The following is a 57,671-nucleotide window of genomic DNA, read 5'->3' on the forward strand; positions in this document are numbered from 1 at the left end:
GGCACCGAGGGTGTGAGTCCTCGGTGCCCGTGTGACGTGTCGGCCCGTGCCCCGCCCGCCCGCGGCTCCTCCACGATCCTCTCGACGTCCGGACCTTCGGCGGTCGGGCGGGAGATCGGCAGGGCCACGGGGTGGCGGGGGTGGCGTGGCAACGCTCCTCGGAACCGTCGCATTCCCCTGAATCCATGGCCGGATGCGGACATTTTCGCAGGTCAAAAATAGGTTGCCCTCTTTCTTGGCCGGCCCTAGTGTGTACACCGTCGTAATGACCGCTCCCGGCGCGGGTGGAAGATTCCCGTAGCCCGATCGTGAAGGAGGTGTCCGATCAGATGACCGGCATCATCACCGAGACCACTGGTCTCATCGCTGCCTTCGTGCCGTCGTGGCATCCGTCCTCGACGGTCGTCACGGGCACCTTCCCGTGCGGTCGAGCGGACGTCCTCCTCGGTGAGTCCACCGCCTCCGGTGTCGGCGCCGGCGGATTCCTCACAGGCCTCGGCGACTTCGGTCTCCGTCGCGTGGTGACGGGATCCCGTACCGGACGACCCGTCAATGGCAGTGGTGTGTCCGTCGAGTTCGAGCCCGCCCTTGATCGCGGCGAGCCCATGGCAGCACACGCAGTAGCCACCCGGCGCCGTTATGGCGCATCGGGGGAGTGTCCACGGAGGATTCCGGCCTAGCAGCAGGACAGGCCGAGAGTCTCGACCGTGGCCGCGGACCCCGACACAGGGGCCGCGGCCTTCTTTGTATCTCTGTTCGTCTCCGTCCCCCAGGGGCGGGGAGGAACGGGCGGCATCGCAGGTCCAGGTCCCTCACCGGACCGGTTCCGGTGGATGAACACCGACCGCGTTGTACGAAACGATCAAAGATCTTGGAGGGCACCGATGCTTGCGTCGGTCCTGGAAACGCCCTGGTTGTCCGACACCGAAGTCCCTTGCCGACTGGAGCCCGACCTGTTCTTCGCCGAGGCGCCCGCGGACGTCGAGGAGGCCAAGGCGGTCTGTGGTTCGTGCCCGGTCCGCGAACAGTGCCTGGCCGATGCTCTGGAGCGTCGGGAGCCGTGGGGCGTATGGGGCGGACAGTTGCTCGTCTCCGGCCAGATCGTGGCGCGTAAGCGCCCCAGGGGTCGGCCCCGCAAGAGCCCGGCCCCGGTCGCGGCCTGAGGCGGAGCGGAAGACCCCGACCTGAACGACACACCCCTGAAAGGCCGAGAGAACATGATGATGACGGAGATCGGGCGCGTCGCCCGGGAGATGGACGTGGACTCCAGGCGCGTGCAGGACGTCAGGCTCACCGCACGCCGGTTGCGGGCCCGTCGACGTGCGGAGCGCCGGGGGGAACGAGACTCCACGGAGGTCGTGTGGCCGCGTCTGTGTTGACGCCGTCTCGTGTGACGGGAACCTCGGCTCCTTGAGCCGATCCCACCAAGGCCGTGCGGGGACCCGCGAAAAGGGTCACCGTTCGGTCTCTTTTTGCTACCGAAAAAATGAAGGCGAACCCCTGGAGGTTCCCGTAGTGGCCTGTCACACAGTCGAAAAACGCTCCTGGTCAGAGCGGAATGTGCTACAGGGTCGGATTTTTCGGCTAGGTTCCGAGAAGCGGTGATCCGGTAAAACCATGACATAACCAGACAAGGCGCTCCTGTGCGGGAGCGCCTCCCTCGGCTACCGTAAAGTTCGTGCCCTCGAACACCAAAGTCGAGGTACGACGTAGTCCTCGTCGTCGGCGCACCGTGTCGGCCTACCGGGACGGGGACACCACGGTCGTCCTCGTGCCCGCGACGTTCTCCCGCGCAGAGGAAAAGCGCTGGGTGGGACGCATGCTGCAAAGACTGGCGGCCCGAGAAGGCCGACGCCGCCCCGGAGACCAGGAGCTGTACGAACGCGCCGTGGAACTGGCCCGCCGCTACCTGGACGGTACCGAACTGCCCAGCAGCGTGCGTTGGGTCGACAACCAGAACTCCCGGTGGGGCTCGTGCACCCCCGACACCCGCGCGATCCGTATCTCCCGTCGTGTCGCCGGTATGCCCTCCTGGGTCGTCGACTACGTACTCATCCACGAACTCGCGCACCTGTTCATCCCGCACCACGGCAGGGAGTTCTGGGACCTGGTGCGTCGCTACCCCAAGGCGGAGCGGGCCCGGGGATACCTGGAGGGCTTCAGCGCGGCGTCCCGAGCCGCTCCCGGAGCTCCCGTCGAGGAGGACGAGGAACTCGACACCGCCGAGGTCGCCTTCGAGGAGTGAGCCGGATCCCTTCCGTGCCACACCCCGTCGCACGGCCTGCTCCTCAAAGGGCGACGGCGACCTCCGCTCCCGCGTGGTCGACACGGGGGACCGTCTCCGAGGCGCGGCGACGACCGAGGGCCGAGGGGCCCGCCTCGGCGGGTGGACGGTCCCGAGCGCGCCTCACACGCCCCGGACCGGGGCGGTCCTCCCGCGATGGGAGACCACCGCTCGGGCCGCGGCGCGCACCAGGGCACGACAGGCGTCGTCGGACGGCTCGGGCAGGTCGTCGACCGGGAACCAGTCCAGGCCGGCGGACTCGTCGGGGTCGAGCACCGGTACCGCGTCCCTCGGGGCGATCGCCGCGTACTGCACGTCCAGGTGGAGACTGCCGCCTCCACAGGGCACGGGGTGGCGGTCCAGTCGTACCGGCCGGGGGAGGAGGGTGATCCCCTCGATCCCGGACTCCTCCGTGGCCTCTCGCAGGGCGGCCCCCGCCAGGGTGGTGTCCTCCGGCTCGCAGTGTCCACCCGTCTGCAACCAGATCCGGTGTTTGCGGTGCAGCGTGAGCACCACGTGCGAGCCATCGGCGGAGAGGACGGCCGTGCTCGCCGTCACGTGGCCCGGCAGGCAGTCGCGCCACATGCCGTCCTCGTACCTCTCCAGGTGCTCCAGGTAGGACAGGCGCAGTTCCTCCTGCCGGGGGTCGGGCGCCGTCCACGCCTCCAGGGTCGCCCGGGCATCGGCGTGCAGCGGCACCTAGGAGTCCTCTCCCCGGTCGTCGTCGGACTCCTCGTCCTTCTTCCTCTGGCCCGGGGCCTCCTCGGTCAACGAGGAGATGTCGAAGTCGGCCTCGCCGAACTCCCCGGAGCCGTGCACGAAGGAGTCCGGGTCGTCCAGGGCCTCGGAGGTGGGCATCAGGTCCGGGTGCTGCCACACCGCGTCACGGCCGTCCACGCCACGGGCCTCCTGGAGCGCCGACCACAGGGCGGACGCCTCGCGCAGGCGGCGTGGACGGAGTTCCAGACCGACCAGCGCGGCGAACGTGTGCTCCGCGGGACCGCCGGTCGCCCGGTGCCTCCGGGTCGCCTCGGCCAGGGCGCCCGCCTGCGGAAGCCGGCCGGAGACCGCGGACGAGACCACGGTCGCCACCCAACCCTCGATCAGCGCCAGAGTGGTCTCCAGCCGGTTCAGAGCCGCCTTCTGCTGCGGGGTGTCCTCGGGCTGGAACAACCCCTCGCCCCCGGCGCCGCCCAGGACCTCCTGGAGCGCCTCGGGGTCGGTGAGGTCGATCTCACCGAGCCGGTCCTCCAGCCCGCTGATGTCGAACGACATCCCGTCCGCGTACTCGCCGACCAACCGTGACACGTGTGAACGCAGCCACGGCACGTGCGAGTAGAGCCGATGCAGGGCGGCCTCGCGTGCGGCCAGGTACAGTCTCACCTCGTCGGCGGGGATCTCCAGCCCCTCGCCGAACCGCTCCACACCCGACGGCAGCAGAGCGGCGTTGCCCTCCCCGGCCAGGGGAAGCCCGATGTCGGTGGTGCCGATGACCTCGCGTGAGAGCTCCCCGACGGCCTGGCCCGCCTGACGGCTGACCATCATGCCGCCCATCTGCTGGATCATGCCCAGCAGCGGACCCGCCACGGAGCGCATCTCCTCGGGCAGGTTCTGTCCCATCGACCGGACGGTCCTGCTGGTGAGCGGGTCGCACAGCTGCACCCACGAGTCCATCGTCCGCTCGACCCACTCCGAACGGCTCCAGGCCTGGGCGGTCTGGAGCCCCGACGGCAGGTCGGTAGCCTGGTCGAGCCACAGGTCGGCGAGGCGCAGCGCCTCCTCGACCTTGGCGTAGTCGGACGCGGGGACGCTCGGGTCGCCCTCCTGGGCCACCACCTGGCGTGCCACGTCCTTGGCCATCTGCCAGTTCACGCCCGACGACGGCGTCTGACCGCCACCACCGGGAGCGGGCTGGGCCGACATCATGTCGGCGAACTGGCGCAGCATGGCGGCCATCTGCTGCGGGTCGCCGAACGGGAAACCGTCCGGCATGCCGGATCCTCCGCCCGGGCCGCCGCTGCCGGCACCCGAGCCGGAGTCGCCAGAGCGGCGTCCGGACTCGTCATCGGGATCGTTCGGCATGCTGAAACCGAAAGGCAGGTCGCTCACAATAAGACCTCAGGCAGGAGTAGGTTTGGTCTCCACTGTCACGTTAGCTGGGAGTCGCCCGGAGTGAATACCGAAAGCAGCCAGGTTCGCCCAGAGCACAGCCCCCAGGCGGGCGCGGGCAGGGTGGTCGCTGTCACCGGTGCCGCCTCCGGTGTGGGCCGGCTCCTCGTGCAACGCCTGGCCATGCCGGAAGGTTCCGCCGCCCCCCGGGAGATCATCGCGATCGATGACGAGTTCGCCGACCTGCGCGGAGTCACGTGGCGCATCGCCGACGTCAGTGATCCCGGCCTGGTCTCCCGGTTGGGCGGGGTGGACGTGCTCGTGCACACCGCCGACGACCGCTCTTTGCAGACCCGGCCCTCGCAACGCCGCGCGCACAACATCCGCGCAGCCCAGGCGGTCTTGACCGCCGCGGCCGCCTCAGGGGTCACGCGTGTCATCCTGGTCACCAGCACCATGGTCTACGGAGCGACGCCGGACAACCCCGTACCGCTGCCGGAGGACGCCCCGCGCGTGTCCGACAACAGTGAGGGGCTCATGGGCGACTTCGCCGAGATCGAGGCCCTCGCCGAACGCGCCCGTCGGGCGCACCCCAGCCTGACCGTCACCGTGGTACGCCCGGCCCCGCTCGTGGGGCCAGGGCTGGACACCCTGCTCAGCCGCCACTTCTCGGCACCGCGTCTGCTGACCGTCAAGGGACATGAGCAGCGCTGGCAGTTCTGCCACGAGGAGGACCTGGCCAGTGCCCTGGCCTTCTGCGCGGTGCGCGGAGTGGACGGCCCCAAGGGGGTGCTCGCCGTGGGCAGTGAGGGATCCCTCACCCAGGCGGAGGTGGAGGGCATCGCCGGGATGAAGCACTTCGAGGTCCCCGCCAACCTCGCCTTCGGCGCCGTCCGCCGCCTCCACCAGGCACGGATCACTCCGGCCGCGGAGGGGGAGCTCAAGTTCCTGGTCTACCCGTGCGTCGTGGACTGCTCGGTGCTGCGTGAGGCCGGGTGGAAACCCGCCTACGACAACGGGGCCGCTCTGGCCGCCCTGCTGGAGTCCAAGACCGGCAGGCACGCGCTGGTGGGCCGCAGCCTGGGGCGCAAGGAGGTCACCCTCACGGCCGCCGGCGCCGCAGGCGCCGCGGCCGCGGCCATCGGCACCGCCGCCGCCATCCGTCACCTGCGCAGGCGCAAGGGCGGATGAGTCCTCCCCCGCCCTGGGAGAGGCCCCTACGCCGCGCTCGGGGACGACGAGGACATTCTCGTACGTCCCGACATGGGGTGACGCGGCTTGGTACGGTCATAGCGTGGAAGAGATCACCCTCGCGTCCGTACGCGACACCCCTCTTTCGGTGGACGAGGTCCTCGCCGCGGTCGCCGATCCGCGCGCGGGCGGTACCGCGGTCTTCGTCGGCACGGTCCGCGACATCGACCATGGTCGTGATGTGGCCCGGCTCGCCTACACGGCGCATCCGACGGTGGAGGCGCAGCTGCGAGTCGTCATGGAGAAGGTGTTCGCCGACACCTCCCCGCCGGGTCGTCCCGTGGTGAAGATGGCCGCGGTGCACCGCGTCGGCCGACTGGAGATCGGTGACGTCGCCGTGGTCGTGGCGGCCTCCGCCCGTCACCGGCAGGAGGCCTTCGCGGCCTGCCGTCGCCTCATCGACGATCTCAAGGCCCAGGTGCCCATCTGGAAGCAACAGGACTTCCAGGACGGCGAGAGCGAGTGGGTGGGCTCCCCCTGAACAGCGGGGGCGGAGACGGGCCGCTCCTGACGGGAAGGTGGACGAGGGCCCGCCGCTCAGGGGCCGCAATAAGCTGTGCGCATGCTTCGTCGCGTCATGACCCTCGTCGCCGCCCTGTTCCTCCTCGTCGGACTCGGGGTCGGCAGCCTCCTCCTCCCCGTCCCCTACCTGGTGGCCGCACCGGGCCTCACCGTGAACACGCTCGGAGAGGGTCAGGAAGGCCCGGTCATCCAGATCGAGGGAGTGAAGGACTACGAGCACGACGGCTCCCTCTCCATGGTCACCGTGCAGTACGCGGGCGGACCACAACAGCGCCTGGACTTCCTCACGGTCGTCACCGCGTGGCTCTCACCCACCCAGGCCGTCCTGCCCGAGGAACTCCTCTTCCCCGCCGGGCGTACGGCCGAGGAGGTCAGCGAACGCCAGACCGTGCAGATGAACGATTCGCAGACCGACGCCACCGCGGCGGCGCTCAACCAGCTCGGCATCGGGTACGAGGCGCTTCCCGTGGTCAACAGCACCGTCGAGGGCATGCCCGCACACGGCAAGGTCGAGGAGGGCGACGTCATCCTGGAGGTGGACGGCGAGCCCGTGCCCACGGAGGGGGGCGGCGATCCCGAGGCGTCCGTGGGCAGTGCGGCCGTCGTGGACCTGGTGGGCGACCGCGAGCCCGGCGAGACGGTCGAGCTCACCCTGGAGCGTGACGGTCGGAGCGTCGAGGTGGAGATGACCACGGCGGAGGGTGAGGCCGGGAACGCGGCCGTCGGTGTGCTCATCGCCGACCGGATGGACTTCCCGGTGGACGTGGAGATCACCGTCGGCGACATCGGCGGGCCCAGCGCGGGCATGATGTTCGCTCTGGGGATCATGGACCGGCTCAGCGAGGAGAGCCTGACCGGTGGAGCGAGCGTCGCCGGATCCGGCACCATCACCTCCGACGGCCAGGTCGGCGGAGTCAGCGGTATCCCGCAGAAGATGGTCAGCGCCCAGCGCGACGGGGCCGAGTACTTCCTCGTGGCGGCCGAGAGCTGCTCCCAGGTGGCGCAGTCGGCCGCCCACGACGAGATGGAGGTGGTGCGGGTGGAGACCCTCTCCGAAGCGGTCGAGGCACTGGAGACCATTCGCACCGGTGACGGAGAACTGCCCCGCTGCGAGTGACCGGGGACGCGCCTCGGCGTGCCCCCGGTTCCCGTGGAACGAAGAGCGGGGGAGGGGGCCGTCAGTTCCCCTCCGGCTCCTCCTCGATGTCCAGGGTCAGGGCCAACGCCGAGGTCAGCGCGGGGATCAGGTCCGTGCCGTTGAGCACTTCCGACTCGCTGTCGTGGCTGCGCATGCGCATGGCGCAGTACCGCGACCCATCGCGCAGCACCCCGGCGACCATGCGGATCTCCTCGGTCTCCCGACCCGAGGTACGAGGGTCCTCGCCCTGGTCCAGGGTCTCGTCCGACCCCTTCACCACCAGGCGCTCCATCACCAGGGCGCACCCCGCCACGCCCTCGGGCCACAGAATGCGCCCCAGCGCCTCCTCCAGGGGAAGATCGTCGGGCAGCTGCTCCTGCTCCACCGGGGTCAACTCGTCGGGATCCCGAGGGGAGTCGATCCCGAGCAACTCGGCCAACGCGGGTTCGGCTTCGAGCAGATCGGCGGTGGGCACCAGGGCGTACAGCCCCAGGGGCCGGTCCCAACCCTGTGCGGCTGCGTGGCGTTCGAGGTCCATGACGGCTTCGCGAATGTTCGACACGTTCCCATACTGACCGATGCCGAGGACCCGACGTCGCCCATCCCGGAGCAGTAGGGTCACGACAGGGCTCCGGATGCGACTCCGATACGGCAAAGATGCAGCCTTGTCACCCATACGAGGGTGGTTTCGGGAACCCGGCGGCCACCGTTTAAGTTTTCAGTAATGAGAGCGCCACACGCGCACCGATACGCACCTACCAAGCCAACCGAGGGGGAGGCGTGAGCTTCCGATCGCCCGGCGCACCACCTGCGCGTATGCCTCGCCGATCAAGGTTGCTCGCGCCAGTCGCGGCTACCGTGGTCGTCATCATCGCGGGGCTGATGCTCGCCGCGAACTTCTGGACCGACTACCTGTGGTTCCAGTCCACCGGTTTCACCTCGGTCTTCCTGACCGAGTTGTGGACCCGCGTGCTGCTGTTCGCCGTCGCCGGCCTGGTCATGGCCGTCATCGTCGGCGCGAGCATCTTCTTCGCCTACCGCTCCCGGCCCGGCATCCGGCCGATGAGCCTGGAGCAGCAGGGCCTGGACCGTTACAGGCAGTCCATCGATCCGCACCGCAAGCTGTTCTTCTGGATCACCGTGGGCGCCCTCGCCCTGCTGGCGGGAGCCGCGGCCAGCGGTGACTGGCGCGCCTACCTACAGTTCATGAACGGCGTCGAGTTCGGGGTGAACGACCCCGAGTTCCAGATGGACGTCGCGTTCTTCGCGTTCACCTATCCGTTCCTGCGCATCCTGCTCGGATACCTGTACGCGGCCGTCATCCTGGCGTTCATCGCCGCGGTGATCGTGCACTACCTGTACGGAGGTGTGCGCCTACAGAACGACACGGGTCAGCGCGCCACTCCCTCCGCACGCGTGCACCTGTCGGTCCTCCTGGGACTGTTCGTGCTGCTGCGCGCCGGTTCCTACTGGTTGGACCGCTACGGACTGGTCTTCTCCAACCGCGGCTACACCTTCGGTGCCTCGTACACCGACGTGAACGCGGTCAAGACCGCTCTGCTGATCCTCACCGTGATCTCGGTCATCTGCGCCGTGCTGTTCTTCGCCAACATCTACTTCAAGAACACCATGGTCCCCATGGCCAGCCTCGGACTGCTGGTGCTGTCGGGTGTCCTGGTCGGCGTGGCCTACCCCGAGATCGTCCAGCGCTTCCAGGTCAACCCGAACGAGCAGCGCCTGGAGAGCCCGTACATCGAGCGCAACATCGAGTACACGCGTGAGGCCTACGACATCGCCGACGCCGACGTGCAGGCCTACGACGCCACCACCGAACTCAGCGCTCAGGACCTGGTGGAGGAGTCCCAGGGGACCACGGTCCGCCTGGCCGACCCCTCGGTGGTCTCGCAGACCTTCCAGCAGATGCAGCAGGTCCGTGGCTTCTACCAGTTCCCCGAGGTCCTGGAGGTGGACCGCTACCCGGACGCGGAGGGCAACCTGATCGACACGATCGTGGCCGTCCGTGAACTGGACGGTCCTCCCTCGGACCAGGACAACTGGCTCAACCGGCACCTGATCTACACCCACGGCTACGGAATGGTCGCCGCCGCGGGCACGCAGATCGACGCGGAGGGACGACCGGTCTTCACCGAGTACAACATTCCGCCGCGCGGCGAGCTGAGCGACGTCGTGGGCGAGTACCAGCCGCGCATCTACTACGGACGCGAAGGGGCCGACTACGTCATCGTCCAGGCGGAGGAGGAGTACGACTATCCTCTCGACGCCGAGGAGGACGCGGGCGACGTACCGACCCTGGAGGACGCGGTCGAGCCCGAGGTCACCCCGAGTCCGGACGAGGCACGCGCCCCGGCCGACTCCGACCAGGAGAACGCGGAGCAGACCGAGGAGACCGACGGCGAGGCTCCGGCGGAGGAGGGCGCCGAACAGGACACGAGCGGCGACTCCCAGGCCTACAACCGCTACGACGGTAGCGGCGGAGTCCAGCTCAAGGGCTTCTTCGAGCGGATCCTGTACGCGATCAAGTACCAGGAACCCAACATCCTGCTCAACAGCGCCATCACCGACGACTCGCGCATCCTCTACGAGCGCGACCCGCTGGAGCGGGTGGAGAAGGTGGCCCCGTTCCTGACCGTGGACAGCCGTCCCTACCCGGCGGTGGTGGACGGCAAGGTCGTGTGGATCGTGGACGCCTACACCACCTCCGACGGCTATCCGTACGCGAACCGGCTCGACTTCAGCCAGGCCGTGACGGACACCTTCACCGACGGTGCCTTCCAGCAGGTGGGAGCACTGCCGGGCAACGAGGTCAACTACATCCGCAACTCGGTCAAGGCGACCGTCGACGCCTACGACGGCACCGTCACCCTGTACGCCTGGGACGAGGAGGACCCCGTCCTGAAGACGTGGATGCAGGCCTTCCCCGACATCGTCGAGGGCAGGGACCAGATGAGCGAGGAGCTCATCGACCACCTGCGCTACCCCGACGACCTGTTCAAGGTGCAGCGGCAGATCATGCGCGAGTACCACGTGACGAACGCCGCCGCCTACTACGGCGGTCAGGACTTCTGGACGGTGCCCACCGACCCCACCGGTGGGACCGAGGCTCCCGAGCCGCCCTACCGACAGACCATCCACTACCCGGGTGAGGAGGAGGCCACCTTCTCGCTGACCACCACGTTCGTGCCGCGTGGTCGTGAGAACCTCGCGGCCTTCATGGCGGTGGACAGCGATCCGCGGTCGGAGGACTACGGTCAGCTGAAGCTGCTGGAGCTGCCACGGAGCACGGTGATCTTCGGTCCCGGACAGGTGCAGAACGCCTTCGACGCCGACGCCGCCGTCCGTGAGGTGCTCCTGCCTCTGGAACAGTCCAACGCCGAGGTGACGCGGGGCAACCTGCTCACGTTGCCGTTCGCGGGCGGTCTGCTCTACGTCGAGCCTCTGTACGTGCAGGCCGGCGGCGGAGGAGCCGCGTCCTTCCCGCTGTTGCAGCAGGTCATGGTCGGTTTCGGTGAGGAGGTCGCGATCGGCAGCAACCTGCCGGACGCGCTCAGCAACCTCTTCGACGGGGACGCCACGGCCCCGGAGGAGGGCACCGAGGAGACCCCGGAGGAGACTCCCGAGGAGGGCTCCGCCGGCGAGGAGGAAGGCGGCGGGGACCAGGACCTCACCGAGGCCCTCAACGAGGCCGTCGAGGCCTGGGAGGAGGCCCAGGAGTCGAACGAGGAGGCCAACGAGCGCCTGCGTGAGGCACTGGAGGCCATCCAGGAGGAGATGGACAACTAGGCGGTCCTCTCCGAGGCCTCCGACGAACAGCGCGTGGTCCGCCGCTCCCGCGGCGGAGACGGGGCGGGACTCCGGGTCCCGCCCCGTCCGCGTTCCCACGACTCCATGGGTCCGGTGGATCGCGTACCGATCCGTTGATTTGGGTTATCGCCCCGAGCGCGCTACTGTGGAGATAAGACAACGCGGGGTGGAGCAGTTCGGTAGCTCGCTGGGCTCATAACCCAGAGGTCGCAGGTTCAAATCCTGTCCCCGCTACCAGACCCGGACCCGGGAGAAATCCCGGGTCCGTTGGTTTTCTCCGTCTTTTCCGGCACGGGCATGAAAGTGCTCACGGTACCTTCGTGGAGGACGGGAGCCGACGGAGGACCTGGTAGTATGGCTTCGGCCCGGTCGGGAAACCGGCGGGTGGAAGGGGAGGATCTCCACGGTTTTCCGGAAGGAAAGCCGATTTGCTCCTCAGGGAGTAAGCCCCTAAAATGGAGATACAACGACGCGGGGTGGAGCAGTTCGGTAGCTCGCTGGGCTCATAACCCAGAGGTCGCAGGTTCAAATCCTGTCCCCGCTACCAAGGAAACACCGGGCCCGATCGGGCCCGGTGTTTTTTCATGAGGGTTTCGAGGTGTGCCGCCCGGTCTCCCGCACGGCACACCGTCCTCACCGGGTGCGGCCCTCCACCAGTTCCACCACGCGGTCGGCCCGTCCGGCGACCTGAGGGTCGTGGGTCACCACGACCACGGCGGCGTCGCGGCTTCTGGCCTGTTCCAGCAGCTGCTCCATGATCATCGTGCTGCTGGCGGCGTCCAGCGCCCCCGTGGGCTCGTCCGCCAGGATCAGGGCGGGGTCACGGCTCAGCGCACGTGCCAGCGCCACACGCTGCTGCTCACCGCCGGAGAGCTGGTGGGGTCGGGAGTGCAACCGATGTCCCAGGCCCATGGCCTCCAACAGTTCGCGGGCGCGTGCCCGCCGGCGCAACAGGGGCACGCCGCCGAGCACCAGGGGCACCCCCACGTTGGCCAGGGCGGTGCGGCGCTCCAACAGGTGGAACTGTTGGAACACGAAGCCGATGCCTTCTCCGCGCAGACGGGAACGCCGTCCCTCTCCCAGACGTGTGGTGTCCACGCCGTCGAAGACGTAGGAACCGCCACTGGGACGGTCGAGCAGGCCCAGTACGTTGAGCAGGGTGGACTTGCCAGAGCCGGACTGCCCGACCACCGCCACGATCTCGCCGCGCTCCACCTGGAACGTGCAGTCGCGCAGCACGTCGATCCGTCTCCCCGACACCGTGAAGTGCCGGGTCACCCCCTCCACGCGCAGCAGGGGGGCGGAGTCGGGGCGGGAGGCGCCGGACCACGGGGTCTCCACGTCGACGGGCATCTAGTCCCCCTCCACGAACTCTTCGTCCTCTGGGGCGTGGGCCTCGGGAACGTCGAAACGGGGATCGAGCGGCACGGGGTCCAGGACCATGTCCCCCACGCTGAGCCCCGCGGTGACCTCGATGGACGCACCGTCGGACACTCCGAGTTCCACCTCGCGGACCTCCTCGGTGCCGTCGGCGGCGACGATCACGACCTCGCCCGAGTCGGCGTTGCCCCGCACGGCGGTCACCGGGACGACCAGGACGTTCTCGGCCGTGCCGGTGCTGACCGACATCTTGCCCCGCACCCCCTCGAAGACCTCCAGGTCGTCGGGCACCCGACAGATCAGTTCGGCGCCGCCGCCCCCGCCGTCCTCGTCGTCCTCCGCGCCGCCGGTCCCCGCGCCGCTCGTGTCCAGGGACAGGAACTCGCAAGGAGCGGCGGGCGGGCCCTTGTCGATCTGGAGCATGATGTCCTCGGGGTCCTCATAGAAGCGGTAGAGGTCGTTGGGCGAGATCGGGGCGACGGCGCGGAACTCGTCGGGGGAGACCGTGGCCACCACCGTGCCCGGTTCGAGCACGTCGCCGACCAGCACGTCCTTCAGCCCCGAGACCCTGCCGTCGGTGGGAGCGTACAGGGTGATCTCCGTGATCGCGGGGGCCTCGTCGCGGCCCTCGGTGACGACCGCGGAGGTGTCGGGCGTCCTCACGTTCACGATGGGCGCGCCCTTGTCGACCTCGGCGCCCTCGCCCACCCACAGGTGGGCGACCGTGCCGCCGTTACGGACCTTGACCTGTTCCCCCGGCTCGGCCCGCACGGTGGCGGCCAGCACCAGCAGCGAGCTGACCTCGCCCATCTCGACCTCGACCGGGGCACCGCTCACGTCCAGGGCGGGCTCTGGGGCGAGAAGGTCCTCGCCGTCGGGGCCGCCGATACGGGACACCAGCAGATGGCCCGCGCCGACCAGTCCGAGGACCAGTACCAGGGCCGCACCGATGATGATCCACTTCTTCACGTGTGTCTCCTATTCGCGGAGTCCGGCGACGACGGACGCACGCAGGGCCCGTATCGCGGGGATGACCCCGGCCAGCAGTCCCACCAGAGCGGCGCTGCCCAGGCCGATGAGTACTGCGGACACGGGGATGCCGAGGGATACGCCGGGAGGCAGGGAGACGAGGCGCTCCGTCACCACTCCCGCGGCGGTCACCACGGCCCAGCAGCCGAAGAGGGCGATGAGCCCGGCCACCAGCGAGACCACGACGGCCTCCATGACCACGGCCACGAACAGGGTGAACCGGCTCGCCCCCAGGGCGCGGTAGGTCGCCAGTTCGCGTCGGCGCTCGCGCACCGTGACCAGGCCGACGTTGAGCACGCCCAACAGGCCGGTGCCCAGGGTGATGACGGCGATGCCGGCCAACCCCAGGGACAGGTAGGTGATGACCGCGTCGACCTCGTCGCCGTAGTCGGTCCGGTACACCCAGATGTCGTCGACGCTCTCGATGCCCCAACGCCAGGACGTCGTGGCCAGGCGCTCGGCGAAGATCTCGCCGAAGGGGTCGTGCGCCGCCGGGTCCGTGGGGTCGATCCGTACCTGGTAGCTGTTCTGGGAGGTTCGGGTGAGGACGTACGGATCCTCCTCGTCCTCGGTGTCGACGGAGGTCCCGAAGAGCAGCTCCTCGGAGGCGGGCGCGCGCAGCATGTAGGCGCTGTACCAGGTGAAGTCCAACGCGGTGCTCTCCAGGACGCCGACGACGCGTACGTCCAGCCACCGGTCGGAGCCCACCTGGATCTGTGTGAGGTCACCGAGCTCGTCGGCGAGCGTCCGGTTGACGACCAGGACCGGGGCCCGCGACTCCAGGTCGGCCTCGGTGAACCAACGGCCTTCCGCCAGGTGCATCCGCCGGATGTCGCCCAGCGAGGGGTCCACACCGAGGAACCCCACATCGGAGAAGACCTGGTCACCGGAGCGCAACATCGGGGTCTTCGAGGGGTTCTGGTAGATCGAGAGGTCCCTGCCGCCCGCCCGGACCAGATCCTCCTCCAAGGCGGAGCGGTCGGTGAGCCGACCTTCCACGGTGACGTGGAGGGTCGCCGGAAGCCCCGCGTTGGCCTCGCCGTAGGCGGTGGCGAACTTCTGACCGAAGTCGCCGGCGCTGACCACCATGATCAGCGCGCCGACGCCCACGACGATGCCCGCGCAGGACAGGATGGTCCGGGCGATATTGGCCCGTGAACCGGCGAAGGCCAGCACGATCCCGGCTGTGAGGGAATGCGGCATGCGGTCCCTTCCCATGATGTGCGTGATTTCCGGTCACCGTTTCGGCGATGCCGGAGCCCGCGAAGACGGGGGTTTCAACAGACTCATCGTGGGAGAGAGCGGATCCGGTTCCCTGGTTTCGGACTCAGTTTCGGCGCAGGGGAGTGGGGCCGCCGTTGAGCCAGGTCAGGGTCTGGTCGTGGAGTGCCCCGTTGGTGCACACCAAGGGCCCTCCGTCCTCGAAGTCCCCGCCGCGCAGGTCGGTCGCCCGACCCCCCGCCTCCTCCAGGATGACGGGCAGCGGCGCGGCGTCCCACAGCGACAGCTCCGGTTCGGCGGCGATGTCCACGACGCCCTCGGCGACCATCACATGGGACCAGAAGTCACCGTAGGCGCGGGTGCGCCACACCGACCGGGTCAGCCCCAGGAAGGAGTCGAGACGCCCCTGCTCCTCCCAACCCGTCAACGAGGAGAAGCTCAGGGAGGCGTCCGAGAGCTCCGACACCTTCGAGACCTGACAGCGTGAGGCCTTCGACAGACCGCGGCCCTGCCAGGTGCCCCCGCCCCTGGAGGCCCACCACCGACGGTGCAGGGCCGGAGCCGAGACGACGCCCACCACGGAGCGGTCGCCCTCCAACAGAGCGATCAGGGTGGCCCACACGGGGACGCCGCGCACGTAGTTCTTGGTGCCGTCGATGGGGTCGATGACCCACACACGGTTACTGTTGCCGGTCCGTCCGTACTCCTCTCCCACCACGGCGTCACGTGGCCGTGCGCGGGAGAGCACACCGCGCAGCGTCTCCTCGACCATGCGGTCGGCCTCGGTGACGGGAGTGAGGTCGGGTTTGGTGTCGACCACCAGGTCAAGAGCGCGGAAGCGCTTGAGCGCGAGGTCGTCGGCAGCGTCGGCGAGCACATGGGCGAGCCGTAGATCATCGTCAAAGGACGCCATGGGCGGTAACGCTACCCGCCCGGACAGGGACATGGCCAAAGCGGCGCCCGCGCGTGACCAGAGTGTTAGCAGCGGGAACGGGCGGTACGAGGGAGGAAGGATGGCCTCCCCACGGGACGGGTGCGAGGATGAGGGCATGGGCACCGTGAACGGACGAGGGCGCGTCGAGGGCATCCCGGTCAGGGAGAGGTTGATGGACGCCGCCTACGCCGAGATCGTCTCCGGCGGGTGGGCTCACCGACGCATGGCGGACATCGCGGCGGCCGCCCGGGTCTCCCGCCAGACCCTGTACAACGTGTTCGGCAGCAAGGAGGGGCTGCTCCAGGCCGTGGTGGTACGTGAGGTCAACGCGCTGCTGGACAGGGTGGTGCGCCTTCTGGAGGAGAAGGACCAGAGCCCGCCCCACGCGGTGAGCCAGGCCACCCGACTGGTACTGCTCTCGGCCCGTGACAACCCCCTGCTGCACGCCGTGGTCACCGGCGACCACGAACTGCTGCCCGTGCTCACCACGCGCTCGGAACCGCTGCTGGAGGTCCTGGGCGAGCGCATCACCGCCTTGTTCGAGGAACGCTGTCCGGAACTGACCGCGTCGGAGGCCGAGGCCGCCGCCGACGTCGCCCTGCGCCTGACGGTGTCCTACTCGTTGCAGCCGATCGATCCGGACGAGGCCGCACGCCGGGTCGGGGCGGTCGTACACGGAATGCTGCCGGCCGGCCGCTGAGAGGAGAGGGGAGAAGGGCTCGTGGAGGGGCCGCTGACGGAGCACGAGCGCGCACAGGTCCTGCGCGCCTACATGCCGGACGGGCGGATCATCGCGATTCCGGTGCGTCGCTCCGTCCGGCTGGTCCTGCTCGACCACGTGGCCCGGGTCTTCGAACCCGGAGTCCGCTACAGCGAGGCCGAGGTCAACGCCCTGCTCCGAGGTTTCAGCGCGAACGTGTCGGTACTGCGCCGCGGCCTTCTCGACGAGGGCTTCATGGAGCGCGACCGGACCCGTTACTGGCGCTGCGGCGGCACAGTGGAGGTCTGATCCCGGCGGGGCGCCCTGAGAAGGTCGACCACACCCGCGCCGTCCTCGTCCCCGTGCCCCTGTGCCAGGCGCCTCTCCAACAGGTGCGTGTAGGGAGCGAGCAACTCCGTGGAGACACCCTGTTCCTCGGCCGTGCGCAGCAGGGCCCGGTTCGCCCGTACCTGCATGGACAGGTTCGAGACGACACCGGTGGTGTAGTCCCCGCTCTCCAGCTGCCGGGCGGTGCCGGGAACCGTGGAGGCCATCGCCACGAGCCATCCGGCGAGCCGCTCGCCGAAGTCCTCCAGGGACACGTCCTCGTGCCGGACCAGGGCGTAGGCGTGCGCGGCCCCGGCGAACATGCCGTTCATCGCGCTGAGCAGGGCCATGTCGTTCAGGTCGGCCAGTCCCGGATCCTCACCGGTGAAAACGGCCTCGGCGGCCACGGACAGGGTGTCGACGTGCTCGTCGAAGGCCTCCCGGGAACCGCTGTAGAGCACGTGGCCGCCCGAGTCCGGGACACCGATCATCGGTGGGACCGCCATGACGCCGCCGCTGACGAAGCGGGCGCCGCGTTCGCGTGCCCACTCCGCCCGGGCCCGGGCCTGGCCGGGCGTGCTCGTGGTGAGGTCGCACAGGTCCCGTCCCGCCAACACGGTGTCCCCCAGGACCTGGTCGACGGAGGCGTCATCGAGCAGGCAGGTGACCACCAGGCGGCCGGCCGCCACCGCCTCCGAGGCCGTGGCGGCGACGACGGCGCCCCGGGCCGCCAGCGGCTCGGCGCGGGCGGGGGTCCTGTTCCAGACGGTGAGCGGATATCCGGCGGTGAGCCAGGCGTGTGCGAACGCCGTCCCCATGTCCCCGAGTCCGAGGAGGGAGACCTGAGGTTCGTCCGAGATGTCGTGGGTCATGTCCACTAGCCTCGTGGCATGTCGAGGGCCCCGACAAGTACGCACTTTCGAGTGCGTACCCACCCGGGGGTGAGCATCCAGCTAGGAGGGGTGGCGATGACCACCACACGCAGACCCGGCTCGTACCACTGCGGCATCGACGCGGCCATGGACGTCATCGGCGGCAAGTGGAAGGTGCTCGTCCTGTGGGCACTGGACGAGCGGGCACGCCGCTTCGGTGAACTGCGCCGCATGCTCGACGGGATCACGGAGAAGGTCCTGACCGCGCATCTACGCGAACTGGAGGAGGACGGGATCGTACGGAGGAAGGATTTCGGTGAGGTCCCGCCCCGCGTCGAGTATGCGTTGACCCCCCTGGGCCGGTCCCTGAACCAGGCCCTGGAACCGCTCGGTGCCTGGGGCCGCGCGCACGTCATCGGAGTCGGTGCCGACGCACCGGTTCGGAAGCGACTCGCGGCCCCCTGACCTCCCCGGGGCTCAGACCTCGTCGAGTTCTCCCTCACGGCCGGCGAGCAGCCGACGCAGCGAGACCACCCGGTCCGGATCCAACTCTCCGCGCTCCAGCGCGCCCTGGATGGCACAGCCCGGGGCGTCGGGCTGATGGGAACAGGCGGGCGGGCAGTCCTCGGCGGCACCCGCCAGGTCCGCGAACCCCTCGACGATGTCCTCCGGCGCGATGTGGGCCAGACCGAAGCTGCGCACTCCGGGGGTGTCGATCAACCAGCCGTCCTCGAAGGGCAGGGCGGCGGCGGAGGTGGAGGTGTGACGGCCCCGTCCGGTGACCGCGTTGACGTCTCCCACGGCCCTGTCGCTGCCCGGGACGAGGCGGTTGACCAGCGTGGACTTGCCCACGCCGGAGGAGCCGACGAACACGGTGGTGCGTCCGGTCAGACGGGCTCTCAGACCGTCGAGACCCTTCTCGGGAGCGAGCACCTCGTAGGGCACGCCGAGGGGCTCGTACACGCGCAACAGCTCCCCGGGCCCGGCCAGGTCGGCCTTGGTCAGACACAGGAGGGGGTCGAGCCCGGCGTCGTAGGCGGCGACCAGGCAGCGGTCCACGAAGCGCGGTTGCGGGGCGGGGTCGGCGAGCGCGCAGACGATCGCCATCTGGTCGGCGTTGGCGACGATCACCCGTTCGACCGGGTCGGTGTCGTCGGCCGTACGTCGCAGGACGGACGTACGCTCCTTGACGCGCACGATGCGGGCCAACGTGTCGGGCCTGCCGGACAGGTCGCCCACCACGTCGACGCGGTCACCGACGACGATGGAACCGCGGCCGAGCTCCCGGGCCTTCATCGCCACCACGAGCACATCGTCGACCAGACAGCGGTACCGTCCTCGGTCCACGGTGGTGACCATGCCCTCCACGGCGTCCTCGTGCTTGGGCCGCTTACGAGTGCGGGGCCTGGATCCGCCCCGGGCGCGCACACGGACGTCCTCCTCGTCCAGGTGACGTCCCCCGCCCCGTGTGCGGCTCATGCCAGGGCCTCCGCCCACAACCCCGGGAAGTCGGGCAGGGTCTTGCGCGTGGTGGCGATGTTCTCCACCTCCACTCCGGGCACCGCGAGCCCGATCACCGCGCCGGAGGTGGCCATACGGTGGTCGTCGTAGGAGTGGAACACCCCGCCGTGCAGGGGCCGGGGAACGATGACCAACCCGTCGGGAAGCTCCTCCACATCGCCGCCCAGACGGTTGATCTCGGTGGCCAGGGCGGCGATGCGATCGGTCTCGTGACGGCGAAGGTGGGCCACACCGGTCAGTCGGGAAGGAGTGGAGGCCAGCGCGGCCACGGCGGCGATGGTGGGGGTCAGTTCGCCGACGTCGCGCAGGTCGGCGTCGATGCCCAGGATCCGCCCGGTGCCGCGCAGGGTGAGCCCCTCGGGGGACCAGGACACCTCACCGCCCATGCGGGTCAACAGCGATCGCAGCCGGTCGCCGGGCTGGGTGGTGTGCTCCGGCCAACCTTCGACGGTCACCCGGCCGCCACTGACCAGGGCCGCGGCCAGGAAGGGGGCGGCGTTGGACAGGTCGGGCTCCACGGTGATGTCGGAGACCTCGATCGGACCCGGCTCGACCTTCCAGGAGTCCTCGGCGGTGGACACCGCCACACCGGCCGAGCGCAGCATCTCCACGGTCATGTCCAGGTGGGGCTGGGAGGGCACGGGCGGCCCGGAGTGGCGTACGTGTACGCCCTCGGTGAAGCGGGCGCCGCTCAGGAGCAGGGCCGAGACGAACTGGGAGGAGCCGGACGCGTCCAGGGTCACCTCGCCGCCGCGTACGGCACCGGTGCCGTGGACGGTCATGGGCAGACCGCCCCGACCACCGTCGTCGATGTCGGCTCCCAGCCCGCGCAGCGCGGACAGCAGTTCGCCCACGGGCCGTTCCCGGGCGCGCGGGTCTCCGTCGAAGTCGACGGTGCCCGAGGCCAGGGCGGCCAAGGGCGGTACGAAACGCATCACGGTACCCGCGTTGCCGACGTCGATGGCGGCCGGCCCGCGCAGCGGAGCCGGGGTCACCGACAGCTCCGTGCCCGTGTCGTCCGTGGCCTCGACCCGCACGCCCAGGGCGCGTAGGGCACCGATCATCAACTCGCTGTCGCGGCTGACGAGGGAGTGACGGATCCGACACGGGGTCTGGGACAACGCGGCCAGGACCAGGGCGCGGTTGGTCATGGACTTGGACCCGGGCAGGCCGATTCGTGCGCGCATCGGCCGTTCGGCCCTCGGCGCCGGCCAGTGACCGCCCGAAGACGCGGCGGATGTGGACGTGTCGGAACCGGTGGACCGGAAGGGCTGTGAGGACGCGGAGTCAGGCATGCCCCAAGGCTATCGGGATCAGGACGAACGCAGGGTGACGGCCTCGATCCCGTGGGCGGCCGACCCCGCCTCCTCGACGGCAGGGCGGTGGTGGGACGCACAGCCCCGGACGACTCGGGACGGACGTATCCTTGTTCCGCCATGGTGTATTTGGATCACGCTGCAACGACCGAGGTCCGCCCCGAGGTGGTCGCCGACGTCGCGGCCGAGCTCGGCGCCCTCGGGAACCCCTCGTCCCTGCACGGACACGGACGGGCCGCGCGTCGCACGGTCGAAGAGGCACGTGAACGCGTCGCCGAGGCCCTCGGGGCCACACCGCACGAGGTGGTCTTCACCGGTGGGGGCACCGAGTCCGACAACATCGCCATCAAGGGCCTGTACTGGGCCCGTAACGACGGAGGCGGGGAGATCCGCAGACCACGGATCCTCACCAGCGCCGTCGAGCACCACGCGGCCCTGGACCCCGCGCACTGGATGGCCGAGCACCAGGGCGCCGTACACGAGAAGCTGCCCGTGGACGCGTCGGGACGGGTGAGTCCGGTGGCGCTGCGGGAGGCGATCGAGGATGGTGCGGGCCCGGAGTCGGTCGCGTTGGTGTCCGTCATGTGGGCCAACAACGAGGTGGGCACCGTCCAGCCGGTGCCCGAACTGGCCGCCGTCGCCGCCGAGTACGGCATTCCCTTCCACACCGACGCGGTGCAGGCCGTGGGCGTGGAACCGGTCGACTTCGTCGCGAGCGGGGTGAGCGCACTGACGCTCACCGGACACAAGCTCGGCGGCCCCGTCGGCGCGGGGGCGCTGCTGGTCGCACGCGGGCTGACCCCGACGCCGGTCCTGCACGGAGGCGGTCAGGAACGCGACATCCGTTCGGGGACCCTGGCGACACCGTTGCTACGGGGTCTGGCCACGGCGGTCCGCATGGCGGTGGACGAGCGCGAGAAACACGTCGAACACCTGAGGGCCCTGCGGGACGACCTGGAGGAGCGGGTTCGTGCCGTGGTCCCCGACGTGGTCGTCAACGGAGACCCCGAACACCGGTTGCCGGGGATCTCCCACCTGTCCTTCCCCGGCTGTGAGGGCGACGCGCTGCTGATGCTGCTGGACGCCAAGGGCATCTCCTGCTCGACCGGTTCGGCCTGCTCCGCGGGGGTGGCCCAGCCCAGTCACGTCCTGTTGGAGATGGGCGCCGACCCCGAGACCGCGTTGAGCAGTCTGCGCCTGTCACTGGGACGCACCTCCGGCGAGAGGGACGTCGAGGCGCTGGTGGAGGCGATCGGACCGGCGGTGGAACGGGCCCGGGCCGCCCGCGCCAAGCGCCGCCGCTGACGTCTCCACGCGGTCCCGACGTCAGTCGGCGCGGTGAACGGTGACCGACTCCAGGACCACCTCCCGGGTCGGACGGTCCTGCGCGTCGGTCTCCATGTCGGCGATGCCGTCGACCACCTTCATGGACTCCTCGTCCGCGACGTGCCCGAAGATCGTGTGCTTGTCGTTCAGATGCGTGGCCGGCGCGACGGTGATGAAGAACTGCGAGCCGTTGGTGCCCGGGCCGGAGTTGGCCATGGCCAGCACACCCGGCTCGTCGAACACGCGACCGGAACCGAATTCGTCCTCGAAGGTGTAGCCCGGTCCTCCCGCCCCGGTGCCCTGGGGGTCACCGCCCTGGATCATGAAGTCGTCGATCACGCGGTGGAACACGGTGCCGTCGTAGAACTCGGCCTCGCCCGTCACCGGGTTGGGCACACCCTCGCCCTCGGCCAGTTCCACGAAGTTGGCCACCGTCACAGGGGCGTCCTCGGGGAACAGCTCCAGTTCGATGTCACCCTCACTGGTGTGCAGTGTGGCGCCCTCGACGTCACTGACGTCCTTCTCCTCGGGGGCGGTGTCGCTCGCACAGGCGGAGGTGGCGAACAGGGCGGTGCAGGTCAGCAGGGCCGCTGCCGGGAGAGTCAGACGCTTCATGGTTCGCTTTCGGACGAGACGTGCGGGGCACACAGAGTACTGGCCCGTTCCGGGCGAGGTCATCGCCGGGTCAGGCCGGGGGCTCGGGCTCCCCGTCCTCCCGGGGGTCGCGGCCCTGGCGTTCCTGTGCCTCACGGGCACGCCGTCGCTGCTCCTCGGCGCGCTCACGGCAGCGACGGAGGAACTCCTCGTCCTCCTCGGGGGTCGAGGCGCGGGCGCGGTTGGGGTGTTCGTACTCGGGGAAGGGCGGCGGCGGACCGGTCGGAGTGACCGTGGCCGGGTCGCGTCGTGGGCGTCCGAGCGCGAACCAGAGCAGTGCTCCGAACTTGGGCAGGAGGAGGACGATCACGGTCCAGACCGGTTTGGGCAGCAGCCGGATGGAGCCGGAGTCCGAGCCGATCACGTCGAACAGGGCGTACACCCAGACGCCGAGCGCGACCACGCTGAGCACAAGGGCGAGGTAGGTCAACGGGTTCCGTCCAATCGGGGATCGAGGATGCCGCTCACGGGCAGGGACAGGCGGTGCGCGGGGGGCCGCGCACCGGGGGTCGAGGCCGGTCGGGTGGGGGAGCCGTGTCGGTTCTTACCGGGATGTGTCAAGGACTTACCACGGATCGCCGTCCCCGTCCTGTCGCTTGACCGGTGATCCGACGCGGGAGAGGGTCGGAAGAACGGCGGAGACAGGATTGGAAGCCGATCCGAGGGTATATGTCGGTCTGTCGGGCGACGGAGGAGGTCATGGCCATGAACAGTGCACTACCGTCCGCGATGTGGCTCCCCTTCGCCGCGCGGGTACTGCGGGCGCGGTCCGACAGGGGACTCTCGCGGGCCGAACTCGCGGAGACGGTGGGGGTGACCGACGACAAGCTCCGTGAGGTGGAGAGCGCCTACTGCCGTCCGGCGCGTTCGCTGGTCGAGCGTGTGGACAACGCCCTGGGCACGGACCACCAGCTTCTGGAGGCGTGGGCGACCAGCCTTCAGGCCGAGGCCTTCCCCAACGAGTTCGGAGACCAGTGGGAACTGGGGGTCCACACCACCCACCTGTGGGAGCACCAGCCCATGACGGTGCCGGTGTTCCTGCGCACCCGCGAGTACTCGCGTGCGGTCCTCGGTCCGCGCCACCCCGATCTGTCCCCGGACGCCGTCGAGGAGATGGTGGAGGAGGAGATGGCCAACCGGGCGGCCATGACCGGTCCGGACGGGCCCGCGCTGCGGGTGATCCTCAACGAGTCGGCGCTGCAACGCCCCCAGGGGGGCGCCGCGGTCCTCAACGCCCAGCGTGACTTCCTCGCCGACCTGATCGAGGCCGGCATCGTCACCATGGGCGTGATCCCCGAACGAACCCCGAACCACCCGGGCCTGGGGGGCGCCTTCCGGATGATGGAGTTCGCCGACCGTCCCAGCATGGTCTACGCCTTCGCCGCCGAGGGCGGCGATCTGACGGCCGACCTCGAACAGGTCGGTCGCTGCGCCATGGTGCGCGAGGCCATCGAGGACGTCGCGGTGGAACTCACACCGCGATCGGAACTGCTGACCGCGCGCTGGCCCGAGGGTTAGATCCGGTCCCCGATCTTGGGTCGCGGGCCTCCGATGGGTTAGTTTGCCCGCCATGGATATCGCGATCACATCCGGATACGTCGTGCCCGTCGACGGGGACCCCATCGACGGCGGCACCGTCCTCATCACCGATGGCAGGATCACCGCCGTCGGTGCGGACGCCGACGTCACCGTGCCCGAGGGCGCCACCGTCGTCGACGCCTCCGGCAGGTGGGTGCTTCCCGGTTTCGTGGAGGCCCACGGCCACATCGGCATCGACGAGGAGGGCATCGGCTGGGCCGGTGACGACACCAACGAGATGACCGACCCCAACGGTGCCCGTATGAGGGCGTTGGACGCCATCAACCCCGCCGACCGCGGCTTCGTCGACGCCCTGTCGGGGGGTGTCACCAGCTCGGTCGTCAAACCCGGCTCCGGAAACCCCATCGGTGGGCAGACCGTGGCCGTCAAGTGCTGGGGTCGCAGCATGGAGGACCGGCTCATCAAGCACCCGGTCAGCGTCAAGAGCGCACTGGGGGAGAACCCCAAGCGGGTGTACGGCAACAAGGACAGGCTTCCCTCCACGCGTCAGGGTGTGGCGGCGGTCATCCGTGACGCCTTCACCAAGGCACAGGACTACAAGGCCCGGCGCGACCACGCCGCGGACAAGGGCGAACCCTTCGAGCGGGACAACACCCTGGAGGTGCTGGTCAAGGTCTTGGACGGCGAACTTCCCTGGTGTCAGCACACGCACCGCGCCGACGACATCCACACCGCGATCCGGTTGGCGGACGAGTTCGGTTACCGGCTGGTGGTCAACCACTGCACCGAGGGTCATCTGCTGGCCGACGAGCTGGCCGAGCGCGACATCCCGGTGATCACCGGACCGCTCATGACCAGCCGATCCAAAGTGGAGGTCAACAACAAGACCCTCGCCAACCCGGGCATCCTGGACCGGGCGGGTGTGAAGGTGGCGCTCACCACCGACCACCCGGTCGTGCCGATCGAGTTCCTGGTCCACCAGGCCACTCTGTGCGTGAAGGAGGGGATGGATCCGGTGTCGGCGATCCGGTCGCTCACGGTCAACCCCGCCGAGATCATGGGCATCTCCGACCGGGTCGGCGCTCTCAAGCCGGGTCTGGACGGTGACGTGGTGGTGTGGTCGGGTGATCCGCTGGACGTGATGAGCCGTGCCCTGCGCGTGTTCGTGGAGGGCCGTGAGGTCTACACCTACGACGAGGAGGCCGGCGAGGGCACCGCGTTGGATCCCTACTACCGCGAGCGGTAGCCCCACCGACCGGCCCGCCCGGACCTTTGATCCGTGGTCGTCCCGCCGTGACGCGGCGGGACGCTTCCACTCCCGGAGACCCTCCGCCGTGGAGCCGTGACCGTTCTCGACATCAGGCCCTCGTGAGCCCGCACGCGGCTCGGGCGGCGGAAGAGGAAGACCCGGGGGACAGCGGTGCGTCGACCCTCGCCTCACGCACCCGCCCGCAGCGTCACCGAACCCCGTCGATCCCCGAACGGATCTTCGTGGCCGGACGGGACTCCACCGAGCGGTCCCCCCGCTCGATGGGTTAGTTTGCCCGCCATGGATATCGCGATCACATCCGGATACGTCGTGCCCGTCGACGGGGACCCCATCGACGGCGGCACCGTCCTCATCACCGATGGCAGGATCACCGCCGTCGGTGCGGACGCCGACGTCACGGTCCCTGACGGCGCCACCGTCGTCGACGCCTCCGGCAGGTGGGTGCTCCCCGGTTTCGTGGAGGCCCACGGCCACGTCGGCATCGCTGAGGAGGGCGTCGGCCTGGCCGGCGCGGACGCCAACGAGATGACCGACCCCAACGGTGCCCGTATGAGGGCGTTGGACGCCATCAACCCCGCCGACCGCGGCTTCGTCGGCGCCCTGTCGGGGGGTGTCACCAGTTCGGTCGTCAAACCGGGTTCGACCAACCCCGTCGGTGGGCAGACCGTGGCCGTCAAGTGCTGGGGTCGCAGCATGGAGGACCGGCTCATCAAGCACCCGGTCAGCGTCAAGAGCGCACTGGGGGAGAACCCCAAGCGGGCTTATGGAGACAGGGACAGGCTTCCCTCCACGCGTCAGGGTGTGGCGGCGGTCATCCGTGACGCCTTCACCAAGGCACAGGACTACAAGGTCCGGCGTGACCACGCCGCGGACAAGGGCGAACCCTTCGAGCGGGACAACACCCTGGAGGTGCTGGTCAAGGTCTTGGACGGTGAGCTTCCCTGGTGTCAGCACACGCACCGCGCCGACGACATCCACACCGCGATCCGGTTGGCGGACGAGTTCGGTTACCGGTTGGTGGTCAACCACTGCACCGAGGGTCATCTGCTGGCCGACGAGCTGGCCGAGCGCGGCATCCCGGTGATCACCGGACCGCTCATGATCAGTCGGGTGAAGACGGAGGTGAACAACAAGACCCTCGCCAACCCGGGCATCCTGGACCGGGCGGGTGTGAAGGTGGCGCTCACCACCGACCACCCGGTCGTGCCGATCGAGTTCCTGGTCCACCAGGCCACTCTGTGCGTGAAGGAGGGGATGGATCCGGTGTCGGCGATCCGGTCGCTCACGGTCAACCCCGCCGAGATCATGGGCATCTCCGACCGGGTCGGCGCTCTCAAGCCGGGTCTGGACGGTGACGTGGTGGTGTGGTCGGGTGATCCGCTGGACGTGATGAGCCGTGCCCTGCGCGTGTTCGTGGAGGGCCGTGAGGTCTACACCTACGACGAGGAGGCCGGCGAGGGCACCGCGTTGGATCCCTACTACCGCGAGCGGTAGCCCCACCGACCGGCCCGCGTCACACCGGCGGTCGGCCTATGCCGGGCCCACAGTGCGGAACGGAGCGCCCTTGGGAAGGTCCGGACCACCGACGCCCACCATCGCCACGGTCACCATCTCCGTCCCGGCACGCTCAAGGAGCGTGTCGGGACCGACGGAGTCGACCGGCGACATCACGATGGGGCACCCCGCCGCGACGGGGGCCAGCAACAGCTCCGCCCCCTCGCCGAGCAGGCTCATCGGGGCGTCGGGTTCGACGAACAGGCCGGCCCGGTCCCCGGAGACCAACCCCCACCGCTCCGCCCGACGGCGGGCGTCCGCGGCGAGGGCCGCGCCCGTGCGGGTCCTCCTCCCGACCAGTGCGGGCGCCTCCGGATCGACCGGGTAGGGCGAGAAGTGGTCCCCGTGTCCGCGTACCTCGGTCGAGTAGTCCAGCACCATGGGCGGCACCTCGGCCAGCGGCAGGCCGAGAGGGTGCAGTGAGGTGCCCACGATCTCGTCGGCACCGCTGTCCAGGGCCGCCTCCAACCGGTCGGCGCCGGTCACCACGACCTGTGCGCCCTCGGGCGTCTCCCGTTCGGTGAGTTCCGCCACGGCCCCCACCGACCAGCACGAGAGCAGCCACACCAGGGATTGCCAGTGCACCGGCAGGTCGATGACCACCCGGTCCCCGGGCTGGACGCCCAGACCGTCCACCAGCATGTTCGAGGTCTTGGACACCCAGTTGTCGAAGGTGGCCCGGGACAGTTCCACCCGGCCGCCGGAGGTGTCGTAGGAGGTCACGAAGGGCTGTGCCGGGTCGGCGGCGACGAGGGCACGCCACAGGTGCGCGGGAGTCTCAGACATGGTCGCCACTTTAGGCCGTGTCCCTTCCAGATCCTCGCCGCGCCCTCCCACGATCCTCGAAGGTCGCTTCGTCACGCCCCTCGGTATGTTTCGATCCACCACCCTTCGGGCCGCCGAACGAACCCGGTGGCGCGGAGGGCCTTCGAGAAAGGGTGCGCGGCGTGGGCCCGGACGGAGTCGTGAGACAACGGTGACGTTGCGGTCCCGGACCCCGGGCGACCAGCACGTACGGCCCCTCACGGGGGCCGGCGAGGCCGTTCCGGAGTATGCGCCGGTACCAGGGAACTGTCACAGTTGCCTCATGCGCCTGCTTCCCGGACGATTCCTCGCCCGAGTCACCGCGCTCCCCGCGATCGCCGTTGCGGCCTGGCTCCTCGTGGCCTTCCCCCTTTTGGCCCTCGGCTCCTTCACCCCGCTGGTAGCCGCCGTCCTCGGGCTCCCCGCCGTGATCACGGCCTGTACATGGGTGCCCCGCCTCCTACCGGACCCCGAGGAGGACGTGCCCTGGTGGCCGGTGGTCCTGGTGCTGGTGATCACGGTCGTCTTCGCCGCCGTGCAGATCGCCTACCACGCCGAGGCGCTGGTCATCCGTCGCGATCCCGCCTCCTACGCGATGTACACCACGTGGATCGCCGAGAACGGGTACCTGCCCATCCCCCAGCAGCGGGAGCTCATCGCGGGCGACGATCCCTCGCTCAGCTACCAGAGCCTGGCCCACTACGAGCGCGGCGACGTCATCTGGCCCCAGTTCATGGCCGGGGCGCCGCTGGTGACCTCCGTGGGCTACTGGCTGGGCGGCCTCGACGGGATGTTCGTCGTCACCCCGGTCCTGGGCGCCCTGGGCGTGCTCGTCTTCGCCGGGCTCACCGCCCGTCTGGTCGGTGCGCGCTGGGCGCCTCTGGGAGCCCTCGTCCTGGCCCTGTGCCTCCCGCAGCAGTGGGTCAGTCGATTCACCTACAGCGAACCCCTCACCCAGATCCTCCTGCTGGGGGGACTGGTCCTGGCCCATGACGCCCTGGCGCGGCGCACCGACATCACCGACAGGTGGTCGTCCGCTCACACGCCGGCCGCCGTCGCGGGACTGGCGTTCGGCTTGGGCCTGGTGGTGCGCATCGACGCGATCCGTGACCTGTTGCCCGTGATCGGGTTCGTCGGCCTGCTCCTGGTCGCCCGGCGGGGACAGGCGCCGCCCCTCCTCGGCGGTCTGCTCGTCGGCACCGGTCTCGGTCTGTACGCGGGCTATGGTCTGTCCCTTCCCTACCTGGAGTACCTGTCCGACTCCCTGCACCCGCTGCTGCTGATCAGCGCAGTGGTCGTCCTGGTGACGGCCGCGGCCACCGTCGCGCTGTGGCGTCACGGGATCCCGCGCGTGGAACGCGTCCGATGGCTGCCGGGCACGGTGGCGGCGCTCGCCCTGTTCGCCATGCTCCTGTTCGCGATCCGACCCCTGCTGTGGCCCGACTACGGGCATGGCAGCGACTTCACCGACGGCTGGGTCGCCTACGTGCAGGAGCGTGAGGGCTTGTGGCCCATCGAGGGCAGCCGCACCTACTACGACATGAGTCTGTACTGGGTGGGATGGTACGTGGGCATGGCCACGGTCCTGTTCGCCTCCCTCGGCGTCGCCCTCGTGCTGCGCCGTCTCTTCCAACGGCGCGACCCCCAGTGGCTGTTGCCGGCGATGTTGCTCGTGTGGACGGTGGGAACGACCCTGTTGAGGCCCGCCATCACCCCCGACCACCCGTGGGCCAGCAGACGCCTGGTCGTGCTGGTCCTACCGGCGTTCATCCTGTTCGCCGTCTGGTTCGTCGCGTGGCTCACCCGCCGCTGCGTCGTCGTGGACCGGACCGACGACCCCCGCCTGATGGCGCGCGTCCTTCCCGCGGTGGTGGCCGCCGTCTCCACCGTCGCGCTGATCGTGCCGACCGCGGTCACCTCGGCCGCGGGGATCATGGGTTACAGGCAGGACGTCGGCAGCGTCGAGGCCGCGCACCGACTGTGCGACGCACTGCCGGAGGACTCCTCGGTGGTCGTGGTCGACTCGGGGATGGCGAGCAACTACATGCCGCTGCTGCGTAACGTCTGCGGCGTGCCCACCGCGGCCATGGCCGAACCCACCCCCCGGGACGTGGACCGCGTCGTCTCCGCGATCCACGAGCGGGGCCGCGACGCCGTGCTCGCCGCCCCCGACTGGGAACCGTTGGACCGGCTGACCGACGGCGAGGTGGAGCCCGAGCGGCCCTTCCACGTCGTCGCCCGGATGGATCCGAGTACCCTCATGGAACCGCCGACAGGTTCCTGGACCTTCACCGGAAGCGTGTGGGTGTCCGTCCTCCCCCACGAGGGGTGAGCGCGATCCCGCACCCTGCCTCCCGACACCCCGCTGAGAAGAATCCCATGAGCGACACACGCGACGAGCACGACGAGGACCCTTCCGTCCGTGTCACCATCGTGCTTCCCTGCTACAACGAAGAAGACCACGTCCTCGACGAGGTCAAACGCATCTGTGCGGCCATGGACGCGTCCGGTTACGGCTACGAACTGCTCGCGGTGGACGACGCCTCCACGGACGACACCCTGGCCCGGCTTCGGGACGCTGAAGGCCTCTACCCGCACATGCGCGTCATCGCCTTCGGTCACAACGGCGGGGCGGGCACCGTCCGCCGGATCGGCAGCCGGCGGGCGCGTGGCGAGTTCGTCGTGTGGACCGACGCCGACATGAGCTACCCCAACGAGCGCATCCCCGAACTGGTCGCCATGCTCGACGCCGACCCGGAGACGGATCAGATCGTGGGCGCCCGGACCCAGGAGATGGGCAGCCACAGGGTCTTGAGGGTCCCCGCCAAGTGGGTCATCCGCAAGATCGCCGAGCTCCTCACCAACACCCGCATCCCCGATCTGAACTCCGGACTGCGCGTGTTCCGTCGCGACGTGGCCCGCCCGTACCTGAGGCTGCTGCCGCCGGGGTTCTCCTGCGTCACCACCCTCACCCTGGCCTTCCTGTCCAACCAGCATCCGGTCAGGTACGTGCCGATCGAGTACGCCAAGCGGGCGGGAAAGTCCAAGTTCCGTTTCGTCGGCGACGCCTACCGGTACGTCCTCCAGGTACTGCGCATGGTGATGTACTTCAACCCGCTCAAGGTCCTGATGCCGCCCGCCCTGGTACTGCTCGGCCTCGGCGCGGGCAAGTTCGTCTTCGACCAGGTGCGCAACCCGCTGTACGTGCCCAACAACACCGTCATGATCCTCATGACCGGGTTGATCATCGCGGCGATCGCCCTGCTGGCCGACCTGATCGTGCGCTCGCGGGAGCACGCGTGAGGACGGACCGGCCCACCAGGGTCGCCCTGGTGGGGCCCGCCCACCCCTACAAGGGGGGCGGTGCCCGGCACACCACCGAGTTGGCGCACCGGTTGCGGGACCGGGGGCATCCGACCACCGTGGAATCGTGGCGGGCCCAGTACCCGGCGGCCCTCTATCCCGGGCGGCAGACCATCGCCGACCCGGAGGGGGAGCCCTACCCCGACACCCGTCGCGGACTCGCCTGGTACCGACCGGACGGATGGTGGTGGACCGGGCGACGCCTGGCCCGGGAGGCCGACCTGGTGGTGCTCACCCTGTTCTCTCCCGTCCAGGTGCCCGCCTACCTCGGGATCCTCGCGGGCGTGCGCTCTGGTCGGAGGAGCGGTACGCGGGTGGTGGCGTTGTGCCACAACGTGCTGCCTCACGAGCGTCGGGCCGTGGACGTGTCCTTGGTGAGGTCCCTCCTGCGCAGGGTGGACGCCGTGGTCACGCACTCGGCGGAACAGGCACGCCTCGCCGAAGGGTTGCGCGGGCCGGGGCGAGGGAGCGTGGTGGTCGCCGAGATGCCCCCGCACCTGCCCGAGACCGGCGGCGCACTCCCACCGCCACCGGGAGAGCGGCGGCGACTGCTCTTCCTGGGCATCGTGCGCCCCTACAAGGGGATCGACCTGTTGTTGCGGGCCCTGCCCGACGGTGCCCCGGAGGACGTGGAACTCACCGTGGCGGGGGAGTTCTGGGGCGGCACCGGGAAGCTGGAGGCCTTGGCGGCCGAGTTGGGGATCGCCGACCGGGTGCGGCTGAGGGACGGGTACGTGCCCGCGGGGGAGTTGCCGGAACTGTTCGCGTCGGCGGACGCCGTGGTGCTGCCCTACCGGACCGCGACCGCCAGTCAGAACGTGTGGTTGGCGCACGAGCACGGGCTGCCCGTGGTGGTCACCCGGGCCGGAACCCTCGCCGGGCACGTGCGGGAGGGGGTCGACGGCCTGCTGTGCGAGCCGGGCGACGTGGAGGACCTGGCCCGTGCGTTGAGGGCGTTCTACGCCCCTGGAGAGCCCGAGCGGCTGCGGGCCGGTGTTCGACCGGTGGATCCCGACCCGTACTGGCGGGCCTACACCGACCTCCTGCTGGAGGAGTGAGGAGGTTCCCTCGGGGGCCGCCGTGGTCGTCCCTCGGGACCCGGAGGGGCTACTCGGGAGCCGCGGGGGTCCTTCCGGAGGAGGCGTCGGGAACCCGGCCGGGGAACAGCAGCAGGGACAACCCCGCCCATCCCACGTCGGCGACCGTCATCACCAGGCGCGACAGCATCGCCACGACCAGGGCGGCGCCGGCGTCCAGCACCGGTGACAGCGCGACGACCAGGACCACCTCACGCACCCCCAGGCCCGCGGGCGCGAACACCACGAGCAGCCCCAGGGTCCACGCCAGCGCGTACGCGCCCACGGCGGGGCCGAGCGACCGCGGCCCGTCAGCGCCCACGGCCCAGGCCAGCACCCACACATGCAGTCCCAGGGGGATCCAGGCCACGAGGGTCCATCCCACCGAGGCGGCCATCGCCCGACCGCTCACCTTCAGGGGGCCCGCCTCGGCCACCTCGCGGAACCGGGCGAAGGGGCGTGCCGCCGTCCGGACACCCCACCCCACCACCCGCGGATGCAGGGCGGCGAGCAGCAGAGGGGCCGACGCCAGCGCCCACCACCAGCGCCTGGCGGCCTCGGCCGACGACAGGGGCAGGGTCACCGCGGCCACCGTCAGGCCGACCGCGACCGTCACCGCCACCGCGAGCAGGGTCGCCGCCGCCCCGCGCGACCGGGGCACGCTCCGATCGCGGGCCAGTTCCACCTGGGCGACGAACGCCCACACCGAGCCCGGCAGGTACTTGCCGAGCTGCCCCACGAACATGACCCGGGCCGCCACCCGGCGCGGCAGCGGTGAACCGGCCCCTGCCAACAACGCACGCCACGCGAGCATCTGCGCCGTCAGTCCCGCCATGCCCGCGAGTACCGCGGTGGGCAGTACCCACAGAGGAAGCGAGGCCACGGCCTCGCCCGCCTGCTCCCAGTTGGCGTGCAGGGCCAGACCCGCGCATACGCCCACCACCAGGAGCAGGATCGGACGCACCCACGGTGCGTTGCGCAGACGAGTCGGCACCCGATCTCCTTCCTCCTCGTGCCGACCCTACGCCGCCCGGTGCACGGGCGACGCCGGCACGGAGGAGGGGCCGCCGGCGAGGATCCACGCACATCCGGGATCATCGGTGATGCGCCCGCGGATGCGAAAAGGTCGGAGCGTAGGGTGCGCTCTATGAGTGGTGCGAACGACCCGGCCCCAGTCCCCTCCCCGTCCGCCATGCGCCGCGCGTTGGCCCGCGCCCGGGACGGAAAGGCCCTCGACGTCACCGAGGCCGAGGTACTCCTGCACGCCAGGGGAGAGGATCTGGAGGCCCTTCTCGAACACGCCGGACGTGTGCGTGACGCCGGACTGGAGGCCGCCGGCCGCCCCGGTGTCATCACCTACAGCCGTAAGGTCTTCATCCCGCTGACCCGCCTGTGCCGCGACCGTTGTCACTACTGCACGTTCGCCACGGTACCGGGCAGACTGGAGTCGCCGTTCCTGTCGCCCGACGAGGTCCTGGAGATCGCTCGGCAGGGCGCCGCCATGGGGTGCAAGGAGGCGCTGTTCACCCTCGGCGACCGCCCCGAGGATCGTTGGAAGCAGGCGGCCGAGTGGCTCGACGCCCATGGCTACGACGACACCCTCTCCTATGTGCGGGCCATGGCCATCATGGTGCTGGAGGAGACGGGGATGCTCCCGCACCTCAACCCCGGTGTGCTCACGTGGGCCGACCTCCAGCGGCTCAAGCCCGTCGCCCCGTCCATGGGGATGATGCTCGAGACCACCTCCACCCGGCTGTTCACGGAGAAGGGCCAGGCCCACTACGGCAGCCCGGACAAGGACCCGGAGGTACGGCTGCGCGTCCTGGAGGACGCCGGCCGCTCCAGTGTCCCGTTCACCACCGGCATCCTCCTCGGTATCGGGGAGAACGTCACCGAACGCGCCGAGTCCATCTTCGCGATGCGTGGGGTCTCCCGCCGCTACGGCGGTGTCCAGGAGGTCATCGTGCAGAACTTCCGGGCCAAGCCCGCCACCGCGATGATGCACCGGCCCGACGCCGAGCGCGAGGAGATGGCCGCCGCCATCGCGGTCACCCGTCTGGTCATGGGACCGAGCGCGCACGTGCAGGCGCCGCCCAACCTCCTCGGCGCCGAGCACGGCGGGGTGGACGAATACGAGTTGATGCTCCGCGCGGGCATCGACGACTGGGGCGGTGTCTCCCCGCTGACGCCCGACCACGTCAACCCCGAGCGTCCCTGGCCCCAGATCGACGACCTGGCCGAGCGCACCGCCGCCCACGGCTTCACCCTGCGCGAGCGGCTCACGGTCTATCCCGAGTACGTCAAGGCCGGGGAGCCATGGCTGGACCCCCGCGTGGCCGGGCACGTGGCCGCGCTCGCCGACCCGGAGACGGGCCTGGCCCGCGAGGGCGCCCCCGTGGTGGGCCGCCCCTGGCAGGAACCCGAGGCGGTGCCGGTCTCCTCCGGCCGCACCGACCTGCACACCGGGATCGACACCGAGGGGCGTACCGGTGACCGGCGCGGTGACTTCGACGCGGTCTACGGCGACTGGGACGAGCTGCGACCGAAGGTGGACCGCCAGGGGGCCGCGCCTCGGAGGTTCGCCCCCGACATCGCCGCCGCGCTGCGCAGCGCCGAGTCCGACCCGGCGGGCCTGTCCGACGACGAGGCACTCGCCCTGTTGCACGCCGACGGCCCCGAACTGGAGGCGTTGGCGGGCCTGGCCGACCGGGTACGTCGCGACGCGGTCGGTGACGACGTCACCTACGTGGTGACCAGGAACATCAACTTCACCAACGTCTGCTACACAGGGTGCCGGTTCTGCGCGTTCGCCCAGCGCCGCACCGACGCCGACGCCTACACCCTCTCCTTGGAACAGGTCGCGGACCGGGCGGAGGAGGCGTGGAAGGCCGGAGCGACCGAGGTGTGCATGCAGGGCGGTATCCACCCGGATCTGCCCGGTACCGCCTACTTCGACATCGCCTCCGCCGTGCGCGAGCGCGTGCCGGACATGCACGTCCACGCGTTCAGCCCGATGGAGGTGGTCAACGGCGCGGCCCGTACCGACCTGCCGGTCCGCGAGTGGCTGTCACGAGCCAAGGAGGCCGGGCTCGGCTCCGTGCCGGGCACCGCGGCCGAGATCCTCGACGACGAGGTCCGCTGGATCCTCACCAAGGGGAAACTGCCCGCCCGTGAGTGGATCGAGGTCATCACCACCGCGCACGACCTGGGCATCCCCACCACGTCCACGATGATGTACGGGCACGTGGACTCGCCGAGGCACTGGGTGGGGCACATCAAGCTGCTGCGTTCCCTCCAGGAACGGTCGGTGGAGCGCAATGGTCGCCGCGGGTTCACCGAGTTCGTGCTCCTGCCGTTCGTCCACACCAACGCGCCCCTCTACCTGGCGGGGCTGGCCCGGACGGGGCCGACCGTGCGGGAGAACCGCGCGGTGCACGCCCTGGCCCGTCTGTTGCTGCACGGCCACATCGACAACATCCAGTGTTCGTGGGTCAAACTCGCCGAGGACACCTGCCGGCAACTGCTCGCGGGTGGGGTGAACGACGTGGGAGGGACTCTGATGGAGGAGACCATCAGCCGGATGGCCGGATCGGCGCAGGGATCGTTCAAGACCATCAGTGACATCCGTGCGCTGGTGGAGCCGACGGGCCGTCCCGTGCGTCAGCGCACCACCACCTACGGCACGGTCTCCCAGGAGCGTCGACGCGTCGCGGAGGCCAGCGACGGTGTGGCGCCCAGCGTCCGGCGTCCCAGTCTGCCCCTGGTGTAGTGAGAGGTCTCGGGACCGGGGAAGTAGGGGGCGAAACGCCGGGAAACGACGTTTCGCCCCTTCTTCTCACGAGAAGCGGCCCGTCGCCCGCGGGGGAGCGGGAGACGGGCCGCGGAGGAGCCGTGTGGGGCAGGAGGAGAAGGGGCCCTTCCACGGCCGCGGATCAACAGGAGCCGACGAGCCTCCAGACGCCCCACTCGCCGGTGGTTCCGGGCTCCTCGCCCAGGGTCCACCACTGGGCGCGGTACTCCGAGCCGTTGTGGGAGACCACGTCGCCGCCGTTGTAGACGGTGCCGGAGGACCAGGCCGGAGCGGTGCAGTCGCCGGGCTCGCCGGGCTCGCCGGGGCCACCACCATCGCCGGGGCCGGTGCCCAGACGCGTCGAGATGGTGTCGGCGAAGGCGTATCCGCTGGTGGCGTCCCAGTTGACGGACCAGGTCATCACGCCGCCGATCGGGCCGTACGGGGTGGACGGCGAGAACGAGCCGCAGTTGGTGCCGGCCTCAAGGCAGTCCAGGGCCCTGACGATCTCGCCGGGGGCCATGTAGCCGCCTCCGGCGGCGGACGGCACCGCGGGCAGGCCCAGGCCCACCTGGCTCGGGCTCAGACCCATCTCCAGTTGGATGCAGGCCAGCGCGGCGACGAAGTCGGGGGTGCCCTGGTGGTACACCTGACCGTCGCATCCCAGCATCGAACCGGAGTTGTAGTACTGCATGTTCACGATGGTGAGGATGTCGGAGATGTTCGACGCCAGCTTGTAGTACTCCCGGTCCGGGCTCTGGAAGTCGATGGTCTGCGGCGCCATCGCGATGATGAGGTCCGGGCCGGCCATACCGCTCAGGTCGCGCAGGGCGCTGGACATGTACTGGGCGTTGATGCCGTGCTCCAGGTCGATGTCGACCCCGTCGAAGCCGTATTCCCGCATCAGCGCGTACGTGGTGTCGGCGAAGTTGCGCGCCTGGGTGGGGTTGGTGACGTCGACGTGTCCCAGTTCGCCGCCCACGGAGATGATCACCTTGCGGCCCTGGGCCTGGATCGCGGCGATGTCGTCGCGGAACTGCCTGTCGGTGTAACCGCCCAGCTCACCGCTTGCCAGGTTGAACGTGATCCCCCCGTCGAGCGAGGGGTGATTGTCGGCGAAGGCGACGGCCACCAGGTTGTACTCGCCGGGGATCTCCGACAACGGCATCACCGTGGACCCGTTGTCGAAGTTGTGCCAGTACCCGGTGAGCCATTGGTCACTCTGCGCGGGCCGGGTCTCGGAGACGGTCTCCACCTCGGTCGGGGCGGGGGAGAGCTGGCCGAAACCGGCGATGAGACCGGCGGCCAACAGCGCGAACGCGCCGGTGAGGGCGGCTTTGGCGCCCTTGGGGGTCTTCCTGTGACGGGACTTGAGCATGTGGGGGCCTCTCGTCGAGCGGGGGAGACGAAGAAGGGCTCGGTGAGCCGTTGAATTGTTAAGAAACCTTAGAGTTGTCTCTCCGTCGCGTCAACGGAAACCGTAAAGATAGTTTGTAGTTTTTCTCCGCACACGATCCACCGGACCATGACCGTCCCCGTTGGGGAGCCGCGGCCACGCGGCGCGGTAAGCGGCCTCTTCGGGGTGACACGTCCTCAAGAGGCCGCGCCCGGTCGGGCGCGGCCTCCCGGCGCACGGTCTCCTAGCGCACCGTGACGAAGTCCTCGGGGTCACGTGGAGGCCTGTCCCGAGGCGCCTCCGCCGCGTGTCCGACGGCCACCGCGCCCATCGGCCGCCATGATCCGGGCACCTCCAACACCTCGCGCACCACGTCGGGGCAGAACATGGTCGAGGAGATCCAGGCCGAGCCCAGGCCCTCCATGGCCAGGCCCACCAGCAGGCTCTGTACCCCCGCTCCCATCGCCACCAGGAACATCGACCGCTCGGCGCCGGCCCGCCGCGCGTCCGGATACGAGTGCGCGCCGTCGGCCACCAGGAACGGCACCACCAGGTACGGCGCCCGACGCAGCACGTCTCCGCGCTTGGTCCGCCGGGCGATCTGCTCCTCGGTGAAGCCGTCCCCGCGCAGGTCCCTCACCCATGCCTGGAGCATCGCGTCCAGCAGCCGTTTGCGCGTCGCCGCCGACTCCACCAGGACGAACCGCCATGGGGTGGTGTGATGAGGGGCCGGTGCGGTCACCGCGGTGGCCACCGCACGTCGTACCGCCTCGGGATCCACGGGATCGTCGGTGAACGACCGCACCGTCCGCCGGGCCGGGACGACCTCCCGCGACCCGTACCGGAACAGGTCGGCGTCGGCCGGACGGATCAGCGCCGCGGCACCCGGTCCGTCCTCCTCGGTGACCATCTCGGCCAGACCGCCGACCACGGCGACCGGGATCCCGCTCGTCTTGCCCTTGACCAGTTCGCCCGCCGCGGCGATCTCGTCGGCCACGGCGTTGACGGTCGCCTCCATCAGGTTGCCGTGGGTGTCGGTGGTGCCCCGCAGGTCCTGTACCGGGGCCAGTCCGGCCACCCCGATGGCCACGTCGGTCTGTCCCACCCGCCAGGGCCGCCCGAAGGTGTCGGAGATGATCACTCCGACGTTGACCCCCAGGCGCTCACGCAGCCCGGCGCGCAGGGCACGGGCAGAGGCGTCGGAGTCCTCCGGGAGCAACAGGACCGTGCCCGGTTCGACGTTGGAGGCGTCCACCCCGGCGGCGGCCATGACCAGGCCCTGCCGGGTCTGCACGATCCTCGTCCTGCCGGCACGGGCGACCACCCGCACGGTCTCGGAGTCGATGGCCTCCTCGCGGTCCATACGGCGGGCACGTCCCTCGGCCTTGCTGACGATCTTGGAGGTGACGACGAGGACGTCCCCCTCGGCCGGTGGGACGCCGGAGGCCTCCACGGCGTCGGCGATCAGGGAGGCCAGGTCGTCGCCGGCTCGCACCTCGGGGATCCCCCTGAGCCCGCGCACGCGCAGTTCGGCGTTCACCGACGCTCCTCCTTCTCCTTCTTCCCCGCCAGTTCCACCGCCAGGTCGACGGCGGCGCGGGCGATCGCCTCGGTGGCGATGGGGTCGCTCATGTACAGCGGGAGCGCGCGTACGTCGACGCCCTCCACCTCGGTACCGGCGTCGGCCTCGTCCACCAGCCAGCCGTCCAACAGGTCGGCGCCCAGGTGTGCGGCGACCGCTCCGGCACTGGTCTCCACCCCGATCGCGCGCAGACAGGCGTCGGCCATGCCGCGCACCGGCGCGCCGCCGATGATGGGGGACACCCCCACCACGGTCTTGGCGGTCATGGCCTCCCGGATGCCGGGGACGTTCAGGATCGATCCCACGCTGACCACCGGGTTGGACGGGGGAAGGATGACCGCGTCGGCCTCGGCGATCGCGGCCAGTACTCCGGGGGCGGGGGTGGACTCCTCCGCACCGACGCCGACGATCTGCTCCGCCGGCAGCGCGGCCCGGTGTTTGATCCACCACTCCTGGAAGTGGATGGCCCGCCGCCCACGCTCGTCGGCGACCACCACATGGGTCTCGACCTGGTCGTCGGTCATCGGCAGCAACCGCACCCCCGGTCGCCAACGGTCGCACAGCGCCTCGGTGATCGCGGACAGCGGGTAGCCGGCCGCGAGCATCTGCGTCCGTACGATGTGGGTCGCGGTGTCGCGGTCCCCCAGTCCGAACCACGTGGGCTTCATCCCGTAGGCGGCGAGTTCCTCCTTGACGGTGAAGGTCTCCTCGTTCCTGCCCCAGCCCTGCTCCTCGTTGATCCCTCCTCCCAGGGTGTACATCACCGTGTCCAGATCCGGGCAGATCCTCAGCCCGAACAGAGTGATGTCGTCACCGGTGTTGCCGATGACGGTGATGCCGTTGTCTGTGGGCTGTTCCTCGGTGGCGGTCGTGCCGGTTCCGAGTACGGCCCTGAGGCCGAGGAGGAACCGCGCGCCGCCGATACCACCAGCCGGTACGACTATCCGCATGCGTTCAAGTCTGGCAGTCTGGGTGTGTGTATGATCCGTCTGCCCCGCAGCGGGCGCGGTGCATATGTGACCGTTCCGGTACCGGGTGTTCACGAACTCCCGGACCTCGGTCGTCATCCCACCTTTCGGCCCGGCCGGTGTCCCCACTCTCCTGCCCGGACGCGGCCGACCCACCTGACAGCCCGACGCCGCTTCCACCGACGTGACGGCGAAGCAGCAGCGTAGAGGGGAACCTCTCTTGAAGAACGAAACACTGGAACGCCTGCGCCTGCCCGGGGCCTGGGCCCTGCTCGCGGCCGCGGGCGTGCTCATGCTCTCCGGGCTCATCCAGGTCATCGTCCTGTCCAGTTCCAGCGACTGGCATCAGGGCACCTCCTTCGCCGGCGCCATGTACGGGGCCGGGGCCGCCCACTTCTTCGGTGTGGGGATCACTGTCCTCATCGCCGCCGCCGTACTCTTGGTCCTGAGCAGCGACGGAACCCGCTCCGCCGCGTCGCCGGTCGTGCTGACCGCGATGATCGTCACCGGGGTGGGACTGCTCTTCTGCCTGATCACGGTGATCTGCGGATTCATCGGGGCGATCAACGCCGGACACGGCCTGGCGAGGATGCTGGAGACGGTCGCTCAGGGAGCGGTGCTCGGTTTCGTGGGCTTCGCGACCATGAAGGCCTACAACGACCCCACCCTCGTCCCCCGGGCGACGCCGCAGCACCAGGGTGTCTACCCGCAGCAGTTCCCGCCCGCCACCGGCGCGCAGCAGTCCTTCGCCCAGCCGGGATACCCCGCGCAGGACCCCTCCGCCCAGGTTCCGGCCGATCCCGCCCAGTCCTATGGTCAGCAGTACGGTACGGGCGCCCAGCAGGCCTATGGCCAGCAGTACGGTGCCGATGCGGGTGCGCAGCAGCAGTACGGCACGGATGCCCAGCAGGCTTACGGTCAGCAGTACGGTGCCGATGCGGGTGCGCAGCAGCAGTACGGTACGGGCGCTCAGCAGGCTTACGGTCAGCAGCAGTATGGGGCGGACGCCTCGGGGCAGCAGGCTTATGGCCAGCAGTACGGTGCGGACGCGGGTGCGCAGCAGCAGTACGGTACGGGCGCTCAGCAGGCTTATGGCCAGCAGTACGGTGCCGATGCGGGTGCGCAGCAGCAGTACGGTACGGGCGCTCAGCAGGCCTATGGTCAGCAGCAGTATGGGGCGGACGCCTCGGGGCAGCAGGCTTATGGCCAGCAGTACGGTGCGGACGCGGGTGCGCAGCAGCAGTACGGTACGGGCGCTCAGCAGGCTTACGGTCAGCAGCAGTATGGGGCGGACGCCTCGGGGCAGCAGGCCGCCTACGGCCAGCAGGGGGAGTACTCCTACGACTCCTCCCAGTACGCTCCGCAGAGCACCGAACAACAGGCCACCTCAGGCGAGCAGGCCGCCCAGGACGCGATCCAGTACGGCTGGTACCAGGGGGCCGACCAGGGCCAACAGGCGCAGGGCGCTCCCGCCGAGGGCGGAGTTGATCCTTTCTTTAACTCCGGTGAGAACACCGGTAACGAGACGCCCGGACAGGGCGGGGGATCGTACGGAGGCCAGTACGGTTCGGGGACCGGATACGGCTCTGAACAGCAAGGACAGAGTGGATCCGGTGGTCAGCAGGGCTGGTACGGCAACGACGGCCAGCGCTGACCCCGACCTCGGGATCCCGTGCTCGCCGTCGCCTTGGAAGGTCGTGAATTGCGTGATAACCCACAGAACGGACATGGTGGAACCGCTGTCGGCGGTTTGCCTCGCGATATTCAGGGGACTACCACGCAGGGCGCTTGACTCTCAGCAAGCGTTCCACGTGTAATTTCAAGGTGGGATTCCACCCGGCCCGGGGGACGAAAAGGGCCGGGGACATCTATGGGGGGCAACAGGAGGTGCGCATGAGCGAGGTCATCCCGCTGGCGCACGGCTCGGACGAAGATCTGGGCTGGCAGGAACGTGCCCTGTGCGCGCAGACCGACCCGGAGGCGTTCTTCCCCGAGAAGGGCGGCTCGACACGGGAGGCCAAGAAGGTCTGCCAGTCGTGCGAGGTGCGTGCGGAGTGCCTGGAGTACGCGCTGGAGCACGACGAACGCTTCGGTATCTGGGGAGGACTTTCCGAACGCGAGCGCCGGAGGCTCAAGAAAGCCGCCGGAGGGGATTTCGATTTCCTGGCGGACGTGCTCTGAGAGTGCGTAGGAGACGCGCGCCCGGGCCCTGTGCCCGGGCGCGCGTCTTTGCCCGCACCCTTCGGTGGTGGTCGCTGCTGACGTCGGACGTCGCCCGTGGTGGGAATGCACCGATATGGGCTGACCGGTTCCTCGCGCGACGAATAGGTCCGTAATGGTGTCGGGTGGCGTATCGTGATGTCCCGCGCTCGTGAGTCGCGCCCGGTGTGCGCACGAGCCCGCCGACCCTGTCGGTGGATCCACGGATCCGAGCGCGGGATCGCACCCCTTCCCTCGGAGAGAACCCACCACAGCCGTGCTTGACCACGATTTCGCCCGACACGTCGTCACCGCTGTCATCGTGTCCCACGACGGCGCCCGCTGGCTGCCCGAGACGCTGGAGGCGCTGCGCGCCCAGTCCAGGCCCGTGCAGCGTGCCGTCGCCGCGGACACCGGCAGCACCGACGGCAGCGCCGACATCCTGGCCGAGTTCCTGCCCTCCGAAGCCGTCGTCGAGATGCCCGCCCGCACCGGATACGGCGACGCCGTCCGCGCGGCCCTGAGGCTCCCCCGTTCCACCAGTGCGGTACGGGGCTTCGACGAGGACGCCACCGAGTGGATCTGGCTCGTCCACGACGATCTCGTCCTCGACGCCGACGCCCTCGCCCACCTGCTCGCCGCGGCCGACCGGGATCCCCGTGCCGCGGTGCTGGGGCCCAAGCTGCGCGACTGGTTCGACCGCCGGCTCCTGGTCGAGGTCGGCGTGACCATCGACGGGGCGGGCCGGCGTGAGACCGGGCTCGAACAACGCGAGTTCGACCACGGCCAGCACGACGGCACCCGCCAGGTCCTGGCCGTGTCCAGCGCGGGCATGCTCGTCCGCCGCGACGTGTGGGACAGACTCGGCGGGTTCGATCCGGCCCTGCCCCTGTTCCGCGACGACATCGACTTCTGTTGGAGGGTGGGCGGGGCCGGACTGCGCGCCCTGTTGGTCACCGACGCGGTCGCCTACCACGCCGAGGCCTCCGCCCGTCGCCGACGGCCGATCACCGCGACCCGGAACCACCCACGCCGGGTGGACCGCCACCACGCCGTCTTCGTGTTGCTGGCCAACCTGCCGACAGGCGGCATGCTGGGCGCGTTGCTCCGCAACTCCGTGGCCTCGCTCCTGCGAGTGCTGATGTACCTGCTCGTCAAGCAGCCCGCCAACGCCCTGGACGAGGCCGCCGCCATCACGATGGTGTACCTGCGTCCCTTCCGGCTGGTACGCGCCCGTTTCCGGCGACGACGGGACCGCCGTCGTACCTACAGCGCCATCCGCCCCTTCCTCGCGCGCGGCGTGGCCATGCGCCAGTTCCACGACGTGGTCACCGGATTCCTGTCCGGTGAGCCCGTGAGCAACACCCCCGGACGCCACCAGGCCGTCACCGTCCCACCCGCCGAGGACGACGACGAGGCGCTCACCGACGACACGGGCTTCGTACGCCGGGTCCTCCTCAGGCCCGGCGTGCTGCTGATCATCGGCCTGACCCTGGTCACGGTGATCGCCGAGCGATCCCTGCTCTTCGGCGACCTCCTCGCGGGCGGCGCCCTGCCCCCGGTGGCGGGTACCGCCCGTGACATGTGGGACCTGTACCTGTCGAGCAGCCCCGACAGCGGGCTCGGTTCCGGCGCTCCGGTCCCGCCCTACGTCGGACTGCTCGCCCTGGCCTCCACCCTCACCCTGGGCAAGCCCTGGCTCGCCGTCACCGTCCTCCTGTTGGGCTGCGTTCCCCTGGCCGGACTGACCTCCTACCTGCTCGCCAGGCAGGTACTGGGCTTTCGTCCCGCGCGACTGTGGATGGCCGCGGTCTACGCGCTGCTTCCCGTGGCCACCGGAGCCGTGGCGCAGGGCCGTGTGGGCACCGCCCTGGTCCACGCCCTTCTGCCGGTGATGGGTCTGCTGCTGGTGAGACTGGTGTCGATGCCGCCCGGACCCTCGCGTCGCGCGGCCTGGGGACTGGGTCTGCTCTTGACGGTGGCCACCGCGTTCGTGCCGATGGTGTGGCTGTTGTCCCTGGTCACCGGTCTGTTGGTGGCGGTGTCCTTCGGCCACCTGGGGCGGCGGGTGTACGTGAGCGTCGCGCTGAGTCTGACCGTTCCCCTGCTGCTTCTGCTGCCGTGGTCGCTCGAACTGCTCCTGCGTCCCACCCTGTGGCTGCTGGAGGCGGGGTTGCACCGACCCGAGTCGTCGGCCCCGGGGGCCGCCCCCCACGAGCTGCTCCTGCTCTCCCCGGGAGGCCCGGGTACGCCGCCGTTCTGGGTCACCGTCGGGTTCGCGGTCGCGGCGCTGTGCTCCCTGCTGCTGTTGCGCAACCGCATGCTGGTCGCCGCGGGCTGGTCGATGGCCCTGTTCGGGATCCTGGTCGCCATCCTGACCAGCAGGATCGTCGTGGAACCCTCTTTCGGAGGCCCGCCGGCACCGGTCTGGCCCGGCGTGGCCCTGTCCTTCGCCGCCACGGCCGTGTTGCTGTCGGCGGCGACCGCGGCACGTTCCTTCGGTGAGATGTTCCAGAGGGGAGGGACACGGCGGGTCTTCGCCCTGACGGTGGGCGCGCTCGCCCTGACCACCCCGCTCTGCGCCGCCCTCGTGTGGATGTGGGAGGGCGTCCAGGGCCCTCTCACCGGACATGCCGACGCCACCGTCGCCGGGGCCCTGTCCAGTGTCGCCGAGGACGGGACCGGGCCGCGTACCCTCATCCTCACCTCTGACGGTCGGGGCGCGGTGGACTACGTGGTGGTGCGCGGAGACCAACCCCGCCTGGGCGAGGAACGCCTCGTACCGGAGCCGCGGACACGCGAGGTCATGGACCGGGCCGTGGCGGAGCTCACCGCGGGTCAGGGCGGAGACCAGACGCACGTCCTGGCGGATCTCGGCGTCATGTACGTGCTCTACCCGCGGCCCCGGGTCGGCGTGCCCTCCGACGTGACGATGGTCGACACCCTGGACGGCACACCCGGACTCGAACGACGGTCGCTGTCGCGGCACTACGCCCTCTGGAGGCTCGGCACGCCCACCGGTGCTCTGCGCGTGGTCTCCGAGAGCGGTGAGTCCGAGACCCTCACGGTGGAGGGCTCGGGCGGGGAGATGACGGCCGAGGTCCCCGACGGCGCCACCGGCAGACGCCTGGCCCTGGCGGAGAGTGCCGACAGTGGCTGGCGGGCCACCCTGGACGGCGTGGAACTGACCCCGGTGAACGCCGAGAACGGCACCCAGTCCTGGGCGCTGCCGGTACAAGGCGGCCGGGTGCACGTCCGGCACATCGACCACGCGCACACGGCGTGGCTGCTCGCCCAGGGCGTCCTGGGCCTGGTGGTCGTGGTCCTCGCCGCGCCCGGTGTGCGCACGGAGGAGGAGTCGCGGCTGATCGCCTCCACTCCCACCCCCCGACCACGGCGACCGGAGGGGTTGCGCAGGGCCTCGCGTCGCAGAGCACCGACCAGGGCCGCACGGGAAGGCGACCCCGGCGCACGGAGCGCCGACGACGAGAGTTCCGAGAGCGCCAGGAGCACCGGATCCACAAGTGAGGGCGAGACCACCGGGGCCGTCCCCGCGGTCCGGGGCAGGGGGCGCCGTAGGGGGACCCGGGGCACCGGACGGCGCCGCGCGGCCGGCAGGCGCAGAGCGGGCGACGGAGACGCCGGGGCCTCCGGTGCCGGGCGGGAGGAGTAGGACGTGCGGCTGATCGTGGAGAACCGCTTCGCGCTGTTCGGTCTGGTCGGGCTGGCCTTGGCCGCGTTGTTCGGTGTCGCGTTCGTGGTCCGCCCCGTGACGGCCGAACTCGGTGTCACCGAGCCGGACACGGTGCGCCCGGACCACGCGGTGCGGGTGTGCCCCGCGCCGCACGGTCCGGGAGAGGCGACCGTGGCGGCCTTCGCTCCCAGAGTGGGACGTGACGACGAAGGCAGGCTGTGGGCCGAGACGGTCCCCGCCGCCCCGGAGGACGGCGAGGAGGAGAGGGCGGAGGCGGGCGTGCCGGTCGGCGAGGAACCGACCGAACCCGGCCGTGTGTGGAGGGCGGACACCGCGGAGGCCGCCGATCCCCTCGTGATCCGGGCACAAGGCTCCCTGGCCTCGGGTCTGGACGCGGCCCAGATCACCCTGTCCGACGACTCGGCCACCGAGGTGCGCTGCGCGGAACCCTCCATCGGCACCTGGTTCGCCCTGCCGGGAGGCGACGACGAGGACGGCGGAGGGCTCGACTCGCTCACCGTCCATCTGACCAACCCCGAGGAGTCCCGGGCCACGGTGAGCGTGGACGTCTACACCGAGGGAGGCCCCTCCTACTCGCCCGAGAGCCGAGGCATCTCCCTGCCCGCCGGTGAGTCGACCGTGCTGGAACTGACCGCGCTGGTCCAGAGCACCGGTGCGGTCGGCGTGCACGTGCGCACCAGCACGGGGCGGGTCGCCGCCTCCCTGCTCGCCGAGCACGACTCCGGTTCCGGGGACTGGGTGCCCCCCACGGCCGCGCCCGCGAAGGAACATGTGATCCCCGGGGTCCCCGGGGGAGACGGTCGTCGCCGTCTGCTCGTGGCCGCCCCCGGCGACGATCCGGTGGAGGTACGTGTCCACACCGTCTCCTCCGCGTCGGAGGACGGGGAGGAGACGGAGGAACCCGCACAGGAGGACGGCCGAGGGACGGGGACCGCGGAGGATCCGACCGTGCTCAACGTTCCCCCGGCCGCGTCGGCCTGGCTCACGCTGGAGAGCGTTCTGGGCGGTGAGGCGGGGACGGTCGTGGTGGAGTCCGACGCGCCCGTGGTCGCGGGCGTGGCCGTGGAGGCGGTCGACGGTGAGGGCGAGGTGGTGGAGACCGCCTACACGTCCGCCGTGCCGCCCCTGCGCTTTCCGTTGGACACCACCGCGATCCTGCCCGACGTTCCCGAGGGGGCCGACACCCACGTGCTCTTGGGGGCGGTCGGGGCGGACGTCACGTTGGTGGCCACCCCGATCGGTGTCGACGGCACCCAGGGAGACGCCGTGCGCGTGGAGGTCCCCGCCGGGACCACGATGGCGTTCGGGGCGGGGGAGGAAGGTTGGCGAGCCCCCTCGGGCACCGACTCCCAGGGCGGTCACACCGTCCGACTGGAACTGCTGGAGGGGTCGGCGCCGGTGTACGTCGCGCGCGTGCTGCGCGACGGGGAGGCGCTGAGCGTGCTACCGGTGCGGCCCGCCCCGGTGCGGATCGCGCTTCCCGTGGTGCGCGACAGCATGGTGGGGGTCGTCCCCTGACGGCGGAGTCGTTCAGCTCTCCGGGTCCACCGACTCCGGTTCCACCCCGAGCAGGTTGGCGACCTCCTCCACGACCGTCTCGTGGACGAGGAGGGCCATCTCCTCGGGGTCCTTCGTCCGGATCTCCACCGGACGTCGGTACACCACGATGCGTGCCCGGCCCGCGGGGTCGAGTTCCAGTCGCGAGAACGGGATCGACTCGGTCGACAGGCCGCGAAGGGGGACGGGGGGAACGTCCTCCACGAGGAAGTCGACATTGGCCAGTTCACGTGCCCACAGGCGTTCCAGGCGTTCGACGGCGTCCAGCACAAGGTCGTCGAAAGCCTGCGCCCGGCTGCGGAAAACCGGCAGGTCAGACGGCACGAGAGGACCGCGGATACCGCGTCCCCGGCGGTCCCGGCGCCGTACTCGGTCTGGTTGGCCACTGGAAAGGCGCACTCGTCGCACACTTCGAGACTAAGCCATCACGCGCCTGAGGCGTAGTCCCATCGTCCCGCGGGGCCGGCGGCCTCCGCGGGCCCCTCGGGAACGGACGTTCCGGGATCGGCGCGCGGAGGCCGCGAAGAGGCGGAAACGGACCAGGTCATGGAACGATGCTGGCGTGTCCCTCAGTAAAGGCATACAGTCGAACGCTGTGAGCCCTGTTCGACGCTGCTCCCGTACCGCCTGTAGGCAGCCTGCCGTCTTCACGCTCACGTACGTCTACGCAGACTCGACGGCCGTCCTCGGCCCTCTCGCCGCCTACGTGGAACCGCACTGCTACGACCTCTGCGCCATGCACGCCGACCGGTTGACCGCTCCGCGAGGCTGGGAGGTCGTGCGGCTTCCGGTCGAGACGGTGGGCGGTGGCCCCGGCAGTGACGACCTGGAGGCTCTCGCGGACGCGGTACGTGAGGCGGCTCGCCCGCCTGCGCGCAGGAACCCCTCCGAGAGCGAGTCCGCCGAGACGCTGCGCCGTGGACATCTGCGTGTGGTCAGGTCCGACCCCGCCCGTGGGGAGCCGCCCCGCAATCCCGGCGGTTGACACCTCCGTGATGCGGATGGGTCCCCACGGGAACGGCTTGCTAGTTTTGTACCGCGCGCGGCCCCGCCGCGCGGGACCGAACGCGGAGCAGAACCGAGCTGGCCGGAGAAGACGTGGCTGACCTCGCAAGCATCTTCAAGGCGTATGACGTGCGCGGTGTGATACCCGACACCCTCGACGCGGACATCGCAAGGGCGATCGGAGCGGCGTTCGCCCGTGTGGTCGGCGGGGAGGCCGTCGTCGTCGCACACGACATGCGACCATCCTCGCCGGAACTGGCCACCGCCTTCAGTGAGGGGGTCACCGGGCAGGGCCTCGACGTGGTGTTCGCCGGACTCGGTTCCACCGACCTGCTCTACTACGGTTCGGGACATCTGGACATGCCCGGGGCGATGTTCACCGCCAGCCACAACCCGGCCCAGTACAACGGCATCAAGATGTGCCGTGCCGGAGCCTCGCCCATCAGTGGTGAGAGCGGATTGGACGAGATCCGCCGCTTGGCGGAGGAGGCCCTGGCCGGCAAGGACGTCCTCGCCCACGACGGTCCCCCGGGGACCGTCACCGAGCGCGACCTCCTGCCCGGGTACGCCTCCTATCTGCGCGAACTGGTCGACCTGTCCGGCATCCGACCGCTCAAGGTCGTGGTGGACGCGGGTAACGGCATGGGAGGCCACACGGTCCCCGCCGTCCTCGACGAGGGTCTGCCGTTGGAGATCGTCCCTCTCTACTTCGAGTTGGACGGCACCTTCCCCAACCACCCCGCCAACCCCCTGGACCCCGCCAACCTGGTCGATCTCCAGGAGAGGATCCGTCAGACCGGCGCCGACATCGGACTGGCCTTCGACGGCGACGCCGACCGCTGCTTCGTCGTGGACGAGAACGGCGACGCGGTGCCGCCCTCGGCCATCACGGCCCTCGTCGCCGCGCAGGAGCTGGAGAAGGAACCGGGCGCCACGGTGATCCACAACCTCATCACCTCCCAGGCCGTGCCCGAGATCGTGCGTGAGAAGGGCGGCACGCCCGTACGCACCCGTGTGGGCCACTCCTTCATCAAGGCCACCATGGCCGAGACCGGGGCGATCTTCGGCGGGGAGCACTCCGCCCACTACTACTTCCGTGACTTCTGGCGGGCCGACACGGGGATGCTCGCGGCGATGCACGTCCTGCGGGTCCTGGGCTCCGACGAGCGACCGCTCTCGCGGATCGCCGAGGAGTACTCGCGCTACGCCGGGTCCGGCGAGATCAACTCCGAGGTCGCCGACGCCTCCGGGCGCATGGCGGCGGTGCGGGAGGCCTTCGCCGGACGGGACGGCGCCACCATCGACGAGCTCGACGGTCTCACCGTCTCCCTTCCCGACGGCTCGTGGTTCAACGTGCGCGCCTCCAACACCGAGCCGCTCCTGCGGCTCAACGTGGAGGGGCCGGACGAGACGTCCATGGCCGCTCTGCGTGACGAGGTGCTGGCCATCGTCCGCGCCTGACCGGGCATCATGGTGGGGAGGGCCGCACGGCCCTCCCCACCCACCACACGAGGAAGCGAGCACATGAGCACGAAGATCGACGACTGGCTGTTGGAGATCCTGGCCTGCCCGCAGAGCCAGGCACCGCTGCGCCACGACCCCGAGAAGGACGAACTGGTCTGTGACGAGAGCGGTCTGGCCTACCCCATCCGGGACGGCATTCCGGTCCTGCTGGTCGACGAGGCGAGGAGAATCGGTTGAGGTCGAGGGGAACGCCACGGGCTTTCCCGCAGTCATAACGTGTGCGGCGGGGTGGGGGCCTCCCCTCTCGGCCACGGTGGGACGCGTCCTCGCGTTCCCCGCAACCCGTACCCTGTTGCTGCGTGCCCCTCTCACGACGACCTCCCTGGAGAACATCGATGCCCGGTCCAGAATCGCTACAGCCGAGCGACCCCTCCGCGTTCGGTGAGTACAGCGTGACCGGACGCCTGGGCAAGGGCGGCCAGGGCATCGTCTACCTCGCGGAGAACGCGGACGGAGAGAAGTTCGCGATCAAGGTCCTCAACGACCAGTGGTCGCGCGACACCGATCTGCGCAAGCGGTTCGAAAAGGAGGTCCGAGCGGCACAGAAGGTCGCCTCCTTCTGTACCGCCGCGGTCATCGAGGCCCAACTCGACAGCGATCCGCCCTACGTCGTCAGCGAGTTCGTGCCGGGCAAGGACCTTCAGGAGACCATCGCCAAGGGGAGCACCCAGAAAGGCTCCACCCTGCAACGGCTCGCGGTCTCCACGGCGACCGCGCTGGTGGCCATCCACAAGGCCGGTATCGTCCACCGCGACTTCAAACCCGGCAACGTGCTGCTGGGGCCGGACGGGCCCCGCGTCATCGACTTCGGTATCGCCCGGGTCGACGACGGCACCGCCACCATGACCAACTCGATCGTCGGCACGCCCTCCTACATGGCGCCCGAGCAGATCGAGGGACGCGGTATCACCGACAAGTGCGACATCTTCGCCTGGGGTTGCGTCATCGCGTTCGCTTCCACCGGACGAGCCCCGTTCGGTTCCGACACCGTTCCCGCGGTCGTGCACCGCGTGGTCAGCGCGCCTCCGGACCTGACCGGTATGGACGAGGCGCTGCGGCCGATCGTCGAGGAGTGTCTGGACAAGGACCCCGACAAGCGGCCCAACGCCCAGACCCTGCTCATGCGTCTGTTGGGCCACGACGACCCGGAGACGTCCTCGCCGTCCACCGATGACGCGGTCCGCCAAGGCGAGAAGATCGCGCAGACCGGCCTGATCACCGGAGGACAGTCGTCCTTCCGAACCGGACACCCGCACAGCGGTCCGCAGCCGGGCGCCGTCGGCTACTCCCCCCAGGGAGCGCCCGGTCCGCGTCCGGGTGTGCCCGGACACCCGATGAGTTCCGACCCACGCCAGGGTTTCGGGCACCCCGGCACGTCCAACCCACGCCCGGGCATGCCGGGCCATCCGGGCACCTCCAACCCGCGTCCGGGCGTTCCCGCCTATCCGCTCCCTCCGCACGGAGCGCCCCACGCGGGGAACCCGATGGCGACCAACATGAACCCCAACCAGACCTACGCCCGTCCCATGCCGCGCCCCGCCGAACGGGAATCGGTGCTCCAGCAGGGATGGGTCATCCCGGCGGTCCTCATCACCATCGTGATCCTGCTGCTGGTCCTGCTCCTGATCATGCTCAGCGGCAACTGAGCGCGTCGGCGGACCCCGGTCAGACCTGGGTGAGCGTTCTCATGGCCCGGGACACGGCCTCGTCCACCAGGTCGTGGACGCGGGGCCAACGGTCGTCCGCGCTGTCCGTGGGCATCACGGCCACGTCGTCGGTCCCCGACATCCTCAGCGCGTCGCGCGTCCCCTCAGGGGTGGTGATCCGCGCGTGGGCGGTGACCGCGAGCACGCCCGTGTTCGGACGTCCCACCTCCTGGACCACCACGAACAGGCGCAACGAGGCGCCGTCCGCGGACAGCTCCAGCGCCGTCCACCAGTGCGCCGCTCCCGGCGTCAGCAGTGTGTCGGCCACCTCCGAGGCGGTCGTCCCCGGTTCCGAGCCGTCCGATCCCCCCGAGTACACCGAGGTGTGCGACTCGGGATCCAGGGACCGGAGGATCAAGGCCACCGACTCCCGGCACGAGCGCACGTAGTCCAGTACGCGTCGGCGGATCACCGTGGCCAGCGAGGACGCCGGGGTGTGCGGCTCGGTGGCGGGCTCGGAGGTCCAGCTCAGTTCCTCCAGCAGCGCGCCGGTCGTCATCCGGGCGAAGTGACGTGACAGTTCCACGAGGCGTTCGTCGGGGCCGAGCCCGACCCAGGGAGGAGGGGAGAGGGGGTCGGGCAGCAGTGGAGGGAAGTCCGCCCGTCGTAGCGTCAGCGAGGCGAGCACCCACGGCAGCGCCCACACGTGCGTGCCGGCCTCGTCCGGCGGCTCCCGCTCGTCCAGCACCGTCACGCACTCGGCGTAGGTGCGGGCCGCGCGTACGACCGGGTGGACGGGCGCCGCGGCGGCCCGCGCCACCCGCAGGGCCTGTTCGGAGTCCAGCGGGCCTCTGCGGGGGCGCGAGGGGGAATCGGGTGACAGGTCGCCGATGCGTTCGGAGAGCTGGACGACGAACGCCGCGGTGATCGGTCGGCCGGCGGCCCCGCCCGCGGCCAGGGACACCATCAACTCCTCCAGGGCGGGGCCCGCGCCCCACTCCCGGACACGGCGGTGCGCCAGTTCCTTCCACGCCGCCTCGCGCACGTCCGGGGACTGGCTCCGGCGGTGCTGGGCCCAGATGTCCCGCAGCCGGTCGACGTCCATGAGCTCCTCGTGCACCAGGTCCCGCGTCCGGTCCAGGTCCGCACTGCAACGTAGCGTCTTCACGCTGTGTTCCGTAGCCAGTGGACAGTCGGCCAAAACATGCCGGATGGTCATGGATGTGGCCGTTACCGGACGCGCTCGCGTGTGAACCCCGAGGGTCGGCCGGCGGCGACGGTGGCTCAGGGGCGACGGCCGTGCAACAGCCGCATCGCCTTCTCCTTCTCGAAGTCGAGGGCTCGTGTGGGGGCGGCGGCGAGCCTGCCCAACCGCTCTCCATGGGAGCGCACCCGGGCCAGGGTCTCGGGTTCGGCCAGAACACGCAGGGCGAAGGCCAGAGCCGTGGGCGGGATGTCGAACTCGCGCTCCAACGCCAGGCCCGTGGCGATCGTGCGCAGATCCTCCTCGGTGAACCTGCGGTGGCGGTGCCCCCTCCCGGTGGGCTGCTCCTGGGTGCGGGGAAGGAGACCCAGCCCTTCCCGGTAGCGCAGCATGCGCGGAGTGGTCCCCACCCGCTCGGCGGCCGTGGAGATCGGCACGGCCCTGGGCGGCCAGGAGGACCGGTCGGACGGGGTCGGGGTGTCGTCGGCAGCGGCCATGACGCGACCCTAGCCGAGTGGTACCGCCAGGAAGAACAAAACTGACGAACGAATGTCAGGTTCGCGCCCATGGGGTGGTCGCAGCCCTAGAATCGGTGACGACACGACCATCACGAGTGAGGAACGCATGGCTTTCGACTTCAAGGTCGCCGATCTCTCCCTGGCCGACTTCGGACGAGACGAGATCAGGCTCGCCGAGCACGAGATGCCCGGTCTCATGGCCACCCGTGCCGAGTACGGCGACAGCAAACCGCTCCGGGGCGCGCGCATCATGGGTTCGCTGCACATGACCGTCCAGACCGCGGTCCTCATCGAGACCCTGGTGGCCCTGGGCGCCGAGGTGCGCTGGGTCAGCTGCAACATCTTCTCCACCCAGGACCACGCCGCCGCCGCGGTCGTGGTCGGTCCCGACGGCACCCCCGAGGACCCCCGGGGCGTGCCCGTCTTCGCCTGGAAGGGCGAGACCCTCGAAGAGTACTGGTGGTGCACCGAGCAGGCGCTGACCTGGCCGGGCGCAGAGGGCCCCAACATGATCCTGGACGACGGTGGTGACGCCACCATGCTGGTCCACAAGGGCGCCGAGTACGAGAAGGCGGGGGCGGTCCCCTCGCCCGACAGCGCCGACAGCGAGGAGATGGGCGTCGTCCTGCGTCTCCTCAAGGCCAGTCTGGAGCGAGAGCCCGGCAAGTGGACCAAGATCGCCAAGGGCATCCAGGGCGTGACCGAGGAGACCACCACCGGTGTGCTCCGCCTGTACGAGATGCGCCGTGAGGGCACTCTGGCCTTCCCCGCGATCAACGTCAACGACTCCGTCACCAAGAGCAAGTTCGACAACAAGTACGGCATCCGCCACTCGCTGCCCGACGGCATCATGCGCGCCACCGACGTGCTCATCGGAGGCAAGGTCGCCGTCGTCTGCGGTTACGGCGACGTCGGCAAGGGGTCGGCCGAGGCCCTGCGTGGGCAGGGTGCCCGGGTCATCGTCACCGAGATCGACCCGATCAACGCCCTCCAGGCGGCCATGGACGGCTACCAGGTCACCCTCCTGGAGGACGTGCTCGACATCGGTGACATCTTCATCACCACCACCGGTAACTTCAACGTGATCATGGCCGACCACATCGCCCGGATGAAGCACCAGGCGATCATCGGCAACGTCGGTCACTTCGACAACGAGATCGACATGGCGGGCCTGGCGAAGATCCCCGGCATCGTCAAGAAGGAGATCAAGCCGCAGGTCCACGAGTGGACCTTCCCCGACGGCAAGTCCGTGCTGGTGCTCTCGGAGGGTCGACTGCTCAACCTGGGCAACGCCACCGGCCACCCCAGCTTCGTGATGTCCAACAGCTTCACCAACCAGGTCATCGCGCAGATCGAACTGTTCACCAAGCCCGACGAGTACCCGATCGACGTGTACACGCTGCCCAAGCTCCTGGACGAGAAGGTCGCCCGTCTGCACCTGGAGGCGCTCGGCGTCAAGCTGACCGAGCTCACCAAGGAGCAGGCCGCCTACATCGGAGTGGACGTGGAGGGCCCGTACAAGCCCGACCACTACCGGTACTAGGCGTCCGGGCCTTCGCCCGGCCCCCGGGTGCGTTCGAGCACCGGCGGGGGCCGGGCGGGGTGACTCGGGCGCCGAGGACCCCCGCCCTCGGAACGCCTGACCGGAGGCCGCGCGGAGCGGCCCTCCGGGGCGATCGACGGCGATGGGCGACCCTGGAAGAGCACCAGGACGCCGGAAGATCACCGCGGGAGAACCCGGGTCCTCCCGCGGTGAACCGCGTCCGAAAACCCTCCGGGACGCGCGTGGACCGGACCGACGAGACGGACCCAGGTGAGCATGACACTTCCTCCCCACGAGGTGGCGGACATCGGCCTCGCATCGGCCGGCGTCCGCCGCGTGGCCTGGGCCGAACGGTCCATGCCGGTACTGCGCCGCGTGCGCGAGCGCTTCACCACCGAACGTCCCCTGGAGGGGCTGCGTGTGGCCGCGTGCCAACACGTGACCGCCGAGACCGCCAACCTGCTGTGCACGCTGCGGGCGGGAGGGGCGAAGGTGTGGCTGGCCGCCTCCAACCCGTTGTCCACCCAGGACGACACCGCCGCCGCGCTGGTCGCCGAGTACGGCGTCTCCGTCCACGCCTGGGCCGGAATGGACCCGACCTCCTACGACCGCAACCTGATCAGGATCCTGGAGTCCCGACCGCACCTGCTGCTCGACGACGGATGCGACCTGGTCAACACGGTCCACCTGGTCCGCCCCGACCTGTTGGAGGGGGTCCTGGGAGGCTGTGAACAGACCACCACCGGAGTGATCCGGTTGCGCAGGATGAGCGCCGAGGGCGAGTTGAGGCTGCCCATGGTGGCGGTCAACGACACCGCGACCAAGCGCATGTTCGACAACCGCTACGGCACCGGTCAGTCCACGATCGACGGCATCCTCCGGGCCACCAACGCGATGCTCGCCGGACGTACCGTCGTGGTCGCCGGATTCGGCTACTGCGGTCGCGGACTGGCGGAGCGGGCCCGCGGCATGGGCGCCCGCGTGATCGTCACCGAGGTCGATCCGGTCAAGGCACTGGACGCGGTCATGCAGGGTTACACGGTCGCCACCATGGAGGAGGCCGCATCGGTCGCCGACGTGTTCGTCACCGTCACCGGCAACCGCGACGTCATCCGGGCCGAGCACCTGGAACGGATGAAGGACGGCGCGATCCTGGCCAACTCCGGCCACTTCGACCTGGAGATCGACCTCACGGCCCTGGAACGGGGGGCCGTGGAGATCAACCGGGGCGTGCGCGAGCACGCCGACGAGTACGTGTTCGCCGACGGGCGTCGCGTGCTGCTGCTGTCGGAGGGACGCCTGGTCAACCTCGGCGCGGCGGAGGGACACCCGGCCGCCGTCATGGACATGTCGTTCGCGGTCCAGGCGCTGACCACCGCGTGGCTGGCCCGTGAGGCCGTCCGACTCCCGCCGGGGGTGGTGGAGGTGCCGGCCGAGACCGACACCGAGGTGGCCAGGCTCGAACTGGACGAGCTGGGGGTGCGCATCGACGCGCTCACCGCCGAACAGCGGGACTACCTACGTTCCTGGCATCCCTGAGGGAGGACGACGCTCAAGGGCGTCGTCGCCCTCCCACGCCTCACCGAGGGGACCGCGGGCCGTACCACTGCTGTCGCGGGGCCGCCCCGGGGTGGTCGTGAGGCGGGCCCGCGTGCGGAGGGCCGGACCAGGTCTGCTGTGCGGCGGCCTCCTGCCGGCGCCGTCGCTCGGCCAGCACCGCCGCGAGGAAGTGGGGCGGAGCGGTCCCGGGCGGAGGAGGGGGACTGATCTGTCCGGCCACCGCGTCGGCCAGCCGGATGCCCATCTCGTACCGCGTGTGCTCGGCCAGCTCCCCGTACCGGAGCACGTACTGTCGGGCCGACGCCGCGGTCTCGGGGGACAGTCGTGACAGCTCCGCGCCCGCCGCCCAACCGGCCAGGTGAGCCGGCATCGGGACGACCTCCTCGCGCCGTTGGCCGCCACGCTCCTCCACCACCATCGTCCCGGCCACGAAGTCGCCCACGCGGCGCCCGTCCCGGTTGATCATCGACGTGATGAGGGCGACCAGACCGCTCGTCATCCAGATCTCCACGAAGGCCGCGAGCGCGCGGCCCAGCGCCTGACGGAACCGCTCGGGGGAACCGTCGGTGCCGACCACGCGCAGACCCAAGGCCATCTTGCCCAGGGAACGACCTCGGGAGAGGGACTCGAAGGCCGTCGGGTAGCCGACCAGGACCAGGATGGATCCCGCGAGGGAGACCGCGGCCGTGATCGCGGGGTCCAGACCACGGCCGATCCACATGACCAGCAGGTTCAGCGCGATCAGCGCGATGATCTGGACGATGACGTCGATGACCAGGGCGGCGGCCCTGGTGGCGAAACCGGCCGGGCGCAGGTCGAGGACGACCGCGTCACCCGTGACCAGGGGGGTCACGCCGTACACGTCGCCACCGTTGCCGGGATAGGACACCAGCACCCGCTCCCTCAGAAACGTCTGAAACCTTCTGTCCGACACTACCCGCCACGGGGGCCGGACGGTCGCGCGAAGTCGGATGGGACCCACCGCCCCGCCCCGACCCGCCGCGAACCGGTAGGGTCCGATGCGTGGATATCGACGTGTTCGCCGCGGCGCACGCCCGGGAGTGGGAACGGCTGGACGAGCTGGTGCGCAGGCGCCGTTCGCTGAACGGCGAGGAGATCGACGAACTCGTCGACCTCTATCAGCGGGTGTCCACCCACCTGTCGGTGGTGCGTTCCTCGGGACAGGACCCCGCGCTCGTGGGCAGACTGTCCGCTCAGGTGGCGCGCGCCCGCTCCGCGGTGACCGGCTCGCACGCCTCCGCCTGGCGGGACGTGGGAGGGTTCTTCACCAGGGTGTTCCCCGCGGTGCTCTACCGGCTTCGATGGTGGTGGATCGGTACCTCGGTCGGCACGGTGGCGGTCGCGGCGGTCACGGCGGCCTGGGTCGCCACCGACCCCGACGTGATGCACGCCCTGGGGCCCCCGGAGTTCCTGGCGCAGTACGTCGACCAC

50 protein-coding genes and 2 tRNA genes (1 of these 52 cut by a window edge) are annotated in these 57,671 nt (G+C 70.1%); 31 read left to right on the forward strand and 21 right to left on the reverse strand.

Annotated features, from left to right (window positions below; genetic code table 11):
* Window positions 1–329 precede the first annotated feature (329 nt).
* The 3 genes from PFX91_RS11410 to PFX91_RS11420 all read left to right on the forward strand — a co-directional run bounded on the left by PFX91_RS11410 (window position 330) and on the right by PFX91_RS11420 (window position 2,245).
* Complete coding sequence (locus PFX91_RS11410; RefSeq protein WP_285731465.1) at window positions 330–680, forward strand: hypothetical protein; 351 nt, start codon at window positions 330–332, stop codon at window positions 678–680.
* 204 nt (window positions 681–884) lie between these two features.
* Window positions 885–1,163: a WhiB family transcriptional regulator gene (locus PFX91_RS11415; RefSeq protein WP_285731466.1), complete on the forward strand. Its 279-nt coding sequence runs from the start codon at window positions 885–887 to the stop codon at window positions 1,161–1,163.
* A gap of 515 nt (window positions 1,164–1,678) precedes the next feature.
* Window positions 1,679–2,245: a M48 metallopeptidase family protein gene (locus PFX91_RS11420; RefSeq protein ID WP_285731467.1), complete on the forward strand. Its 567-nt coding sequence runs from the start codon at window positions 1,679–1,681 to the stop codon at window positions 2,243–2,245.
* A 162-nt stretch (window positions 2,246–2,407) separates the two neighbouring features.
* Here the strand turns inward: PFX91_RS11420 and PFX91_RS11425 are convergent, their stop codons facing one another.
* Together PFX91_RS11425 and PFX91_RS11430 are read right to left on the reverse strand one after the other, a co-directional pair.
* A complete protein-coding gene (locus tag PFX91_RS11425) occupies window positions 2,408–2,983 on the reverse strand; it encodes an NUDIX hydrolase (protein WP_285731468.1) in 576 nt (191 codons plus the stop codon).
* Window positions 2,984–4,393, reverse strand: a complete 1,410-nt coding sequence (locus PFX91_RS11430; protein ID WP_285731469.1) for a zinc-dependent metalloprotease — start codon at window positions 4,391–4,393, stop codon at window positions 2,984–2,986.
* Between the two features lie 123 nt (window positions 4,394–4,516).
* Between PFX91_RS11430 and PFX91_RS11435 the strand changes: the two genes are divergently transcribed.
* From PFX91_RS11435 to PFX91_RS11445, 3 genes are all read left to right on the forward strand, one after another.
* The gene (locus tag PFX91_RS11435; protein ID WP_285731546.1) at window positions 4,517–5,584 is read left to right on the forward strand and encodes an NAD-dependent epimerase/dehydratase family protein; all 1,068 of its coding nucleotides are present in this window, start codon (window positions 4,517–4,519) and stop codon (window positions 5,582–5,584) included.
* A gap of 103 nt (window positions 5,585–5,687) precedes the next feature.
* On the forward strand, window positions 5,688–6,125 hold the full coding sequence (locus tag PFX91_RS11440) for a molybdenum cofactor biosynthesis protein MoaE (RefSeq protein ID WP_285731470.1): 438 nt from the start codon (window positions 5,688–5,690) through the stop codon (window positions 6,123–6,125).
* Window positions 6,126–6,221: 96 nt separating this feature from the next.
* The gene (locus PFX91_RS11445; protein WP_285731547.1) at window positions 6,222–7,283 is read left to right on the forward strand and encodes a YlbL family protein; all 1,062 of its coding nucleotides are present in this window, start codon (window positions 6,222–6,224) and stop codon (window positions 7,281–7,283) included.
* A gap of 61 nt (window positions 7,284–7,344) precedes the next feature.
* Here the strand turns inward: PFX91_RS11445 and PFX91_RS11450 are convergent, their stop codons facing one another.
* A complete protein-coding gene (locus PFX91_RS11450) occupies window positions 7,345–7,866 on the reverse strand; it encodes a PPA1309 family protein (RefSeq protein ID WP_285731471.1) in 522 nt (173 codons plus the stop codon).
* Window positions 7,867–8,162: 296 nt separating this feature from the next.
* On the opposite strand from PFX91_RS11450, the gene PFX91_RS11455 reads away from it, so the two are divergent.
* The 3 genes from PFX91_RS11455 (at window position 8,163) to PFX91_RS11465 (ending at window position 11,673) form a co-directional block, all read left to right on the forward strand.
* Window positions 8,163–11,105, forward strand: coding sequence for a UPF0182 family membrane protein (locus PFX91_RS11455; protein WP_502888306.1), 2,943 nt, complete (start codon window positions 8,163–8,165; stop codon window positions 11,103–11,105).
* Between the two features lie 181 nt (window positions 11,106–11,286).
* Window positions 11,287–11,363, forward strand: a tRNA-Met gene (locus PFX91_RS11460).
* 233 nt (window positions 11,364–11,596) lie between these two features.
* Window positions 11,597–11,673 (forward strand) — tRNA-Met (locus tag PFX91_RS11465).
* An 86-nt stretch (window positions 11,674–11,759) separates the two neighbouring features.
* On the opposite strand, the gene PFX91_RS11470 is transcribed toward PFX91_RS11465, so the two are convergent.
* The 4 genes from PFX91_RS11470 to hisN form a co-directional block, all read right to left on the reverse strand.
* The gene (locus PFX91_RS11470) at window positions 11,760–12,479 is read right to left on the reverse strand and encodes an ABC transporter ATP-binding protein (protein ID WP_285731473.1); all 720 of its coding nucleotides are present in this window, start codon (window positions 12,477–12,479) and stop codon (window positions 11,760–11,762) included.
* Window positions 12,480–13,475, reverse strand: a complete 996-nt coding sequence (locus tag PFX91_RS11475) for a permuted SH3 domain-containing protein (protein WP_285731474.1) — start codon at window positions 13,473–13,475, stop codon at window positions 12,480–12,482.
* 9 nt (window positions 13,476–13,484) lie between these two features.
* Window positions 13,485–14,738 carry an ABC transporter permease gene (locus PFX91_RS11480; protein ID WP_285731475.1) on the reverse strand — a complete coding sequence of 418 codons (1,254 nt, stop codon included), beginning with the start codon at window positions 14,736–14,738 and terminating at the stop codon, window positions 13,485–13,487.
* 124 nt (window positions 14,739–14,862) lie between these two features.
* On the reverse strand, window positions 14,863–15,669 hold the full coding sequence (hisN, locus tag PFX91_RS11485) for a histidinol-phosphatase (protein ID WP_285731476.1): 807 nt from the start codon (window positions 15,667–15,669) through the stop codon (window positions 14,863–14,865).
* A 136-nt stretch (window positions 15,670–15,805) separates the two neighbouring features.
* On the opposite strand from hisN, the gene PFX91_RS11490 reads away from it, so the two are divergent.
* Together PFX91_RS11490 and PFX91_RS11495 are read left to right on the forward strand one after the other, a co-directional pair.
* On the forward strand, window positions 15,806–16,390 hold the full coding sequence (locus PFX91_RS11490) for a TetR/AcrR family transcriptional regulator (protein WP_285731477.1): 585 nt from the start codon (window positions 15,806–15,808) through the stop codon (window positions 16,388–16,390).
* A gap of 72 nt (window positions 16,391–16,462) precedes the next feature.
* Window positions 16,463–16,699: a DUF2087 domain-containing protein gene (locus PFX91_RS11495; RefSeq protein ID WP_285731548.1), complete on the forward strand. Its 237-nt coding sequence runs from the start codon at window positions 16,463–16,465 to the stop codon at window positions 16,697–16,699.
* Here PFX91_RS11495 and PFX91_RS11500 read toward each other — a convergent pair.
* The gene (locus PFX91_RS11500) at window positions 16,666–17,589 is read right to left on the reverse strand and encodes an NAD(P)-dependent oxidoreductase (protein WP_285731478.1); all 924 of its coding nucleotides are present in this window, start codon (window positions 17,587–17,589) and stop codon (window positions 16,666–16,668) included. The two genes, PFX91_RS11495 and PFX91_RS11500, sit on opposite strands and share 34 nt — an antisense overlap.
* Before the next feature lie 96 nt (window positions 17,590–17,685).
* On the opposite strand from PFX91_RS11500, the gene PFX91_RS11505 reads away from it, so the two are divergent.
* Window positions 17,686–18,054, forward strand: coding sequence for a winged helix-turn-helix transcriptional regulator (locus PFX91_RS11505; protein ID WP_285731549.1), 369 nt, complete (start codon window positions 17,686–17,688; stop codon window positions 18,052–18,054).
* A gap of 12 nt (window positions 18,055–18,066) precedes the next feature.
* Here PFX91_RS11505 and rsgA read toward each other — a convergent pair whose 3' ends face one another.
* Together rsgA and aroA are read right to left on the reverse strand one after the other, a co-directional pair.
* Window positions 18,067–19,068: a ribosome small subunit-dependent GTPase A gene (gene rsgA / locus PFX91_RS11510; protein ID WP_285731479.1), complete on the reverse strand. Its 1,002-nt coding sequence runs from the start codon at window positions 19,066–19,068 to the stop codon at window positions 18,067–18,069.
* Entirely contained in the window at window positions 19,065–20,405 is a 1,341-nt protein-coding gene (aroA, locus tag PFX91_RS11515) for a 3-phosphoshikimate 1-carboxyvinyltransferase (RefSeq protein ID WP_285731480.1), read from the reverse strand. Before aroA ends, rsgA begins: the two co-directional genes overlap by 4 nt.
* 141 nt (window positions 20,406–20,546) lie before the next feature.
* Between aroA and PFX91_RS11520 the strand changes: the two genes are divergently transcribed.
* A complete protein-coding gene (locus PFX91_RS11520; protein ID WP_285731481.1) occupies window positions 20,547–21,731 on the forward strand; it encodes a cysteine desulfurase family protein in 1,185 nt (394 codons plus the stop codon).
* 21 nt (window positions 21,732–21,752) lie between these two features.
* On the opposite strand, the gene PFX91_RS11525 is transcribed toward PFX91_RS11520, so the two are convergent.
* Window positions 21,753–22,367, reverse strand: coding sequence for a peptidylprolyl isomerase (locus PFX91_RS11525; protein WP_285731482.1), 615 nt, complete (start codon window positions 22,365–22,367; stop codon window positions 21,753–21,755).
* 70 nt (window positions 22,368–22,437) lie between these two features.
* The gene (locus PFX91_RS11530; protein WP_285731483.1) at window positions 22,438–22,836 is read right to left on the reverse strand and encodes a PLD nuclease N-terminal domain-containing protein; all 399 of its coding nucleotides are present in this window, start codon (window positions 22,834–22,836) and stop codon (window positions 22,438–22,440) included.
* A gap of 275 nt (window positions 22,837–23,111) precedes the next feature.
* On the opposite strand from PFX91_RS11530, the gene PFX91_RS11535 reads away from it, so the two are divergent.
* From PFX91_RS11535 to PFX91_RS11545, 3 genes are all read left to right on the forward strand, one after another.
* On the forward strand, window positions 23,112–23,924 hold the full coding sequence (locus tag PFX91_RS11535) for a helix-turn-helix domain-containing protein (RefSeq protein WP_285731484.1): 813 nt from the start codon (window positions 23,112–23,114) through the stop codon (window positions 23,922–23,924).
* Window positions 23,925–23,976: 52 nt separating this feature from the next.
* A complete protein-coding gene (locus tag PFX91_RS11540) occupies window positions 23,977–25,191 on the forward strand; it encodes an amidohydrolase (RefSeq protein WP_285731485.1) in 1,215 nt (404 codons plus the stop codon).
* Between the two features lie 303 nt (window positions 25,192–25,494).
* The gene (locus PFX91_RS11545; protein WP_285731486.1) at window positions 25,495–26,709 is read left to right on the forward strand and encodes an amidohydrolase; all 1,215 of its coding nucleotides are present in this window, start codon (window positions 25,495–25,497) and stop codon (window positions 26,707–26,709) included.
* A 36-nt stretch (window positions 26,710–26,745) separates the two neighbouring features.
* On the opposite strand, the gene PFX91_RS11550 is transcribed toward PFX91_RS11545, so the two are convergent.
* Entirely contained in the window at window positions 26,746–27,555 is an 810-nt protein-coding gene (locus PFX91_RS11550) for a TIGR03089 family protein (RefSeq protein WP_285731487.1), read from the reverse strand.
* 301 nt (window positions 27,556–27,856) lie between these two features.
* Between PFX91_RS11550 and PFX91_RS11555 the strand changes: the two genes are divergently transcribed.
* From PFX91_RS11555 to PFX91_RS11565, 3 genes are read left to right on the forward strand one after another with little or no spacing between them, the layout of a single operon-like run.
* Window positions 27,857–29,905: a hypothetical protein gene (locus PFX91_RS11555; protein WP_285731488.1), complete on the forward strand. Its 2,049-nt coding sequence runs from the start codon at window positions 27,857–27,859 to the stop codon at window positions 29,903–29,905.
* Window positions 29,906–29,952: 47 nt separating this feature from the next.
* Window positions 29,953–30,876, forward strand: coding sequence for a glycosyltransferase family 2 protein (locus tag PFX91_RS11560; RefSeq protein ID WP_285731489.1), 924 nt, complete (start codon window positions 29,953–29,955; stop codon window positions 30,874–30,876).
* The gene (locus PFX91_RS11565) at window positions 30,873–31,994 is read left to right on the forward strand and encodes a glycosyltransferase family 4 protein (RefSeq protein WP_285731490.1); all 1,122 of its coding nucleotides are present in this window, start codon (window positions 30,873–30,875) and stop codon (window positions 31,992–31,994) included. The genes PFX91_RS11560 and PFX91_RS11565 overlap by 4 nt, the downstream gene beginning before the upstream one ends.
* 49 nt (window positions 31,995–32,043) lie before the next feature.
* On the opposite strand, the gene PFX91_RS11570 is transcribed toward PFX91_RS11565, so the two are convergent.
* Window positions 32,044–33,006, reverse strand: coding sequence for a lysylphosphatidylglycerol synthase transmembrane domain-containing protein (locus PFX91_RS11570; RefSeq protein ID WP_285731491.1), 963 nt, complete (start codon window positions 33,004–33,006; stop codon window positions 32,044–32,046).
* A 153-nt stretch (window positions 33,007–33,159) separates the two neighbouring features.
* On the opposite strand from PFX91_RS11570, the gene PFX91_RS11575 reads away from it, so the two are divergent.
* A complete protein-coding gene (locus PFX91_RS11575; RefSeq protein WP_285731492.1) occupies window positions 33,160–35,781 on the forward strand; it encodes a bifunctional FO biosynthesis protein CofGH in 2,622 nt (873 codons plus the stop codon).
* Window positions 35,782–35,944: 163 nt separating this feature from the next.
* On the opposite strand, the gene PFX91_RS11580 is transcribed toward PFX91_RS11575, so the two are convergent.
* The 3 genes from PFX91_RS11580 to cofD all read right to left on the reverse strand — a co-directional run bounded on the left by PFX91_RS11580 (window position 35,945) and on the right by cofD (window position 39,730).
* Window positions 35,945–37,180: a glycosyl hydrolase family 18 protein gene (locus PFX91_RS11580; RefSeq protein WP_285731493.1), complete on the reverse strand. Its 1,236-nt coding sequence runs from the start codon at window positions 37,178–37,180 to the stop codon at window positions 35,945–35,947.
* 262 nt (window positions 37,181–37,442) lie between these two features.
* Window positions 37,443–38,738: a coenzyme F420-0:L-glutamate ligase gene (locus PFX91_RS11585; protein WP_285731494.1), complete on the reverse strand. Its 1,296-nt coding sequence runs from the start codon at window positions 38,736–38,738 to the stop codon at window positions 37,443–37,445.
* On the reverse strand, window positions 38,735–39,730 hold the full coding sequence (cofD, locus tag PFX91_RS11590; protein WP_285731495.1) for a 2-phospho-L-lactate transferase: 996 nt from the start codon (window positions 39,728–39,730) through the stop codon (window positions 38,735–38,737). The genes PFX91_RS11585 and cofD overlap by 4 nt, the downstream gene beginning before the upstream one ends.
* 238 nt (window positions 39,731–39,968) lie before the next feature.
* On the opposite strand from cofD, the gene PFX91_RS11595 reads away from it, so the two are divergent.
* The 4 genes from PFX91_RS11595 to PFX91_RS11610 all read left to right on the forward strand — a co-directional run bounded on the left by PFX91_RS11595 (window position 39,969) and on the right by PFX91_RS11610 (window position 47,180).
* Window positions 39,969–41,402: a mediator complex subunit 15 domain-containing protein gene (locus PFX91_RS11595; protein WP_285731496.1), complete on the forward strand. Its 1,434-nt coding sequence runs from the start codon at window positions 39,969–39,971 to the stop codon at window positions 41,400–41,402.
* 239 nt (window positions 41,403–41,641) lie between these two features.
* Window positions 41,642–41,929, forward strand: coding sequence for a WhiB family transcriptional regulator (locus PFX91_RS11600; protein WP_285731497.1), 288 nt, complete (start codon window positions 41,642–41,644; stop codon window positions 41,927–41,929).
* 295 nt (window positions 41,930–42,224) lie between these two features.
* Window positions 42,225–45,620 carry a glycosyltransferase family 2 protein gene (locus PFX91_RS11605; protein ID WP_285731498.1) on the forward strand — a complete coding sequence of 1,132 codons (3,396 nt, stop codon included), beginning with the start codon at window positions 42,225–42,227 and terminating at the stop codon, window positions 45,618–45,620.
* Between the two features lie 3 nt (window positions 45,621–45,623).
* Entirely contained in the window at window positions 45,624–47,180 is a 1,557-nt protein-coding gene (locus tag PFX91_RS11610) for a DUF5719 family protein (RefSeq protein ID WP_285731499.1), read from the forward strand.
* A gap of 12 nt (window positions 47,181–47,192) precedes the next feature.
* Here the strand turns inward: PFX91_RS11610 and PFX91_RS11615 are convergent, their stop codons facing one another.
* Window positions 47,193–47,543, reverse strand: coding sequence for a metallopeptidase family protein (locus PFX91_RS11615; protein ID WP_285731500.1), 351 nt, complete (start codon window positions 47,541–47,543; stop codon window positions 47,193–47,195).
* A gap of 271 nt (window positions 47,544–47,814) precedes the next feature.
* Between PFX91_RS11615 and PFX91_RS11620 the strand changes: the two genes are divergently transcribed.
* From PFX91_RS11620 to PFX91_RS11635, 4 genes are all read left to right on the forward strand, one after another.
* The gene (locus PFX91_RS11620) at window positions 47,815–48,204 is read left to right on the forward strand and encodes a DUF3499 domain-containing protein (RefSeq protein WP_285731501.1); all 390 of its coding nucleotides are present in this window, start codon (window positions 47,815–47,817) and stop codon (window positions 48,202–48,204) included.
* A 113-nt stretch (window positions 48,205–48,317) separates the two neighbouring features.
* Window positions 48,318–49,685 carry a phosphomannomutase/phosphoglucomutase gene (locus tag PFX91_RS11625; RefSeq protein ID WP_285731502.1) on the forward strand — a complete coding sequence of 456 codons (1,368 nt, stop codon included), beginning with the start codon at window positions 48,318–48,320 and terminating at the stop codon, window positions 49,683–49,685.
* A gap of 63 nt (window positions 49,686–49,748) precedes the next feature.
* The gene (locus tag PFX91_RS11630; protein ID WP_285731503.1) at window positions 49,749–49,925 is read left to right on the forward strand and encodes a Trm112 family protein; all 177 of its coding nucleotides are present in this window, start codon (window positions 49,749–49,751) and stop codon (window positions 49,923–49,925) included.
* 158 nt (window positions 49,926–50,083) lie between these two features.
* Entirely contained in the window at window positions 50,084–51,394 is a 1,311-nt protein-coding gene (locus PFX91_RS11635; protein ID WP_285731504.1) for a protein kinase domain-containing protein, read from the forward strand.
* Window positions 51,395–51,413: 19 nt separating this feature from the next.
* Here the strand turns inward: PFX91_RS11635 and PFX91_RS11640 are convergent, their stop codons facing one another.
* Window positions 51,414–52,562 (reverse strand): hypothetical protein, encoded by a 1,149-nt coding sequence (locus tag PFX91_RS11640; protein ID WP_285731505.1) that lies wholly within the window; start codon window positions 52,560–52,562, stop codon window positions 51,414–51,416.
* 116 nt (window positions 52,563–52,678) lie between these two features.
* The gene (locus PFX91_RS11645; protein WP_285731506.1) at window positions 52,679–53,095 is read right to left on the reverse strand and encodes a MerR family transcriptional regulator; all 417 of its coding nucleotides are present in this window, start codon (window positions 53,093–53,095) and stop codon (window positions 52,679–52,681) included.
* A 127-nt stretch (window positions 53,096–53,222) separates the two neighbouring features.
* Between PFX91_RS11645 and ahcY (PFX91_RS11650) the strand changes: the two genes are divergently transcribed.
* Complete coding sequence (gene ahcY, locus PFX91_RS11650) at window positions 53,223–54,659, forward strand: adenosylhomocysteinase (protein ID WP_285731507.1); 1,437 nt, start codon at window positions 53,223–53,225, stop codon at window positions 54,657–54,659.
* Between the two features lie 276 nt (window positions 54,660–54,935).
* Entirely contained in the window at window positions 54,936–56,198 is a 1,263-nt protein-coding gene (ahcY, locus tag PFX91_RS11655) for an adenosylhomocysteinase (RefSeq protein WP_285731508.1), read from the forward strand.
* Window positions 56,199–56,238: 40 nt separating this feature from the next.
* Here the strand turns inward: ahcY (PFX91_RS11655) and PFX91_RS11660 are convergent, their stop codons facing one another.
* Window positions 56,239–57,114 carry an RDD family protein gene (locus PFX91_RS11660; protein WP_285731509.1) on the reverse strand — a complete coding sequence of 292 codons (876 nt, stop codon included), beginning with the start codon at window positions 57,112–57,114 and terminating at the stop codon, window positions 56,239–56,241.
* 128 nt (window positions 57,115–57,242) lie between these two features.
* On the opposite strand from PFX91_RS11660, the gene PFX91_RS11665 reads away from it, so the two are divergent.
* Window positions 57,243–57,671, forward strand: partial view of a stage II sporulation protein M gene (locus tag PFX91_RS11665; protein WP_285731510.1) — the start only. 579 nt of this gene lie beyond the right edge of the window; 429 of the gene's 1,008 nt are visible here — the first part of the coding sequence; it begins with the start codon at window positions 57,243–57,245; its stop codon lies off the right edge, out of view.

The organism is Nocardiopsis sp. ATB16-24, assembly GCF_030271535.1.
In the GTDB taxonomy this organism is placed as follows: domain Bacteria; phylum Actinomycetota; class Actinomycetes; order Streptosporangiales; family Streptosporangiaceae; genus Nocardiopsis.

Excerpts from the sequence above, each read along its gene's own strand:
- PFX91_RS11545 (WP_285731486.1), top strand. The coding sequence starts at position 25,495 with ATGGATATCGCGATCACATCCGGATACGTCGTGCCCGTCGACGGGGAC.
- PFX91_RS11645 (WP_285731506.1), bottom strand. The coding sequence starts at position 53,095 with ATGGCCGCTGCCGACGACACCCCGACCCCGTCCGACCGGTCCTCCTGG.
- PFX91_RS11600 (WP_285731497.1), top strand. The coding sequence starts at position 41,642 with ATGAGCGAGGTCATCCCGCTGGCGCACGGCTCGGACGAAGATCTGGGC.
- rsgA (WP_285731479.1), bottom strand. The coding sequence starts at position 19,068 with ATGAGCCGCACACGGGGCGGGGGACGTCACCTGGACGAGGAGGACGTC.
- PFX91_RS11555 (WP_285731488.1), top strand. The coding sequence starts at position 27,857 with ATGCGCCTGCTTCCCGGACGATTCCTCGCCCGAGTCACCGCGCTCCCC.
- PFX91_RS11520 (WP_285731481.1), top strand. The coding sequence starts at position 20,547 with ATGGTGTATTTGGATCACGCTGCAACGACCGAGGTCCGCCCCGAGGTG.
- PFX91_RS11415 (WP_285731466.1), top strand. The coding sequence starts at position 885 with ATGCTTGCGTCGGTCCTGGAAACGCCCTGGTTGTCCGACACCGAAGTC.
- PFX91_RS11480 (WP_285731475.1), bottom strand. The coding sequence starts at position 14,738 with ATGCCGCATTCCCTCACAGCCGGGATCGTGCTGGCCTTCGCCGGTTCA.
- PFX91_RS11560 (WP_285731489.1), top strand. The coding sequence starts at position 29,953 with ATGAGCGACACACGCGACGAGCACGACGAGGACCCTTCCGTCCGTGTC.
- PFX91_RS11550 (WP_285731487.1), bottom strand. The coding sequence starts at position 27,555 with ATGTCTGAGACTCCCGCGCACCTGTGGCGTGCCCTCGTCGCCGCCGAC.
- PFX91_RS11490 (WP_285731477.1), top strand. The coding sequence starts at position 15,806 with ATGGGCACCGTGAACGGACGAGGGCGCGTCGAGGGCATCCCGGTCAGG.
- PFX91_RS11445 (WP_285731547.1), top strand. The coding sequence starts at position 6,222 with ATGACCCTCGTCGCCGCCCTGTTCCTCCTCGTCGGACTCGGGGTCGGC.
- PFX91_RS11470 (WP_285731473.1), bottom strand. The coding sequence starts at position 12,479 with ATGCCCGTCGACGTGGAGACCCCGTGGTCCGGCGCCTCCCGCCCCGAC.
- ahcY (WP_285731507.1), top strand. The coding sequence starts at position 53,223 with ATGGCTTTCGACTTCAAGGTCGCCGATCTCTCCCTGGCCGACTTCGGA.
- PFX91_RS11410 (WP_285731465.1), top strand. The coding sequence starts at position 330 with ATGACCGGCATCATCACCGAGACCACTGGTCTCATCGCTGCCTTCGTG.
- PFX91_RS11575 (WP_285731492.1), top strand. The coding sequence starts at position 33,160 with ATGAGTGGTGCGAACGACCCGGCCCCAGTCCCCTCCCCGTCCGCCATG.
- PFX91_RS11495 (WP_285731548.1), top strand. The coding sequence starts at position 16,463 with ATGCCGGACGGGCGGATCATCGCGATTCCGGTGCGTCGCTCCGTCCGG.
- PFX91_RS11580 (WP_285731493.1), bottom strand. The coding sequence starts at position 37,180 with ATGCTCAAGTCCCGTCACAGGAAGACCCCCAAGGGCGCCAAAGCCGCC.
- aroA (WP_285731480.1), bottom strand. The coding sequence starts at position 20,405 with ATGCCTGACTCCGCGTCCTCACAGCCCTTCCGGTCCACCGGTTCCGAC.
- PFX91_RS11630 (WP_285731503.1), top strand. The coding sequence starts at position 49,749 with ATGAGCACGAAGATCGACGACTGGCTGTTGGAGATCCTGGCCTGCCCG.
- ahcY (WP_285731508.1), top strand. The coding sequence starts at position 54,936 with ATGACACTTCCTCCCCACGAGGTGGCGGACATCGGCCTCGCATCGGCC.
- PFX91_RS11540 (WP_285731485.1), top strand. The coding sequence starts at position 23,977 with ATGGATATCGCGATCACATCCGGATACGTCGTGCCCGTCGACGGGGAC.
- PFX91_RS11525 (WP_285731482.1), bottom strand. The coding sequence starts at position 22,367 with ATGAAGCGTCTGACTCTCCCGGCAGCGGCCCTGCTGACCTGCACCGCC.
- PFX91_RS11505 (WP_285731549.1), top strand. The coding sequence starts at position 17,686 with ATGACCACCACACGCAGACCCGGCTCGTACCACTGCGGCATCGACGCG.
- hisN (WP_285731476.1), bottom strand. The coding sequence starts at position 15,669 with ATGGCGTCCTTTGACGATGATCTACGGCTCGCCCATGTGCTCGCCGAC.
- PFX91_RS11535 (WP_285731484.1), top strand. The coding sequence starts at position 23,112 with ATGAACAGTGCACTACCGTCCGCGATGTGGCTCCCCTTCGCCGCGCGG.
- cofD (WP_285731495.1), bottom strand. The coding sequence starts at position 39,730 with ATGCGGATAGTCGTACCGGCTGGTGGTATCGGCGGCGCGCGGTTCCTC.
- PFX91_RS11500 (WP_285731478.1), bottom strand. The coding sequence starts at position 17,589 with ATGACCCACGACATCTCGGACGAACCTCAGGTCTCCCTCCTCGGACTC.
- PFX91_RS11635 (WP_285731504.1), top strand. The coding sequence starts at position 50,084 with ATGCCCGGTCCAGAATCGCTACAGCCGAGCGACCCCTCCGCGTTCGGT.